53 protein-coding genes (2 of these 53 running past the window's edge) are annotated in these 56477 nt (G+C 67.1%); 22 read left to right on the top strand and 31 right to left on the bottom strand.

Annotated features, from left to right (window positions below; translation table 11 throughout):
- Window positions 1-1168, bottom strand: partial view of an MFS transporter gene (locus YWC_RS28045; protein WP_036212788.1) — the 5' portion only. It extends 137 nt beyond the left edge of the window; 1168 of the gene's 1305 nt are visible here — the first part of the coding sequence; the start codon lies at window positions 1166-1168; its stop codon lies off the left edge, out of view.
- Entirely contained in the window at window positions 1165-1488 is a 324-nt protein-coding gene (locus YWC_RS0102995; RefSeq protein WP_027864045.1) for a thioredoxin family protein, read from the bottom strand. Before YWC_RS0102995 ends, YWC_RS28045 begins: the two co-directional genes overlap by 4 nt.
- A gap of 182 nt (window positions 1489-1670) precedes the next feature.
- On the opposite strand from YWC_RS0102995, the gene YWC_RS0102990 reads away from it, so the two are divergent.
- From YWC_RS0102990 to YWC_RS0102970, 5 genes are all read left to right on the top strand, one after another.
- On the top strand, window positions 1671-1850 hold the full coding sequence (locus YWC_RS0102990; protein ID WP_027864044.1) for a DUF3606 domain-containing protein: 180 nt from the start codon (window positions 1671-1673) through the stop codon (window positions 1848-1850).
- Between the two features lie 229 nt (window positions 1851-2079).
- Entirely contained in the window at window positions 2080-3195 is a 1116-nt protein-coding gene (locus tag YWC_RS28040; protein ID WP_229412995.1) for a mechanosensitive ion channel family protein, read from the top strand.
- A 16-nt stretch (window positions 3196-3211) separates the two neighbouring features.
- Entirely contained in the window at window positions 3212-4060 is an 849-nt protein-coding gene (locus YWC_RS0102980) for a glucose 1-dehydrogenase (protein WP_027864043.1), read from the top strand.
- Between the two features lie 135 nt (window positions 4061-4195).
- Window positions 4196-6061, top strand: a complete 1866-nt coding sequence (locus YWC_RS31395) for a sensor histidine kinase (RefSeq protein WP_051306169.1) — start codon at window positions 4196-4198, stop codon at window positions 6059-6061.
- A 64-nt stretch (window positions 6062-6125) separates the two neighbouring features.
- Window positions 6126-6677 carry a M23 family metallopeptidase gene (locus tag YWC_RS0102970; protein WP_027864042.1) on the top strand — a complete coding sequence of 184 codons (552 nt, stop codon included), beginning with the start codon at window positions 6126-6128 and terminating at the stop codon, window positions 6675-6677.
- On the opposite strand, the gene YWC_RS28030 is transcribed toward YWC_RS0102970, so the two are convergent.
- Both YWC_RS28030 and YWC_RS0102960 read right to left on the bottom strand, forming a co-directional pair.
- The gene (locus tag YWC_RS28030) at window positions 6670-9042 is read right to left on the bottom strand and encodes a penicillin-binding protein 1A (protein ID WP_084416288.1); all 2373 of its coding nucleotides are present in this window, start codon (window positions 9040-9042) and stop codon (window positions 6670-6672) included. The two genes, YWC_RS0102970 and YWC_RS28030, sit on opposite strands and share 8 nt — an antisense overlap.
- A 248-nt stretch (window positions 9043-9290) precedes the next feature.
- The gene (locus tag YWC_RS0102960; RefSeq protein WP_051306196.1) at window positions 9291-12101 is read right to left on the bottom strand and encodes a bifunctional diguanylate cyclase/phosphodiesterase; all 2811 of its coding nucleotides are present in this window, start codon (window positions 12099-12101) and stop codon (window positions 9291-9293) included.
- Window positions 12102-12219: 118 nt separating this feature from the next.
- On the opposite strand from YWC_RS0102960, the gene YWC_RS0102955 reads away from it, so the two are divergent.
- Window positions 12220-12708 (top strand): MarR family winged helix-turn-helix transcriptional regulator, encoded by a 489-nt coding sequence (locus tag YWC_RS0102955; protein WP_027864040.1) that lies wholly within the window; start codon window positions 12220-12222, stop codon window positions 12706-12708.
- A gap of 15 nt (window positions 12709-12723) precedes the next feature.
- Here YWC_RS0102955 and YWC_RS28025 read toward each other — a convergent pair whose 3' ends face one another.
- The 4 genes from YWC_RS28025 to YWC_RS0102935 form a co-directional block, all read right to left on the bottom strand.
- Window positions 12724-13929, bottom strand: a complete 1206-nt coding sequence (locus YWC_RS28025) for a YbdK family carboxylate-amine ligase (RefSeq protein ID WP_051306168.1) — start codon at window positions 13927-13929, stop codon at window positions 12724-12726.
- Entirely contained in the window at window positions 13926-15176 is a 1251-nt protein-coding gene (locus tag YWC_RS0102945; RefSeq protein ID WP_027864039.1) for a cation:proton antiporter domain-containing protein, read from the bottom strand. Before YWC_RS0102945 ends, YWC_RS28025 begins: the two co-directional genes overlap by 4 nt.
- Complete coding sequence (locus tag YWC_RS0102940; protein WP_156923450.1) at window positions 15169-16263, bottom strand: hypothetical protein; 1095 nt, start codon at window positions 16261-16263, stop codon at window positions 15169-15171. The genes YWC_RS0102945 and YWC_RS0102940 overlap by 8 nt, the downstream gene beginning before the upstream one ends.
- Before the next feature lie 278 nt (window positions 16264-16541).
- The gene (locus YWC_RS0102935) at window positions 16542-16976 is read right to left on the bottom strand and encodes an acetyltransferase (RefSeq protein ID WP_027864037.1); all 435 of its coding nucleotides are present in this window, start codon (window positions 16974-16976) and stop codon (window positions 16542-16544) included.
- 83 nt (window positions 16977-17059) lie between these two features.
- Here YWC_RS0102935 and YWC_RS0102930 point away from each other — a divergent pair, with 83 nt between their 5' ends.
- On the top strand, window positions 17060-17818 hold the full coding sequence (locus YWC_RS0102930; protein WP_036212784.1) for a ZIP family metal transporter: 759 nt from the start codon (window positions 17060-17062) through the stop codon (window positions 17816-17818).
- A gap of 2 nt (window positions 17819-17820) precedes the next feature.
- Here the strand turns inward: YWC_RS0102930 and YWC_RS0102925 are convergent, their stop codons facing one another.
- From YWC_RS0102925 to cyoA, 9 genes are read right to left on the bottom strand one after another with little or no spacing between them, the layout of a single operon-like run.
- Window positions 17821-18483: an MOSC domain-containing protein gene (locus YWC_RS0102925; protein ID WP_229412994.1), complete on the bottom strand. Its 663-nt coding sequence runs from the start codon at window positions 18481-18483 to the stop codon at window positions 17821-17823.
- Window positions 18484-18510: 27 nt separating this feature from the next.
- Window positions 18511-18903 (bottom strand): c-type cytochrome, encoded by a 393-nt coding sequence (locus YWC_RS0102920; RefSeq protein ID WP_027864034.1) that lies wholly within the window; start codon window positions 18901-18903, stop codon window positions 18511-18513.
- A gap of 10 nt (window positions 18904-18913) precedes the next feature.
- On the bottom strand, window positions 18914-19456 hold the full coding sequence (locus tag YWC_RS0102915; RefSeq protein WP_027864033.1) for a response regulator transcription factor: 543 nt from the start codon (window positions 19454-19456) through the stop codon (window positions 18914-18916).
- Window positions 19453-20793: an ATP-binding protein gene (locus YWC_RS0102910; protein WP_084416269.1), complete on the bottom strand. Its 1341-nt coding sequence runs from the start codon at window positions 20791-20793 to the stop codon at window positions 19453-19455. The genes YWC_RS0102915 and YWC_RS0102910 overlap by 4 nt, the downstream gene beginning before the upstream one ends.
- Window positions 20794-20808: 15 nt before the next feature.
- Window positions 20809-21636: an SURF1 family protein gene (locus YWC_RS0102905; protein ID WP_027864031.1), complete on the bottom strand. Its 828-nt coding sequence runs from the start codon at window positions 21634-21636 to the stop codon at window positions 20809-20811.
- Window positions 21637-22038 carry a cytochrome o ubiquinol oxidase subunit IV gene (gene cyoD / locus YWC_RS28020; protein WP_036212781.1) on the bottom strand — a complete coding sequence of 134 codons (402 nt, stop codon included), beginning with the start codon at window positions 22036-22038 and terminating at the stop codon, window positions 21637-21639.
- The gene (gene cyoC, locus YWC_RS0102895; RefSeq protein ID WP_027864030.1) at window positions 22035-22673 is read right to left on the bottom strand and encodes a cytochrome o ubiquinol oxidase subunit III; all 639 of its coding nucleotides are present in this window, start codon (window positions 22671-22673) and stop codon (window positions 22035-22037) included. The genes cyoD and cyoC overlap by 4 nt, the downstream gene beginning before the upstream one ends.
- Window positions 22666-24669, bottom strand: a complete 2004-nt coding sequence (cyoB, locus tag YWC_RS0102890) for a cytochrome o ubiquinol oxidase subunit I (protein WP_027864029.1) — start codon at window positions 24667-24669, stop codon at window positions 22666-22668. Before cyoB ends, cyoC begins: the two co-directional genes overlap by 8 nt.
- A 2-nt stretch (window positions 24670-24671) precedes the next feature.
- Window positions 24672-25718, bottom strand: coding sequence for a ubiquinol oxidase subunit II (cyoA, locus tag YWC_RS28015; protein ID WP_156923449.1), 1047 nt, complete (start codon window positions 25716-25718; stop codon window positions 24672-24674).
- A gap of 196 nt (window positions 25719-25914) precedes the next feature.
- Here cyoA and YWC_RS0102880 point away from each other — a divergent pair, with 196 nt between their 5' ends.
- On the top strand, window positions 25915-27258 hold the full coding sequence (locus YWC_RS0102880) for an MFS transporter (RefSeq protein ID WP_027864028.1): 1344 nt from the start codon (window positions 25915-25917) through the stop codon (window positions 27256-27258).
- A 74-nt stretch (window positions 27259-27332) separates the two neighbouring features.
- On the opposite strand, the gene YWC_RS0102875 is transcribed toward YWC_RS0102880, so the two are convergent.
- Together YWC_RS0102875 and YWC_RS0102870 are read right to left on the bottom strand one after the other, a co-directional pair.
- Window positions 27333-28031 (bottom strand): SDR family oxidoreductase, encoded by a 699-nt coding sequence (locus YWC_RS0102875; protein WP_027864027.1) that lies wholly within the window; start codon window positions 28029-28031, stop codon window positions 27333-27335.
- A 156-nt stretch (window positions 28032-28187) separates the two neighbouring features.
- Window positions 28188-28781, bottom strand: a complete 594-nt coding sequence (locus YWC_RS0102870) for a TetR/AcrR family transcriptional regulator (RefSeq protein WP_027864026.1) — start codon at window positions 28779-28781, stop codon at window positions 28188-28190.
- A gap of 130 nt (window positions 28782-28911) precedes the next feature.
- Between YWC_RS0102870 and YWC_RS0102865 the strand changes: the two genes are divergently transcribed.
- Complete coding sequence (locus YWC_RS0102865) at window positions 28912-29556, top strand: dienelactone hydrolase family protein (RefSeq protein WP_027864025.1); 645 nt, start codon at window positions 28912-28914, stop codon at window positions 29554-29556.
- A 43-nt stretch (window positions 29557-29599) separates the two neighbouring features.
- On the opposite strand, the gene YWC_RS0102860 is transcribed toward YWC_RS0102865, so the two are convergent.
- Together YWC_RS0102860 and YWC_RS0102855 are read right to left on the bottom strand one after the other, a co-directional pair.
- Window positions 29600-30523, bottom strand: a complete 924-nt coding sequence (locus YWC_RS0102860; RefSeq protein WP_051306167.1) for a ZIP family metal transporter — start codon at window positions 30521-30523, stop codon at window positions 29600-29602.
- 54 nt (window positions 30524-30577) lie between these two features.
- Window positions 30578-31600: a manganese catalase family protein gene (locus YWC_RS0102855; protein ID WP_027864023.1), complete on the bottom strand. Its 1023-nt coding sequence runs from the start codon at window positions 31598-31600 to the stop codon at window positions 30578-30580.
- Between the two features lie 352 nt (window positions 31601-31952).
- Between YWC_RS0102855 and YWC_RS0102850 the strand changes: the two genes are divergently transcribed.
- Window positions 31953-32549: a hemerythrin domain-containing protein gene (locus YWC_RS0102850; protein ID WP_027864022.1), complete on the top strand. Its 597-nt coding sequence runs from the start codon at window positions 31953-31955 to the stop codon at window positions 32547-32549.
- A 54-nt stretch (window positions 32550-32603) separates the two neighbouring features.
- Here the strand turns inward: YWC_RS0102850 and YWC_RS0102845 are convergent, their stop codons facing one another.
- The 5 genes from YWC_RS0102845 to YWC_RS0102825 all read right to left on the bottom strand — a co-directional run bounded on the left by YWC_RS0102845 (window position 32604) and on the right by YWC_RS0102825 (window position 36902).
- Window positions 32604-33626, bottom strand: a complete 1023-nt coding sequence (locus YWC_RS0102845; RefSeq protein WP_027864021.1) for a patatin-like phospholipase family protein — start codon at window positions 33624-33626, stop codon at window positions 32604-32606.
- Window positions 33627-33705: 79 nt separating this feature from the next.
- Window positions 33706-34443 (bottom strand): LrgB family protein, encoded by a 738-nt coding sequence (locus YWC_RS0102840; RefSeq protein ID WP_027864020.1) that lies wholly within the window; start codon window positions 34441-34443, stop codon window positions 33706-33708.
- Entirely contained in the window at window positions 34436-34783 is a 348-nt protein-coding gene (locus tag YWC_RS0102835; protein ID WP_027864019.1) for a CidA/LrgA family protein, read from the bottom strand. The genes YWC_RS0102840 and YWC_RS0102835 overlap by 8 nt, the downstream gene beginning before the upstream one ends.
- A gap of 80 nt (window positions 34784-34863) precedes the next feature.
- Entirely contained in the window at window positions 34864-35952 is a 1089-nt protein-coding gene (gene hppD, locus YWC_RS0102830) for a 4-hydroxyphenylpyruvate dioxygenase (protein ID WP_027864018.1), read from the bottom strand.
- 44 nt (window positions 35953-35996) lie between these two features.
- Window positions 35997-36902, bottom strand: a complete 906-nt coding sequence (locus YWC_RS0102825; RefSeq protein WP_027864017.1) for a LysR family transcriptional regulator — start codon at window positions 36900-36902, stop codon at window positions 35997-35999.
- A 148-nt stretch (window positions 36903-37050) separates the two neighbouring features.
- On the opposite strand from YWC_RS0102825, the gene hmgA reads away from it, so the two are divergent.
- The 12 genes from hmgA to YWC_RS0102760 all read left to right on the top strand — a co-directional run bounded on the left by hmgA (window position 37051) and on the right by YWC_RS0102760 (window position 52177).
- Window positions 37051-38358 carry a homogentisate 1,2-dioxygenase gene (gene hmgA, locus YWC_RS0102820; protein WP_027864016.1) on the top strand — a complete coding sequence of 436 codons (1308 nt, stop codon included), beginning with the start codon at window positions 37051-37053 and terminating at the stop codon, window positions 38356-38358.
- 119 nt (window positions 38359-38477) lie between these two features.
- Complete coding sequence (locus YWC_RS0102815) at window positions 38478-39806, top strand: hemolysin family protein (RefSeq protein WP_267872152.1); 1329 nt, start codon at window positions 38478-38480, stop codon at window positions 39804-39806.
- Between the two features lie 57 nt (window positions 39807-39863).
- Window positions 39864-40670, top strand: coding sequence for a TlpA disulfide reductase family protein (locus YWC_RS0102810; RefSeq protein ID WP_027864014.1), 807 nt, complete (start codon window positions 39864-39866; stop codon window positions 40668-40670).
- 57 nt (window positions 40671-40727) lie between these two features.
- Window positions 40728-41429 (top strand): MBL fold metallo-hydrolase, encoded by a 702-nt coding sequence (locus tag YWC_RS0102805; protein WP_027864013.1) that lies wholly within the window; start codon window positions 40728-40730, stop codon window positions 41427-41429.
- 125 nt (window positions 41430-41554) lie between these two features.
- Window positions 41555-43861: a putative bifunctional diguanylate cyclase/phosphodiesterase gene (locus YWC_RS28010; protein WP_051306166.1), complete on the top strand. Its 2307-nt coding sequence runs from the start codon at window positions 41555-41557 to the stop codon at window positions 43859-43861.
- Window positions 43862-43901: 40 nt separating this feature from the next.
- Window positions 43902-44312 (top strand): secondary thiamine-phosphate synthase enzyme YjbQ, encoded by a 411-nt coding sequence (locus YWC_RS0102795; RefSeq protein WP_027864012.1) that lies wholly within the window; start codon window positions 43902-43904, stop codon window positions 44310-44312.
- Window positions 44313-44574: 262 nt separating this feature from the next.
- Window positions 44575-45594, top strand: coding sequence for an amidohydrolase family protein (locus tag YWC_RS0102790; protein WP_027864011.1), 1020 nt, complete (start codon window positions 44575-44577; stop codon window positions 45592-45594).
- Between the two features lie 107 nt (window positions 45595-45701).
- Window positions 45702-46685: a DMT family transporter gene (locus tag YWC_RS0102785; protein WP_036212775.1), complete on the top strand. Its 984-nt coding sequence runs from the start codon at window positions 45702-45704 to the stop codon at window positions 46683-46685.
- Window positions 46686-46775: 90 nt separating this feature from the next.
- On the top strand, window positions 46776-47936 hold the full coding sequence (locus YWC_RS0102780; protein WP_027864009.1) for a DUF3616 domain-containing protein: 1161 nt from the start codon (window positions 46776-46778) through the stop codon (window positions 47934-47936).
- 99 nt (window positions 47937-48035) lie between these two features.
- Window positions 48036-48401: a hypothetical protein gene (locus tag YWC_RS0102775; RefSeq protein WP_027864008.1), complete on the top strand. Its 366-nt coding sequence runs from the start codon at window positions 48036-48038 to the stop codon at window positions 48399-48401.
- A gap of 326 nt (window positions 48402-48727) precedes the next feature.
- Window positions 48728-50101 carry an amino acid permease gene (locus tag YWC_RS0102765; RefSeq protein ID WP_027864007.1) on the top strand — a complete coding sequence of 458 codons (1374 nt, stop codon included), beginning with the start codon at window positions 48728-48730 and terminating at the stop codon, window positions 50099-50101.
- Between the two features lie 183 nt (window positions 50102-50284).
- Window positions 50285-52177, top strand: a complete 1893-nt coding sequence (locus YWC_RS0102760) for a CocE/NonD family hydrolase (RefSeq protein WP_084416267.1) — start codon at window positions 50285-50287, stop codon at window positions 52175-52177.
- 32 nt (window positions 52178-52209) lie between these two features.
- Here YWC_RS0102760 and YWC_RS0102755 read toward each other — a convergent pair whose 3' ends face one another.
- The 5 genes in view from YWC_RS0102755 to YWC_RS0102735 are tightly spaced (at most 25 nt apart) and all read right to left on the bottom strand, a layout consistent with a single transcriptional unit that may run on beyond the window.
- Window positions 52210-53079, bottom strand: coding sequence for an alpha/beta fold hydrolase (locus tag YWC_RS0102755; protein WP_027864005.1), 870 nt, complete (start codon window positions 53077-53079; stop codon window positions 52210-52212).
- Between the two features lie 23 nt (window positions 53080-53102).
- Window positions 53103-54128 carry a 4-hydroxy-2-oxovalerate aldolase gene (gene dmpG / locus YWC_RS0102750; RefSeq protein ID WP_027864004.1) on the bottom strand — a complete coding sequence of 342 codons (1026 nt, stop codon included), beginning with the start codon at window positions 54126-54128 and terminating at the stop codon, window positions 53103-53105.
- A 13-nt stretch (window positions 54129-54141) separates the two neighbouring features.
- Window positions 54142-55086, bottom strand: a complete 945-nt coding sequence (locus tag YWC_RS0102745) for an acetaldehyde dehydrogenase (acetylating) (RefSeq protein ID WP_027864003.1) — start codon at window positions 55084-55086, stop codon at window positions 54142-54144.
- A 25-nt stretch (window positions 55087-55111) separates the two neighbouring features.
- Complete coding sequence (gene mhpD / locus YWC_RS0102740; RefSeq protein WP_027864002.1) at window positions 55112-55900, bottom strand: 2-keto-4-pentenoate hydratase; 789 nt, start codon at window positions 55898-55900, stop codon at window positions 55112-55114.
- A gap of 24 nt (window positions 55901-55924) precedes the next feature.
- Window positions 55925-56477, bottom strand: the 3' portion of a protein-coding gene (locus YWC_RS0102735) for a 3-carboxyethylcatechol 2,3-dioxygenase (protein WP_027864001.1). Its footprint extends 392 nt past the window's final position; the window shows 553 of its 945 coding nt (coding positions 393-945); its start codon lies beyond the right edge, outside the window; the stop codon is at window positions 55925-55927.

The raw sequence follows: 56477 nt of genomic DNA, 5'->3' as shown, positions 1-56477 counted from the left end.
CGATGTAGGGCGCCAGCGAGGCGCCCAGGATGCCGGCGAAGTTGAAGGTCAGCGAGGCGCCGGTGTAGCGCACCTCGGCCGGGAACAGCTCGGCCAGCAAGGTGCCCAGCGGCCCGTAGGTAAAGCCGATCAGGCACATGCCGAGCACCATGAAGGCGCCCACCGAAACCAGGGTGCCGGAACCGAACAGGGGTCCGAACAGCAGCCCGAACACGGCGATCGCCGCGCTCACCAGGATCATCGCCATGCGCCGTCCGTGGCGGTCGGCCAGCACTGCCGACGGCGGGATCGTCAGCGCGAAGAACACCACCGCGACCAGCTGCATGGTGAGGAAGGCCTGGCGCGAGAAGCCCAGCCTGGTGGTGCCCCAGCTCAGCGCGAACACCGTCATCAGGTAGAACACCACGAAGGTCGCCAGCGCGACGACGGTGCCCAGCACCAGCGCGCGGGTGTGGTCCTTGAGCACCGCCAGCGCCGGCACCTTGACCCGCTCGTTACGATCCAGCACCTTCTGGAAATCCGGGGTCTCGGTGATCTTCAGGCGCACGTACAGCCCGACCAGCACCAGCAGTGCGCTGGCCAGGAAGGGAATCCGCCAGCCCCAGCGGAAGAACTCCTCGTCCGCCATCAGGGTGCCCAGCAGCAGGAAGGTGCCGCCCGACAGGAAGAAGCCGATCGGCGCCCCCAGCTGCGGGAACATGCCGTACCAGGCGCGCTTGCCGGGCGGCGCATTCTCGGTTGCCAGCAGCACCGCTCCGCCCCACTCGCCGCCCAGGCCCAGGCCCTGGCCGAAGCGGCACAGGGCCAGCAGCAGCGGCGCCAGCGTGCCGATCGAATCATAGGTGGGCAGCAGGCCGATCAGCACGGTGGAAATGCCCATCGTGAGCAGCGCCGCCACCAGGGTCGCCTTGCGGCCGATGCGGTCGCCGAAGTGGCCGAAGACGGCCGAACCCACCGGCCGGGCGAAGAAGGCGATGGCGAAGGTGGCCAGCGACTGCAGGGTCGCTGCGGCCGGGTCGGCGGCCGGGAAGAACAGGCGCGGGAAGACCAGCACCGCGGCGGTGGCGTAGATGTAGAAGTCGTAGAACTCGATGGTGGTGCCGATCAGGCTCGCGAACAGGACGGTGCGCGGCTTGTTGGCTGGAAGGGCGGCGGCAGCCTCGCTCATGCTGCACCGGCCTGGGCCAGTGCGACGCGTACTTCGTCGGCGGACACCGGACGCACCACGCGCGCCACCTCTTGCCCATCCTTGAGGACAACCACGGTCGGCCACAGCTTGATGCGGAACGAGCGCCCCAGCGGGCGGCCGGGCCCGTCTTCCACCTTCACGTGGCGCACACCCTGGCTGCCGGCCAGGGCCTCGTCGATCAAGGGCTCGGCGGCGCGGCAGTAGCCGCACCAGTTGGCGCCGAAATCGAGCATCACGGTGCCGGGCATGGCGTCGACGGCGCTGCGTTCGGGCTGGGCGGTTTCATAGGGTGCGGACATGCGGGTCTCCTCCTTCTGGTGCGATTGGTATCGATAGTGCAAGCCTACCTCAAAAAGTTGCCATTGGCACGGCCAGCGGGTCGATGCCGGGTCGAGAATGGCGCGCAAGGTGAAACAGCGTACGGAACGCATCGGTTGTGGCTGGCACTCTGGCAGCAAGCAAAGTGAACAAGGAGGCCATCATGTCCGACAACCTGCAAAACCGTGGCGCCCAGGACCGCGCCCGCATCAACGTCAACGAGGAATGGGAAGTGCGCCACTGGACCGAAGCGCTGGGCGTGAGCAAGGAAGAGCTCGAACGCGCAGTGAAACAGGTCGGCCCGAGCGCCGAAGCCGTGCGCGAGCACCTGAAGCGCCACTGAGCCTCGGCGCGGGCAAGGGGCATGCTCCCTGCCCGCGCCGGCTTCACGGCGCCGTTCCGGCGCGCCTGCCCTGGCCCTGCCTGGCCATCGCGCAGCGCGCTGCCAGCCGTGCGCCGCTGCCGCATGCCCTTCCCCGCCTATTCCGGCACGCGCGGCCGGCGCCGGCTCTTCCGATTAGGAGTCCGGTTTGAACAATCTTTCCCAATTATTTGCATCTCTTGACATATCTTTGCCGAACGCCCTGTTCGCCATCGCCGCCACCGTCGCCAGCTACGCGCTGATGCACGGCGCCCTGATCCTGTTCCGCCGCCGGCTCGGCCAGCTGAGCGAGGAGCACCAGCACCGGACCATCGCCCAGGTACTGGGCAAGACCCTGGCCCACACCGGCGTGTTCGCCATCCTCGCCACCTCGATCCTGATCGGCCTGTCGGTGCTGGACCTGCCGGAGCCCTGGAACACGCGCCTGGGCCACCTGTGGTTCTTCACGCTCGGCATCCAGATCGCCGCTTTCCTGCACCGCGCCGTCAAGATCGGCGCGCGCCGCTATTTCCTGAGCCACGGACGCGGCGCGGTCGACGACCAGGTCACAGTCGCCCACACGGTCGTGATCTGGCTGCTGCAGACCACGGTCTGGGTGGTGTTCGTGCTGGCCATGCTGTCCAACCTCGGCATCAACGTCACCACCTTCGTCGCCAGCCTCGGTATCGGCGGCGTGGCCATCGCGCTGGCGGTGCAGAACATCCTGGGCGACCTGTTCGCCTCGATGTCGATCGCGGTGGACAAGCCCTTCGAGGTCGGCGACTTCATTACGGTCAACAATTTCAGCGGCACGGTCGAGCATGTGGGATTGAAGACGACCCGGGTACGCGCCCTTGGCGGCGAGCAGATCATCGTTGCAAACGCCGAACTGCTGCGCAATACCGTCTACAACTACCGCCGCATGAGCACGCGCCGGATCGTGTTCACGCTGCGCGCCAGTCCGGCCACGCCGCGCGAGCTGGCGGCGCGGGTGCCGGAGATGCTGCGCGAGATCGTCGCGAAACACGACAAGCTGCGCTTCGACCGCGCCCACCTCAAAACGCTCGACCAGAACTGGATCGAGTACGAGATTGTCTACACCATGCTCGACGCCAGCTTTGACCTCTACATGGACACCCAGCAGGCCATCAACCTCGACGCCATGCAGATGTTCGAAGACCTGGGCATCTCGACCGCGCCGCGTCCCCGGCACGTCCTGCTGCAGGAAGCGCCGGAGGCGCGCGACCTGCGCGGCGAGGAGGAGCCGGCGGCCAACGAAGACAGGCCGGACGCATCCTCCGCGCGCCCGCGCTACCTCAATCACTGAATCGAAGGGACATGCGATGAACCAGACGCAACAGCCAGCGCAGCAGCAGGATCCGCCGGGCACCGAGGCGCAGCTTACACCAAAGGCCGACCACGGCGAGTCGAGCTACCAGGGCTCCGGCAAGCTGAAGGACAAGGCCACCCTCATCACCGGCGGCGACAGCGGCATTGGCCGCGCCGTCGCCCTGGCCTTTGCGCGCGAGGGAGCGGATGTCCTGATTGCTTACCTGAACGAACACGAGGATGCGCAGGAGACCGCGCGCCTGGTCGAGGAAGCCGGCCGCAAGGCGGTGCTGGTGCCGGGCGACCTGGCCGACCCGGGCCATTGCCGCGCGATCGTCGACAAGGCGGTGCAGGAATTCGGGCGTATCGACGTGCTGGTCAATAATGCTGCCTTCCAGATGAGCCACGACACGCTGGAAGAAATCCCTGACGACGAATGGGATTACACTTTCAAGGTCAACATCACCGCGATGTTCCACATCTGCAAGGCGGCGGTGCGGCACATGCAGCCGGGCTCATCTATCATCAACACCACCTCCATCAATTCCGACAACCCGAAACCGACCCTGCTGGCCTATGCCGCCACCAAGGGCGCCATCGCCAACTTCAGCGCAGGCCTGGCCCAGTTGCTGGCCGAGAAAGGCATCCGCGTGAACTCGGTGGCGCCGGGTCCGATCTGGACGCCGCTCATTCCCGCCACCATGCCGCCCGACCAGGTCGAAAGCTTCGGCCAGCAGGTGCCGATGAAGCGGCCCGGCCAGCCGGCCGAAGTGGCCCCGGTCTACGTGCTGCTGGCGTCGAACCAGGCCAGCTACATCTCGGGGGCGCGCATCGCGGTGACCGGCGGCACCCCGATCCTGTAAGCGGGCGCGTGGCGACAAGCCTCGTTCCGGAAGAGAAAAGCCGAGCGCGTCCAGTAGGCTTCTGCTAAGCTGGCGGCCATTGTCATCTGACAATGCCCGCAGCCATCTTCGCGACGCCGTCGACCACATGCCCGCATGAAAACGCGCACTTATCTGTACCTGATGGCGGCCGCCATCCTGATCCCGGTCGCCCTGGCGTTCTGGATCGGCGTGTCCATGCTGCTGGACTGGGAGCGTGAGTCGCGCATCCGCCAGGTCCAGGAGACGGCACGCGCTACCGCGCTGCTGGTGGATCGCGAGATTGCGGTCAAGGAAGCGCTGCTGCGCGTCATCGCAAATTCCGAAGCCCTTGCCGAACAGAACTACCCGCGCGTGTATCGGCTGGCCACGCGCCTCAACGGCGACGATGCCCTGTCCTGGACCACGCTGGTGGACGCGGGGACCCGTCCTATCTTTAACACGCTCATGCCGTTTGGCACTCAGCTGAACGGAACGCGCCGTCCCTTCGCCAATGAAGTCCTGGGTAGCGACAAGACGCGCGTGTCAGGCTACTTTCTCGGCCCCACCTCGCAGCGTTCCGTCGTGTCCGTCGACGTTCCGACGCCGTCTGGCAATGGGCCACAGTACGTGGTCAGCCAGATTTTCGATACCCGCTACTTCGAGCGGGTGTTCGTCAACGGCACCCTGGATGCCTCCTGGCTGGTCGGTATTTTCGATGCGGACGGAATTACGATTGCGCGCAGCCGCGACGGTGCGCATTCCGCCGGCAAGCCGATGCACCCCGAAATGCGGCTCNCCGCCCGCCATGCCGGCAGCGGCGTACTGCGCCACGTGACGCCAGAAGGCATCGAGGTCTACGGCGTCTACACGCGCTCCGCCGCCAGCGGCTGGACCGTCGTGATCGGGGTGCCGGTGGCCGAGATCGAGGCGGCCGCCCGCATCGCCGCCACCTATGCCACGCTGGCGCTGATCCTGCTGATGGGCATGGCGCTCCTGACTGCCGTGTTCTTCGGGAACAAGCTGTCGAACGCCCTGCAGCAGGCCGGCAGCGTCGCCAACGGGCTGGCGCGCGGCGCGATCGCCCGGCCGCGCCCGACCAAGGTGGACGAGGTCGACGCCCTGCTCGACGGCCTGCACTACACCAGCGAGGCCTTGTCGCGCGAAAGCGCGGCGCGCCAGGCGCTGCAGCACGAGCGCGAGCAGCTATTGGTGAGCGAACAGCGCGCGCGCCGTCTGGCCGAAGCCCAGAGCCAGGCCAAGGACAATTTCCTGGCCATGCTGGGGCACGAGCTGCGCAACCCGCTGGCGGCGATCTCGGGCGCCATGAGCGTGCTCGACATGCCTGGCGTGAAACCGGAGCTGGCGGCGAATGCGCGCGACATCAGCCGGCGCCAGATGCGCCACCTGGTCCGCATCGTCGACGACCTGCTCGACGTGCAGCGCATCCTGTCGGGCAAGATCGTCCTGCAGCGCACGCCGGTCAACCTGTCGGAAGTGCTGCGCTCCTGCGTCGAGGCCAAGCGCCTGGTCGACGCCGGCAACCATCACTGGAAAGCCGAGCTCGTACCCTGCTGGGTCGACGGCGACCGCACCCGCCTCGAGCAGATCGTCGACAACCTGCTGCACAACGCCATCAAGTACACCCCGGCCGGCGGCAGCATCACGGTGCGCTGCAAGACCAGCGGCAAGGAAGTGGTGGTGGAAGTCTGCGATACCGGAGTCGGCCTGGCGCCGGAGCTCCTGCCCCTGATCTTCGACGTGCTGGTGCAAGGGCCGACCAGCATCGACCGCGCCCAGGGCGGCCTGGGGCTCGGCCTGGCCCTGGTGAAGGAACTCAGCGCGCTGCATGGCGGCAAGGTGTCGGTACACAGCGCAGGCCATGGCCAGGGCTGCACCTTCACCCTGGTGTTGCCGCTGCGCCAGGATCCGGCGCTCGACACGCCGCCTGCCGACGACGCGAACGGGGCCGCATCGGCCCGTCCCACACTCGACCCGGCCTGAGCCTGTAAATCCGGCGCTTCGCCCATACGTGTTCACTGTCGAACGCTTCATGGACCATGCCGCCATGCGAATTTTCCTGCGCAGCCTGTTAGTCGCCGTATTCCTGATTGCCGCCTGGGGCCTGCTCGAGCCCTGGGTGCGCCATGCCGTGTATGCGATGCGGCTCGCGGCGATGCCGGCGCCAGCCGCCCTCGCCATGCCGGTCAGCGGCGTGCGTCCCAAGGCGCTGCGCGACACCTGGCATGCAAGCCGCAGCGAGGGCCGCAGGCACGAGGGCATCGACATCTTCGCCAGGCGCGGCACGGCGGTGCGCGCCGCCACCGAAGGCATCGTGCTGCGGGTCGGGACCAACCGCCTCGGCGGCCAGGTGGTGTGGGTGCTGGGACCGGGCGGCCAGCGTCATTATTACGCCCACCTCGACGGCTTTTCGGACGTGGCGCCGGGCATGCGGGTCGAGGAAGGCCGGGTGCTGGGCTACGTCGGCAATACCGGCAATGCGCGGACCACGCCGCCTCACCTGCACTACGGGGTGTACGGCAAGGCCGGGCCGGTCAACCCGTATCCGCTCCTGCGCGGGGAGGCGCCGGACCGGACGGCGCAGGCGGACCCTAGATAATCTCTTCCTCGCCCGAGCTGGGCGGCGGGGGCGGCACGTCCGGCAACTGCATCGGCGGCGCCGTCTGCACCGGCGCCGGCTGGCTTGGTACCGGCTGGATCGGCGCCTCGGCCGGCTCGTCCTCATCTTCGATCGGCGCCGGGTCGGGCACCTCTTCGCCGGACATCCCTTCCTCGATCTCGAGTTCGCCAGGGCCTTCCTCGACGTATTCCGGCTCCTGGTACCTGCGCGGCGTCGGCTTGCGCTCGCCCGGCAGCAGCGCGTCCGGATCGAGCTTGCCGCCGTCGACCGCGCTGCGCATGAAGTCGCCTACCAGCAGCAGCGCATTGTGCCCGCCCTGCCCCCAGTAGCTGCTGCGCATCGTCACGCGGTTGTCGTTGAAGCCGATCCAGGCGCCGGCCACCAGGTTCGGGTGCATCAGAATGAACCAGCCGTCGGTATTGTTCTGGGTGGTGCCGGTCTTGCCAGCCAGGTCGCCGTTCACCCCGAAGCGGTAGCGCACGCCGCCGCCGGTGCCGCGGTCGACCACGCCGCGCAGCATATCGATCAGGTTCAGCGCGGCATCCTGCGACAGGGCGCGCTCCGGGGCGTCCGGCGCGAAATCGGCAATGGTCTTGCCGTCGCGGTCGGTGATGCGGCGCACGAACACCGGCTTGCGGTATTCGCCCTGGGCCGCGATGGTGCTGTAGGTGCTGACCATCTCGAGCAGGGTCACCGGGCTGGTGCCCAGCGCCAGCGAAGGCACCGCCGCCAGTTTGCTCTGGCGGATGCCCATCCCCTGGGCCAGGCGCACGATCGGGCTGACGCCGACCTGCTGCATCACCTGCGCGGTGATGGTGTTCTTGGAATACACCAGGCCGTCGCGCATGCTCATCATGGCCCCGCTGTTGCCCGACATATCGGTCGGGCGCCAGACCGTGCCGCCCACCTTGATGTCCTGCACCACGTCGCGGTAGGTCTGGTCCGGCGGGATGCCGCTCTCCAGGGCGGCGGCGTAGACGATCGGCTTGAAGGTCGAGCCGGGCTGGCGCGCGGCCTGGGCCACGTGGTCGAACTGGTCGCGCTCGAAGCTGCGGCTGCCGACCCAGGCGCGCACCTCGCCGGTGTGCGGGTCCATCGCCACGAAGCCGGCTTCCAGGCGCGACTTGGTCGTCTTGAGCTCGCGCATGAACTCGCGGTCGGCCTTGAGGCGCTTGAGCGCCGCGGCGGGCGCTTCGCCATCCTCCACGGCCTGGCGGTATTCGCCGCTTTCGCGCACGAATGCGTCGAGTTCGCGCGGATGCGAACGCCAATACCAGGCGAAAGGATCGACCTCGCGCCGCATCGACGTGTACATGCCGGCCGAGGTCGAGCGCGGCATGCCCTGGTAGGCCCATTCGACGTCGGCGATCGCCTGCAGCGTATTGGCCTGGCGCTCGACCGCGCGCACCGCGGCCGCCTGCAGGTCCATGTCGAGCGTGGTATGCACCACCAGGCCGTCGAGCTGCAGGTCGTAGTCGTTCTCCTGGGCCCAGTCGAGCAGCCACTTGCGCACGAAGGCGGTGAAGTGGTCGTCCTTGCCGCTGCGGTCGTTCAGGCGCGCGAAACGTACCCGCAGCGGGCGCTTGGCCAGGGCACGGTAGCGTTCCTCGCTGAACGCGCCGTGCTTGGACATCTGCGACAGCACCACGTTGCGGCGCGACTTGGAGCGTTCCGGGTTGGCCACCGGGTTGTAGTAATGGGTGCCCTTGAGCATGCCGACCAGGGTGGCGGCTTCCAGCACGTCCAGCTTGGCGGCCGTCTTGCCGAAGTAGGTGCGCGCCGCCATCTCGATGCCATAGGCGTTGTACAGGAAGGGCACCGTGTTCAGGTAGGCCTCGAGGATCTCGGTCTTGCTGTAGGTGTTCTCGATCTTGATCGCGGTGATCAGTTCCTTCATCTTGCGGTTGATGCTGCGCGCCCGGCCGATCTCTTCGGGGAACATGTTGCGCGCCAGCTGCTGGGTAATGGTCGAGCCGCCTTGCGGGTCGCCCTTCACGGTCGCGACGAAGGCGCCCGCGACGCGCCGGAAATCCACGCCGTGGTGGTCGTAGAAGCGGTGGTCCTCGGTCGAGATCAGGGCCTTGATGACGTGCGGGGAGATCTGCGACAGCTTGATGCGCTCCTGCAGGCCCTTCTCGAAACTGCCGAGCTCCTTGCCGTCGGCGGACAGGATCACGCTCGGGCGCGCGGTGCTGGCCTGGCGCAGGTCGTCGATGCCCGGCGTGAGCGGAATCAGGATCACCAGGTAGAGGAAGAAGACCATCAGGCCGGCCGCCAGGCTCCAGAGCCCGATCAGTACCGCCTGTTCCCAGCGCGGGCGGTCGCGCAGGCGCGCCTGCGCCATCGAGTAGCTCGCCTGGGCGCGTCCGCGCGCGCCTTCGAACAGGCGCTTGCCATGCTGACCGAATGCGCCCCGGCCCGAGGCGGCGGGTGTGCCGTTTCCAGTCTTGTCGTCCGAGCCGCCGCGGGTGCCGCTCTTTTCTTCCTGATCCACTATAGAAATCCTTGCGTTGCGTATGCGACAAGTATAGCCGACCGGCGCGACAACCCCGGTCCGGCTCGCCAGCGGTACGGGCAGCGCCGGGAATGGCTTCAGGCATGCACCGGAGTGGGCTCCACCCTTCCCTTGCGCAGCAGCGCCTCGACCGTGTGCACCGGCTCCGGACGGCCGTAGATGTGACCCTGCACCTCGTCGCAGCCGTAGGCGCGCAGGTTGTCGAGCTGTTCGATGGTCTCGACGCCTTCGGCGATGACCTGCATGCGCAAGCCGTGTGCCAGCGAAATGATGGCGTCGACCATGGCCGCGCCGTCCGGGCTGACCATGTCGCGCACAAACGAGCGGTCGATCTTGAGCACGTCGACCGGGAAGCGCTTCAGGTAGGCCAGGCTGGAATAGCCGGTGCCGAAATCGTCGATCGACAGCTTCACCCCCATCGCTTTCAGGCCGCGCATGGTCTCGATCGCCGCTTCGACGTCGGCCATCATCATGCTTTCGGTGAGCTCGATCTCGAGCGAATCGGCTTTCAATCCGGTCTCGTCGAGCACCGTGCGTACGGTCTGTACCAGGTCGGGTTCGGAGAACTGGCGCGCCGACAGGTTGACGCCGATCCGGAGGTTGCCCAGGCCGGCGCGCTGCCAGTCGTGGTTCTGGCGGCAGGCCGCCCGCAGCACCCAGGCGCCGATCGGCACGATCAGGCCGGTTTCCTCGGCCAGCGCGATGAAGCGCTCCGGCCGCACGGTGCCGAAGTGCGGATGGCGCCAGCGGATCAGTGCTTCGGTGCCCACCACGCATCCGCTGCCGAGCTCTACCTGGGGCTGGAAGTAGAGCTCGAACTGGTCTTCGCGCAGGGCGCTGCGCAGCGCGCCTTCCAGGGCCAGCCGGTCGATCGCGTGCGCGTTCATGTGCGGGGCGTAGAACTGCACCGCGTTGCGGCCGGTCTGCTTGGCGCGGTACATGGCGACCTCGGCGTGCTTGACCAGGGTTTCGGGATCCAGGCCGTCGACCGGATAGCCGGCCACCCCGGCGCTGGAGCCGAACACCAGGGTATGGCCGTCGACGTCGAGCGGTTCGGCGAGCGACTCGCGCACCGCCTGAAGCCGCGCCGCGGCCTGGCGCTCGTCGCGGCAATCGGTGAGCACCAGCATGAAATCGTCGCCGCCCGAGCGCGCGGCCGTATCTGCCTGGCGGATCGCGCCGGCAATCCGTGCGGCCAGGGCGCGCAGCGCCTCGTCGCCGACGCGGCGCCCGAGCGTGTCGTTGACCAGCTTGAAATGGTCGATGTCGAGCGCCACCGCCCACACCGGCGCGCCGTTGGCGCTGGCGATGGCGCGCTCGATGCGGTCGGCCAGCAGCGCGCGGTTGGCCAGGCCGGTGAGCGTGTCGTAGCGGGCCCGGTGCGCCAGCTCGGCCTCGTAGCGCTTGGCCACCGTGACGTCGTAGGTGGTGACGACGAAATGCTCGGTCTTGCCGGCCGCGTCCTTGACCGGGGCGATATAGACTTCGCTGACCAGCTCGCGGCCGTCGCGCGTGGCCTGGCGCACCAGGGCGTGGCCCTTGCGGCATTCGTACAGGGCCTGGCGCAGCTCTTCCAGTCCGGGCTCGTCGGCGTCGGGACGCGCCAGGCTGGCCAGCGGCTTGCCCACCAGTTCGCCCGGCCCGTAGCCGAGCGTGCGTTCGCAGGCCGGGTTGGCGTAGTCGATCGGGTAGCCGTGGCGGGTGGCGCTGATCAGGAGGATCGGGTTGGCCGCGGCTTCGATGGCGCGCTGGTGCAGGCGCAGCGCGCCGGTGGTCAGGGCCAGGTCGGCGGTGCGGCGCTCGACCAGCGACTCGATGCGCCGGGTACGGGCGCTACGCTGCTGGACCAGGAACGCGACGGCCAGGCTCAACACGCAGCCGTAGCCGAGAATCGACAGCGAACCGACCTGGCTGTCGACGCCGCGCGCCAGCCGGACCGTCGTCAGTTCCCATTGCGAGCCGGCCACCGTAAAGCCGTGCGTGAGCGCGCTGGGGCCGCCGCCGAGCCAGCGCTCCCAGCTCTCCTGCGGGCCTGGCGCGCCCGGATGGCTGAACACGGCCACGCGCGCACCGCCGGCGGTATGGCCATACAGCGTGAGCGAGGCATCGGTATCGGTCAGCAGGCGCCCGGCATGCAGGCTGCCGCCGACCAGCAGGCCGGCATCGATCACCACCGCCGTGTTGCCCAGCGCCGCCGCGCGCCTGGCCGCCACGCTCGCCAGGTCGGCCCCGGCGCGATAAACCGGCATCGCCACCACCATGCCGCGCAGCGAACCGTCGCCCTGCACCAGGCGCAGCACCGGGCTGGCGGTGGCTTCGCCGGAGTCGATCGCGCGTTCGATCGTGGCACGCTCGACGGGATCGGACAGGACGTCGTAGCCGAATACCCCGGCATTGCTGGCGATCGGGACCACGTAGTCGTTGACGAGGTAACGCTCACGTGGCCGCGCAGGCAGCAGTTCACCGGTGGGACTGCGTTCGGTGATGGTGAACCCGGGCCAGAAGCGGCGCCGCGCCGCTTCGAAGGCGGGACGCTCGGCGCGGTTGACGAAGCGCTGGTACTCGAGGGCTTTGAGGTAGCCGTCGCCGGCCGAGAGCGGCTGGGCGAAGGCATCGAAGGCGACGCGCGAGACCGCGCCGCCGCCGGCGGTGAACAGCAGGTTGAGCGCGCGCATGTCGTGCACGGCATCGGCAAAGGCACGCGTGACCGCCGCCGTGCGCACGGCGGTGCGCTGCTCGAAATCGGCGCGCGCGCTCTCCGCCTCCAGTTCACGCGCCACGCCGAACAGCGTTGCCGTCAGCGTGAACCCGGCCAGGAGGGTCGCCACGGCGGCGCGCGACACGAGGCGCCGCCGCTGTATCAGCGGATGGGCGAGCAGCCGATTCATGCCGCCCATGCTAGCAAATGCGGGCTGGCGCCGCGCCACGTTTCGGCCGGGCCACGTTGGCAGCGCAAAGGCAGCGACCGCCTGTGCTTACGCGCCGGATTTCCGCTATGATCGCGCCATGCCAGAGAATCCCGCCCCCCCAGTCGAGGACGAACAGCCACAGCGCGTCCTGCGGCAGTTCCGTATCGTTTTCAACGCAGTCAAGAGCCATTTCCGCCAGGTCGAGCGCGAGGCCGGCCTTGGCGGCGCCCAGCTGTGGGCGCTGTCGGTCATCGATCGCCGTCCCGGCATCGGGGCCACCGGGCTGGCGCGCGAACTCGACATCCACCAGTCCACCGCCAGCAACCTGGTGCGCGGGCTGGTCGAACGCGGCTTCGTCACCGCCAGCCGTGAAGGCGCGGACCGGCGCAACGTCGCGCTGCACCTGCAGGACGCCGGGCGTGAAGTGCTGCAACGCGCGCCGCAGCCCTTCGCCGGCGTGCTGCCCGACGCGCTGGCCAGCCTGGACGAGGCGACCCTGGAGCAGCTGGAGCAGAACCTCGCCCGCCTGATCGCCCGGCTGGACGTGGACGAGGCGGCTGGACGCACGCCGCTGGCGCAGCTCTGACCCGGCAGCGCCGGCTCAGCTGCGGGCCGGCTGGCGCGCCTCGAAGATCTCGCTGGCGACCCGCGCCAGGTCGTTCATGCCGCCGCCGCCCGCCAGGTGCCGGCGCAACAGGCCGGCCTGGCCGCCATCCTTCATCAGGGCCTCGATCACCGCGCGCGCCTGGGCAAAGCCGGGGTCCGTCGAGCGCCGTCCCAGGCGCTCCAGGTCGGCGCGGATGACTTCCGCCACCGGCAGCGACACGGCGGTTTCCGGGTCGATCCAGCTGGCGTCGACGCCGTCGCGGGCGGCGTTGAAGCGGTTCCAGGTGTACAGCTCGCGGCTGCCGTTGGACGGCCAGCGCCCCGGCTGGTCGGCGAATTCGAGGCAGAGTTCGCGCGCATAGACGGCCAGCGCGGCCGCGTATTCCGGCCGCAGCGGTGTATCGAGCACGCGCAGCTCGATGGTGCCGTACTCCGGCTTGGGACGCACATCCCAGTAGAAATCCTTGATGCTGTTGACGATCCCGAAACCGGCGAGGCGCTCGAAATAGTCGCGGAAGTCCTGCCAGCTGCGGAACTCGTGCGGCTGGATGCCGCTCATCGGGAAGGCGCCGACCACGTTGCTGCGCGAACTGCAGAAGCCCGAGACCTCGCCCTGCCAGCACACCGAATTGCTCGAGAGGGCGATGAACAGCGGCGCACGCTGGGTCAGCCAGGCGCACAGGCGCACCGCCTCGTCGGCCGTGCCGGCGCCGATGTGCACGTGCATGCCGAACACGGTAAACAGCTTGGCCAGGTAGCCGTACTTGCGCTCGGATTCGAAATAGCGCTCCTTCGGGAAGATGCGCTGCTCGTTCCAGCGCTGGAACGGATGGGCGCCGCCGCCCGACACCGAGGCGCCGACTTCGAATGCGGCGCGCTGGACCGTGCTGCGGATATGCTCGAGCTGCTCGCTGGCCTCGCCGTAGGACTGCAGGATCGAGGTCGCCACTTCCAGCATCGAGGTCGTGATCTCGGGCGTGTGCACCCAGGGCTTGTCGTGCTGGTCGAGGATGCGCAGGATGTCGGGCGCGGCCGGGAACAGGTCATAGGTCAGGCGGTCGAGCACCATCAGCTCGAGCTCGATGCCCATCGTGCCCACGGTCGATGACTTGAAGTCCGGCAGGAAGGCCGGGCCCTTGCCCGACACCGCCTGCGCCTGCGCCAGGCGCGCCGCTTCGTCATTGTTCAGGGGTGCGCTCATGCCTTGATCTCCTCCTTGTAGCCAACGCTGCGTTCCTCGTGGGGCGCGCCCTGGCGGTAGGTTTCCCCCGCCATGCGCAGCCCGAGCCAGGTCAGGCCCGGCGCCAGCAGCACGTTCAGGGCCAGCAGCGCGCCCATCATCTCGCTGGACGCGGGGTCCAGGCCGGTATACGCGTTGAGCGTGGTGTCGACCACCAGGCCGCCATAGCTGACCAGCGAGCACATCTGCAGGGCCATCGCGTGCTTCTTGTAGCGGTCCCAGGCCGTGGCCGGCACTAGGGCGGCGCGGGTGGCCAGGATGCGTACCGCGAACACGGCCAGCGCGCCCAGCAGCGTCCAGCCCTGGGCCAGCCCCTGCAGGTCCACCAGTGCCGCCGACATCAGGAACAGCAGCACGTAGCCGATGTCCTGGGCGGTCTTGAGCTGGGCCTGGAACACGTTGTCGCGCCGCTCCACGTTGCGCAGCAGCAGTCCCATCAGCAGCAGGGACAGCAGCGAACTGGCCGCCGACACCGAGCACAGGCCCAGGTCGATCAGCAGCGCGGCCAGCAGCATGCCGGGGCGCATGGTGGCCGGCACCTTGCACAGACGCGTCGCGGCGGCATACAAACCGTAGGACAGCAGGGCGATCGCCGCGCCGAGCACCAGCTTGCCGCCCTGGCGCATCAGTTCCTCGCCGAAGCCGGTGGTGGCATCGATGCCCTGGCTGCGCGTCCACGCCATCGTCAGCGCCAGCATCAGCAGCGCGACCAGGCTGCTCAGGCCGACCATGTTGGCGGTGGCGAAGGTGCTGGTGCCGCTGGCGTTCTCGTCGGCCGCCATCGAATTGACGATGACCGGATTCACCGCGATCAGGATCGAGGCGATGAAGATCGATGCGCCCCATGGCAGCCCGAGCAGGCGCAGGGTCACGGCCACCGCGACGCAGCGCGCCAGCGTGGCCAGCAGCAGGCTGCCGCCCTGGCGGCCGCTCTTGAGCAGCCAGGCCAGGTCCATCTTGCGGCCGACCTCGAACAGCACCAGGGCCGAGGCGGCGTTGAGCAGTTCCTGGAATTGCGCCAGCAGCGGACGGTCGATCAGGTTGCCGCCGGTTGCGCCCAGCAGCAGCCCGGCCAGCACGGCCCCATACAGCTTGGGCACCTTGAAGCGCTGCAGCAGCATGCCGAGCACCAGTGCCAGCATCAGGCCGGCGCCCAGTACCGCCAGCGGCGACAACAGCCACAGGGGCGTCGAGAAATCTTCATTCATGGCGGGCCTCCCAGGCGTGGGCAAGGGTGCTCAACTCGCGCTCGAGCACGGCGGCGCGCGCCTTGGCCGCCTCCTGCAGGGCGGGTGCGGGGGCGGCCGGCAGTTCGCTCGAGATGCGCGCGCGCACGATGCCGCCCTCGCCGCGCAGCGGGATCCACAACTGGCCCGATACCGTCGTGTTCTCGCGCCAGACGGCGAGGAACTTGGCGCCGGTACGGTCGCCGGAGATCGAGGGTTCGATCAGGCTGAAGTTGCGCAGCCACTCGGCGGCCGGGAAGCGCCGCGCCAGCAGCACCTGCATCGCGCTGCGCTGCTCCAGGCGGGCGTCGTCGCGCGAATAAGGCAGGTGCATCTGGGCCTGGCCCAGGCTGGCCGTGCGCAGGTCGAGGCAGCTCGCCTCGCTGACCCAGCGCCAGCTGTCGGCCGCCAGCAGGCGCGGCTTGCCGTTGGTGGCGTCCAGCCAGGCTGTCATCAAGGGCGTACGCTGCGGCGCCGGATTGGCGGCGTCGATCGCGCGCACCGCCGCGGCGACCTTGTTCCAGTGGCCGGCCTGCCAGTTGCGGGTCGGAAGCCGGTCGGATGGACGCCAGCGCCACAGCACCGCCGACCACTGCCCGCCCTCCCCTTGCCAGACCATGCCGGCCTGCACCCTGCCGCCGGTCTGGACCAGCATCGACTGGCCGTTCCAGGCCGTGCTCCATGGACGCAGCACCGCGCCGACCCCGGCGCCGAGGCGGTGCCAGGCAATCGCCGGCGCCGGCAGGCAGGTGTTGGGGCTGGCGGAGACGTCCTGCCAGTAGAGCATTTCGAGGTGCTGGCTCCAGGCGCAATGGCGCAGCGTCGGCGCGCCCAGGGTGGCCAGGCCGGATTCGATCGGCGCCGCGCAGTTGCCGGCGCGGGTGCCGGTCAGCTGGGTGAAATCGGCAACCGGCGGCGGCGCGGACTTGCGGCCTGCCGCGGCGGCATCGGGAACATGGAATGCGCCCAGCGCCAGCATGGCGACCAGCATGGCTGCCGGAGGGCGGCGCTTGGACATGGACGTGACGATCCGTGCTGCATGGGTCGTCGGGGAAAACGGTGCGTTCAAGTTTCCTCCGGTGGGGCGCACAGGGAAAGCTCCAGCTTCGGCCTGGCGGTGGGCCGGCAGGCGCCGCGATCGCGCCAGCCGCGGCAGGATGGGCCGCGGCACCGAAAAAAGTCCCCCGGCACGATGCGGGGGACGAAAAGAAACGGACTCAACCGCCTCATCGCTGATCGGGTGCCGGGCCGTTGCTGGCTGGCACCACCCACCTATGATGGACTAAAAATAGTGCGAAGGCAACCCAATTTGTCCAAATGTATTTATATGCATGGCGCGCGGGCGGTTCATTCCTGACGCATGTGCAGCAGCGGATAAGGGCGACCGGCGTCATCGGTGGGCGAACGTCCCACCGCCGTGAATCCCATGTGGCGGTAGAAACCGACCGCCTGCAGGTTCTGCTCGTTGACGTCGACCGTAAGGCGTCCGGCGATGCTTTCGGCGTGCGCCAGCAAGCGGCGCCCTGCTCCCTGGCCGCGGCTGGCCGGGTCGATGAACAAGGCGTCCACGTGAGCGCCGCTCAGTCCCAGGAAACCGCAGGCGCGGCCGGTTTCGTCCAGCGCGACCCATACGCGGGTGGCCGGCAGGTAGTGTTCGGCGACCAGCGTATCGATCTCACGGAAGTCGGCGTCGAGCAGGAAGTCGTGGGTGGCGCGCACGCTGGCGCGCCAGATCTCCGCCAAGGCGGCGGTGTCGGATTCGGTCGATAGGCGAATATTCATGGTGTTTTTTTTGCAAAGAGCGCAATTGTGCCTCAAAGCAGGCTTACTGTGCTTACAATCGTGACAATGCGCGGGGAGGACGTATGGCATTGCCGATATGGCTGCAAGCGGGATTGTGGGGATTGCTGGCAGGCGGCGCCCTGCTGGTCGGCGCCGCCGCCGGTTACCGGCTCGCGGTGCCGCAGCGCCTGATCGCCGCCGTCATGGCCTTCGGCAGTGGCGTCCTGATCTCGGCGCTTTCCTTCGAACTGATGGAACATGCCTTCCACACCGGCGGATTCGCCTCGACGGCGCTGGGCTTCCTGGGCGGCGCCGCGGTGTACACGCTGGCCAACTGGTGGCTGTCGCACCGCGGCGCGCGCCACCGCAAGCGCTCCGGATGCCAGCCGCCGGCCAGCGAGAACGGCGCCAGCGGTACGGCGATCGCGGTCGGCGCCGTGCTCGACGGGATCCCCGAATCGATCGTCATCGGCCTGTCGATGCTGGGCGGGCGCGGCGTCAGCGTCGTCGCGGTGGCGGCGATCTTCCTGTCCAACATTCCGGAAGGCCTGTCGAGCGCCGCCGGCATGAAGCGCGCCGGGCGCTCCGCGCGTTACATCTTCGGGATCTGGGGCGGCATTGCCCTGGCCTCCGGCGTCGCCGCCCTGCTCGGCTACGCGGTGTTTCGCCACTTCTCGCCGCAGGTGGTGGCGGCCACCACCGCAGTGGCGGCCGGCGGCATACTGGCCATGCTGGTCGATACCATGATCCCCGAAGCCTTCGAGGAAACCCACGATTTCGCCGGCCTGATCACGGTGGCGGGCTTCCTGGCCGCGTACTCCCTCAGCAAGCTGGGGGGCTAGGGCTAGGCTTCGGCCTGCGCATGAAAGCCGGTACCATCCCAGCGCGGCAGGTCCGGCTCGGCGCGGGCCGGTACCGCCCTGGCAGCATACGCAGGCCCGAGCCGGGCGAGCAGGCGCGGAAAGGCCCGGCAATAGCTCGACTGGACGCCGGCCACATGGGCCAGGTCGGCGTAGCCGATCACCTGTCCCGGCGGCACCGCCTCGATCACGCGGGCCACGCGCTCGCGCCAGTCTTCCGGCATCACGGGCAAGCGCTCTTCCAGCACGACGACCGGATCGCCGACGCCGATCTCGCCACCCGCGAGCACCCGGGCCAGGATGCCTCGCCTGGCGCCAACGGCGCGCGTCAGGCCGGGTGCATGCTGCTCCAGGCTGCCGCAGGCTTCGCACTGGAAGCTCAGGCGCAGCCGCACTTGCACGCCGATGCGCAGTACTGTGCCGGAGGCCATGCCGGCGGTGTCGAGGTCGAGCAGCAGGTTTTCACGCAGGGAGTGCGGCGGCAGCGCCAGGGTGTCATAGGCGGCTGTCCCGGCAAGCAGCACCTGCCGTGGCGAACGCGCATCGGCGTGGATATCGCCGGCCAGGCCGCGGCCGGCCATGGCTTCGACGCGCTCGACGCTTGCCGGCGCCGGCGTGCCGGACCCGCGCACGGCGATCGCGCGCACCGTTCCAGGCTCCCGGACCATCTCGGCCTACCGGGCGCCGGCGGGCGCTGCCGGATGCGCGCGCAGGTAGGCCAGCAGGTCGGCGATCTGGCGCTCGCTGCGCAAGCCCCAGAAACGCATCTTGTTGCCTGGGACGACCTCGTCCGGGTCGCGCAGGAAGGCGGCCAGGTTCTTTTCGTTCCAGACAAAGCCGGCCTTCTTGAGCGCGGGCGAATAGTCGAAATCGGCGGCGGAGCCGGCGCGGCGGCCGAGGATGCCGTTGAGTTGCGGGCCGAAATTGCTGCGCGCGCCGGGCCCGACCTGGTGGCAGTTGGCGCAGCGCTGGAAGGCGGCCTTGCCGGCAGCGACAGGATCGGCGGCCTGCAGCGCCGGAGCGGCAAGCGACAGGGCCAGGCAGGCCGGCAGCAGACGCGATTTCATGGCTTGATCCCTACTTCACCCGCTGCTTCTCGAGCTTGCGCGCGAGCGTGCGCCGGTGCAGCCCGAGGCGGCGCGCCGCTTCCGAGATGTTGAAGTCGGTCTCGGCCAGCACCGCATGGATGCGCTCCCACTCCAGCGTCTTGATGGACGTGGAACGGTTGCTGACCTCGACGTCGGTGTTGCCGGCGACGTGCCCGAAGGCGGCCTCGATGTCGTCGGTGTTGGACGGCTTTGCCAGGTATTGCACCGCGCCCAGCTTGATCGCTTCCACAGCGGTGGCGATGCTGGCGAAGCCGGTCAGCACCACGATCAGCATGTCCGGGTCGTGCTCGTGCAGCAGCTGCACGCAGGCCAGTCCCGAGCTGTTGCCCTTGAGCTTCAGGTCGACCACCGCGTAGCCGGGCGTATGCGCCGCCAGCAAGGCCGCCGCTTCCTCCTGGCCCGATGCGACCAGCACCCGGTAGCCGCGCCGCTCGAACGAGCGGTTCAGGGTGCGCGCGAACGCCTCGTCGTCTTCGATGATGAGCAGCAGGCGCTCAGTAGTGTCTGTCAAATGCCTTCCTCTTCCAGTTCGATGCTTGCCAGCGGCAGCCGCAGGCTGACCTGCGCCCCGCCCTCCGCCCGGTTGGCGGCCACCACCGAACCGCCCAGCTTGCGCACCACGTTCACGGCCAGGAACAGGCCCAGGCCGCGCCCCGGCTTGGCCTTGGTCGACTGGTAGGGCTTGCCGATCTGGCCGAGCATGCCCGGCGCGAAGCCCGGCCCGCGGTCGGTGACCATCACATGCAGGATGCCGTCCTCGATCATGGCGTCCAGGCCGACCCAGTCGGGCGAGGCCTCGAGCGCATTGTCGAGCAGGTTGTCGATGGTCTGCTTGAGCGCCGAATCGGACGCGACCGGCCTGTCTTCCAGGATACGGTTATTGTACTGGAAGCTCGCTACCTGGCGGCTCCCGCGCCAGCTGCTCACCACGCCGTCGAGGAAGCTGCGCACGGTGGTGCGCACCGCCGATTCGCCGCGCGCTTCGCCCGCCGACAGCAGGATGCCGCTGACGATGGCCTTGCAGCGCTGGAGCTGGGTCTGCATCTCGGTGATTTCCCCGAGCAGGTCGGGGTCGTTGCGGAACTGCGGCATGCGCTTCCAGTCGCCCAGAATCACCGAGACCGTGGCCAGCGGCGTGCCCAGTTCGTGGGCGGCGCCGGAGGCCAGCAGGCCCATGCGTACGATATGTTCTTCTTCGACCGCCTGCTGGCGCAGCGCCGCGAGCTGGGCGGCCTTGTCGCGCAGGGTGTCGGAAATGCGCGAGATGAACATCACCAGCAGCGCCGCGTTGAGCGCGAAGCACACCAGCAGGCCCTGGATGTAGAGGCTGGCGATCCCGCGCGCATGGTCGAACGGCAGCGCGAGCGGCTGGGCATACATGGCCAGGCCGGCCATGCAGGCGATGGTGATCAGGACGATCGTCCAGGTCCACAGCGCTTCCAGCAGCACCGCCGACAGGATCACCTGCAGCAGGTAGAGGAAGGCGAAGGGATTGGTGATGCCGCCCGACAGGTAGAGCAGCACGGTCAGGCTGGCCACGTCCACCAGCAGGGCCATGAACATCTCGCTGTTCGACACCGGCCGGCGCTCGTGCCAGCGCAGGTGGCTGGCCACGTTGAAGGCGATCAGGCAGGCCAGCACCTGCAGCATGGGCAGCAGCGGCAGCTCGATCCCGAAGATCAGGATCGCCGCGGCGATGGTCGTGACCTGGCCGATCACGGCGATCCAGCGCAGCTCGATCAGCTGCAGCATGTTCTTGTGGCCGGCGGCGAACTCGACGTTCGCGGCGGCCGCCTGGGGCGAGCTGCGGGCCGCCTTGGCGAAGAAATCGAGGGGGTTCTGGATCATGCCCGTGGGGTAGCGTCAGTCATCGTCGCGCATTGTAGCGCCATGACGGCTGACCCACCACCATGCAACCAGCACCATCAGGGCCAGCGCATACCAGGTAAGGGCATAGACGAGGTGATTGTTGACGAAGGAGACCACGGTCAGGCCGCCGACGGCGCGCTCGGGCGCAGCTTGCGGATCCTGGTTTTTACCGGCATCGACAAAGAACGGCGCGACCACAGGAGCGCCGTTCGGTGCGCCCCCCTGCAGGCCGCGCGCGGCGGCCAGCGCCTGCACGTCGCGCGAGAACCAGCGGTTGTTCGCCGGATCGTTCTCGCGCAGGAAGCCGCCGCCTGGTTCGCTGATGCGCAGCAGGCCCGTGACCTCGACCGCTTCCCCACCGTTCGCGCAGGGATCGGCGGCGGCACGGCGGGCGGGATAGGTCCCGGGTTTGTTGTCGGCGGCAGGAATGAAGCCGCGGTTGATGAAGACGATATGGCCCTCCGCCGTGCACAGCGGCGTGAGCAGCCAGAACCCCGCGCCCAGCTCGGAAACAGCCTGGACGGGAGCGGTGAATTCGTAGAGGTAGTGCCCGGCAAGGCGTACGCGCCGGTATTCGTCGGATTCCTTGCTCACCTGCGCCCAGCGGGCAGGCGGCGGCGGCGCGACGGGCTCCGCGTGAACGCGCGATTCGACGCGTTCGATCAGGTCCAGTTTCCATTGCAGGCGGACCACCTGCCAGGTTCCCAGAGCCAAAAACAGCGCGGCCAGCAGCAGCGCCGCCACCCCCAGCACGCGGCGCGCGAAGGCGCTGCGTGGAGGATGCGTCGGCGGCACTGCTTGCTGGTCGCGCGGGTGCTGCATTTACTGCATGTCGTGCATGCCGTGGGTGGTGTCGCTTGCCCCACCCATGGCCGGCATCATGTTGGCGTTCATGTGTGCCATGACCCAGATCGAACCGGCCAGCACGATGACCAGCAGGACCACGGTCAGGATCAGCGCCATCATGTTCCAGCCGCCTTCCGACTTCGAGTTCATGTGCAGGAAATAGATCATCTGCACGACGAACTGGACGGCGGCGAAGCCCATGATCACGTACTTCGTCGTCTCCGGCGGCAGCACGTTGCCCATGACGAGCCAGAACGGGATCGCAGTCAGGATCAGCGACAGCACGAAGCCGATCGCGTAATCCTTCATCGAGTAGTGGGTCACGAAGCTGGTATGGCCGTCGTGGTCATGCTCGTGGTGGTGGATGTGTTCGCTCATGGCAGCACTCCCATCAGGTAGACAAAGGTGAACACGCCGATCCAGACGACGTCCAGGAAGTGCCAGAACAGCGACAGGCACTGCAGGCGGCGGAAGTTCTCGGTCGTGATGCCGTGCTTTGCCAGCTGGACCATCAGGGTCACCAGCCAGATCGCGCCGAACAGCACGTGCAGGCCGTGGGTGCCGACCAGCGCGAAGAACGCGGTCAGGAAGCCGCTGCGCTGCGGACCGGCGCCCTGGTGGATCAGGTGCAGGAACTCATAGATTTCCAGCGACAGGAAGGCCGCGCCCAGCAGGCCGGTGACGCCCATCCACAGCAGCGTCGCGCCCAGCTTCTTGGCCTGGGCCGAGATCATCGCGATACCGAAGGTGATCGACGACAGCAGCAGGAAGCCGGTGTTAATGGCGATCAGCGTCAGGTCGAACAGCTCGGCGCCGGTCGGACCGCCGGCGTAGTTACGGCCCAGCACCGCATAGGTGGCGAACAGGGACGCGAAGATGAGGCAGTCGCTCATCAGGTAGATCCAGAAGCCCAGCAGCGTGCCGTGCTCAGGATGGTGCTCGCGCACCATGTAGCGCGCGGTCACCTCGTCGGCGGTCAGGCCGCCGGGAATGGTTGCTTTAATTTCAGACATAGCTCTTCAGCAGACGGGTATGCGCTTCCTCGGTGCGGGCCACTTCTTCCGCCGGGATGTAGAAATCGCGCTTGTAGTTGAACGTGTGGATGATGATCGCGGCCATCATGGCGACGAAGGACACGGCGACCAGCAGCCACATGTGCCAGATGATCCCGAAGCCCACCACAGCCGACAGTGCCGAGATGACGAAGCCGGCCCAGGTGTTCTTGGGCATGTGGATCGGCACGAAGTCCTTCAGCGGACGCTGGTAGCCGTTCTTCTTCATGTCGGCGAAGGTGTCGTTGTCATGCACCACCGGGGTGAACGCGAAGTTGTAGTCCGGCGGCGGCGACGAGGTCGCCCACTCCAGGGTACGGCCGTCCCACGGGTCGCCGGTGACGTCGCGCAGCTTGGCGCGGTCTTTCCAGGTGAAGAAGCACTGCAGCAGCAGCGCACCGATACCGGCGGCGATCATCAGGGTGCCGAACAGCGAGATCTGGAACAGCGGCTGCAGTTCCGGGTCTTCGAAGTGGCTGGTACGACGGGTCACGCCCATGAAGCCGAGGATGTACGGCGGCAGGAAGGCGAACCAGAAGCCGATCGACCACATCCAGAACGACACGTGGCCCCAGAACTGGTTGAGCTTGACGCCGAACATCTTCGGTGCCCAGTAGTTGAAGCCGGCGAACAGGCCGAACACGACGCCGCCGATGATCACGTTGTGGAAGTGCGCGATCAGGAACAGCGAGTTGTGCAGCACGAAGTCGGCCGCCGGGATGGCCAGCATCACGCCGGTCATGCCGCCGATGACGAAGGTCAGCATGAACGACACGGTCCACATCATCGGCAGTTCGAAGCGGATACGGCCGCGGTACATCGTGAACAGCCAGTTGAAGATCTTCGCGCCGGTCGGGATCGAGATGATCATCGTCGTGATGCCGAAGAACGAGTTGACGCTCGCGCCGGAACCCATGGTGAAGAAGTGGTGCAGCCACACCAGGTAGGACAGGACCATGATCACGCAGGTCGCATAGACCATGGAGGTATAGCCGAACAGGCGCTTGCCGCAGAAGGTCGAGACGACTTCCGAGAAGATGCCGAAGGCCGGCAGGATCAGGATGTAGACCTCGGGGTGGCCCCAGATCCAGATCAGGTTCACGTACATCATCGCGTTGCCGCCACGGTCGTTCGTGAAGAACGCGGTGTCGAACAGGCGGTCCATGCCCAGCATGGCCAGCACGGCGGTCAGGATCGGGAAGGTGATCACGATCAGGATGTTGGTGCACAGCGAGGTCCAGACGAACACCGGCATCTTCATCAGGCCCATGCCCGGAGCGCGCATCTTGACGATGGTGACGATCAGGTTGACCCCGGAAAGCAAGGTACCTACCCCCGCGATCTGCAATGACCAGATGTAGTAGTCGACCCCGACCCCCGGACTTGCCAGGATGCCCGACAGCGGCGGATAGGCCAGCCAGCCGGTACGTGCGAATTCACCCACGAACAGCGAGGCCATGACCAGCACGGCGCCCATGGTGGTCATCCAGAAGGAGAAGTTGTTCAGGAACGGGAAGGCCACGTCGCGGGCGCCGATCTGCAGCGGCACGACGTAGTTCATCAGGCCCGTCACGAACGGCATCGCCACGAAGAAGATCATGATCACGCCGTGGGCGGTGAAGATCTGGTCGTAGTGGTCCGGCGGCAGGAAGCCCTTGTTGGCGCCGAAGGCGAATGCCTGCTGGGCGCGCATCATCAGTGCGTCGGCAAAGCCGCGCAGGAACATGATGATGCCGAGGATCATGTACATGATACCGATTTTCTTGTGGTCGATACTGGTAAACCAGTTGTTCCACAAGTTGCCCCACTGGCGGAAGTGGGTGATCAGGGCCACCAGGGCCAGACCACCGACGATCACGCCGGCGAAGGTCGCGAGCAGGATCGGTTCGTGGAACGGAATCGCGTCCCAGCTGAGCCGACCGAAGAGTAGCTTCGTCAGGTCGAGAGAGTCTTGCATGATTACTTCTTCACAGAATTATTAGGAATGCCGACGGCCGGGCCACCGGCTTCCGGCGTGATGCACATTTCCGCTTCCGCCAGCTGGGCCATCTGTTCCAGCTGGGCCTTGCTCGGCAGGCGCTTGGCCGCGGCCGCGATCGCGTTGCGCTTGTGGTCCTGGGCCATCTGCTCGTTCATGCAGACGTTGCCTTCGGCCACGCAGCGGTTCAGGATGCGGTTGAACAGCGCGGTTTCCACCTGGCCGTAGTAGCGCACCGGCTCACGCACGGACGGCTTTTCCAGGGTCAGGTAGTCGGCGCGGTCCAGCAGGCCCGGCTTGGACTTCATGTTCTGCACCCAGGCGTCGAATTCGCCGCCGGTCACGCCCTTGTAGGCGAAGTGCATGTGCGAGAAGCCCTCGCCGCTGAAGTTGGCGGACAGGCCCTTGTAGTCGCCCGGCTTGTTCAGCACGGCGTTCAGGGTCGTCTCCATGCCCGGCATCGCGTAGATCATGCCGGCCAGCGTCGGGATGTAGAAGGTGTTCATCACGGTCGACGAGGTGATCTTGAAGCGGATCGGCACGTCCACCGGGGTGACCAGTTCGTTCACCGAAGCGATACCCTGCTCCGGATAGATGAACAGCCACTTCCAGTCGAGTGCCACGACCTGCACTTCGAGCGGCTTGGTCGAGGCCGGGATCGGGCGGTTTTCGTCGAGGCGGTCGAGCGGACGATACGGGTCCAGCTTGTGGGTCGAGACCCAGGTGATCAGGCCGAGGACGATGATGATGAGCAGGGGCGCGCCCCAGATCACGAGCTCGAGCTTGGTCGAGTGGTCCCAGTCCGGTTCATATTTTGCATTCGCGCTCTTGCGATAACGCCATGCGAACAGGACCGTCAGGATCATCACCGGGACGATGATGATCAACATGAGCAGGACAGAAATGGTAATCAGGTCTGCCTGCTGTTTTGCAATATCGCCAGTGGGATTCATGACGACCGTGTTGCAGCCGGCGAGCGCTGCAAGCGGAAGTAATGGGAGTCCGCGGCGGACAATTTTAGGAATCATGCTAGGTATCTAACGTTACATGGGAATAAGAACATGCTACTGTAACGCCAACGGCCTACGGCAACCATTGGACACTTTGTCCCACCCTTGCTATATTGCAATTACGACATTGCTGGCATTGTCGGAAAATACAATAGAAAACAGGGTGCGACGTTCGAGCTGCTGCAGGCCGTGTTGACCCCAAGGAGACGAAGATATGCAAAGCACGACGACGTACGGCGGCGCAGGTGCCGCTCCCATCACCCACCCTACCAGCGGGGCTCGCAACATCAACGCCCGGGACGGCGAGATCCACCCGGGAGAAATTGCCGTCGGCGTGGTCATTGGCCGCGCCTCGGAATATTTCGAGTTCTTCGTCTACGCAATTGCTTCAGTACTAGTGTTCCCAGCGGTTTTTTTCCCGTGGGCCGACCGGCTTGAAGCGACACTCTACTCGTTTATCGTTTTTTCGTTCGCATTCATCGCGCGCCCCCTCGGCACCGTGGTGTTCATGTGGCTGCAGACCCGCTTCAGCCGCGAAATCAAGCTCACGGTTGCCCTGTTCCTGATGGGCACCAGTACCTGCGTGATCGCCTTCCTGCCCTCGTATGACCGGATCGGCGTAGCGGCGATCGTCATCCTGTCCCTGATGCGCATCGGCCAGGGCGTCGCCCAGGGCGGCTCCTGGGATGGCCTGCCCTCGCTGCTGGCATTGAGCGCGCCGGAAAACAAGCGCGGCTTCTACGCCATGCTGGGCCAGCTGGCGGCCCCGGTCGGCTTCCTGATCGCCGCCGGCCTGTTCGCCTACCTGCTCGCCAACCTGTCGCAGGACGACTTCCTGGTGTGGGGCTGGCGCTTCCCGTTCTTCTGCGCCTTCGCGATCAACATCGTGGCCCTGTTCGCCCGCTTGCGCCTGGTGTCGACCAGCGAGTATTCGCGCCTGCTCGATGCCCACGAGCTCGACCCGGCCCCGGTCGGCGAACTGGTGAAATCGCAGGGCAGCAACATCGCCATCGGCGCCCTGGCCGCCCTCGCCAGCTACGCCCTGTTCCACCTGGTGACGGTGTTCCCGCTGTCCTGGATCCAGCTCTACGATACCCGTCCGATGGACGAGTTCCTGCACATCCAGATGTGGGGCGCCGGCCTGGCCGTGCTGGCAATCTTTGCCTCCGGCTTCATCGCCGACCGGGTCGGCCGCCGCACCACCCTCGGCACCCTGGCCGTGCTGATCGGCCTGTTCTCGCTCGCCGTGCCTTCGCTGATGGACGGCGGCGTCACCGGCCAGAACACCTTCATCCTGGTCGGCTTCGCGCTGCTGGGCCTGTCCTACGGCCAGGCTGCCGGCGCGGTGACCGCGAACTTCAAGCAGCAGTACCGTTACACCGGCGCGGCCCTGACATCGGACCTGGCCTGGCTGGTCGGCGCGGCCTTCGCCCCGCTGGTCGCACTGGGACTGTCGGCGCACTTCGGCCTGGGCTATGTGTCGCTGTACCTGTTGTCGGGTGCGGTCGGCTCGCTGGCTGCACTGAGCCTGAACCGCGCACTGGAAATCCGCGACTGAGTTTTTCAAGCCAGACGTGAAAACGCCCCGCGGCGCCTGGCGCCCGGGGCGTTTTTTCGTGCCGTGGCACTGCTTCAGGCCAGTGTGTAGAGCGGCGGTTCGGCAATCAAGCCCTGCTTGACGGCGCGCGTGATCTCATCGACCAGCACCTCGGCGGCGCCCGCCTCGAGCGCGGCGAAGCAGCGTGCGACAACGGTGTCCGGGCTCAGCTTGGGCAGATCGAAACCGCGGGTCAGGTCGGTGTCGATCATTCCGACGTGTACGCCCAGCACTTGCGTGCCCTGCTCGCGCAGCGCATCCCATACCCCATTGGTGAAGCTCCAGGCGGCCGCCTTGGTCACGGCGTAACCCGCCAGCGCCGGATTGCTTTTCCAGCTCGCGACCGACAGCACGTTCACGAAAGCGCCGCCACCGTTGCGCTCCAGCACCGGGGCGAAGTGCCGGCTCATGTTCAGGATGCCGAATACGTTCGTTTCCAGCATCCAGCGCAGCGCCTCCTCGCCATCCTCGGCCAGCAGGCTCCCGGTACCCGCTACCCCGGCATTGTTGACGACGAGGTTGACGTCGCCCAACTCCGCGGCCAGCCTCGCCACGGCCGCGGCGTCGGTGACGTCCAGTCGCACCGGGATGAGGCCTTCCAGCGCGACCGATTCCGGCTTGCGCGCCGCCGCATAGACCTTTTTCGCCCCGCGCGCCAGGGCCTGGTGCGCGAATTCGGCGCCAAGGCCGCGGTTGGCGCCGGTGATGAGGACGGTGGCATTCTGGATGTGCATGGCATTTCCTTTCGGGTCAGAAGGACGAACAGGGAAATATGATGACCTTCATATGACGATCATCATATTATGATTCAAAAAAATAGTGCTCATCATATGATCTGAATCATATTCAGGCACCGAGCTTGGCCACCCTTTTACCGGTCGCCGACGACATCAGGCAGGACGAGAGGCGAACAAGGTCACCAGCGACTGGCGGGCGGTAGCCAGCGCCGCCCTGCCCTCGGCGTTATCACCCTGGATGCGGGCCAGCTGCAGGTTGCCCACCAGGGCCCCGGCAATCACACCGGCAAGGGATGGGTCGGCGCCTTCCGGCAAGACCGACGCAACCCGGCGCACCAGGCGGTCGACGCGCTGCGCCGAGGCGATGCGCACCGGCTGGTCCTGGCGCGGCATTTCGCTCGCCAGCGCGCCGACCACGCAGCCATGCTCCGGATGCGCGAGGTGCTCGTCGGACAAGTAGAGCTCGATCAGCGCCTGCAGGGCATCGCCGGTCTCCAGCGCGCGCGCGGCGATGCGCTCGTCCAGCACGGCGCTGCTGATGGCGCCGGCGTGCTCGATCGCCTCGACCAGCAAGGCATCGCGCGACTCGAAATGGGCGTAGAAGCCGCCATGGGTCAGGCCGGCCTCTTTCATCACCTCGGCTACGCCGACGCCGGCGTAACCGTGGCGCCGCACGGCCCGGCTGGCCGCCTCGACGATGCGATGATGGGACTGCTCGCGCTTGCTGGCCTTGGCCGATGTGTTCATGGCGCCTCCGAAATATGATGAATGTCATATTACGCCTATCATATTTCCGAAGTCAAGCGCCGCATACAAGATCCTCGGTGAATCTTCGCCATCGGAGCAGGTCAAAGTTTCCAGTCACACGGAGCGCGCCATGACACGCAAGGAACTGATCACGATCGCAGCCGGCGCGGCCCGGATGGAGGGCATGCTCGAGCTTCCGGCAAGCCCGATCGGCATGGTGCTGTTCGCGCACGGCAGCGGCAGCAGCCGCCACAGCCCGCGCAATGGCCTGGTCGCCGCACGCCTGCGCGATGCCGGGGTCGGCAGCCTCCTGCTCGACCTGCTCAGCGCGCACGAAGAGCGCAGCTACGAAAACCGCTTCGACATCGCCCTGTTGACCGACCGACTCGGGCAGGCCGCCGCCTGGCTCGGCACCGACCCGCTCAGCGCGCCCCTGTCGCTCGGCCTGTTCGGCGCCAGCACCGGCGCGGCCGCGGCCTTGCAGCTGGCGGCGCGCGACGGCTCGGGAATCGCGGCGGTCGTGTCGCGCGGCGGGCGTCCCGACCTGGCCGGCCCGGCGGCGCTGGCCGCCGTCGTTGCCCCCACGCTCCTGATCGTCGGCGGCGACGACGGCGTGGTGGTCGACCTGACCCGCCAGGCGCTTTCCGAACTGCGCTGCGACAAGCGCCTGCTGGTCATTCCCGGCGCCACCCATCTGTTCGAGGAGCCGGGCAAGCTCGACGAAGTCGCCCAGGCCGCTACCGACTGGTTCGTCCGGCACCTGGGTCCAAGGTGAACGGCGCGTCCGCGGCAACGCTGCGGCTGGTGCTCGTGGACCATCACGCCAGCGCCGTATCGAGCACCGTCATCAGGATGAAGCCGAACACCAGGGCGATGCTGGCGAAGGTGCCGTTGCCGTTCTGGCGGTATTCGGGAATCACGTCATTGACGATCACCAGCAGCATCGCCCCGCCCGCCGCCGCCAATGCAAAGGGCAGCAAGCCGCCGGCGATGCCGATCAGCGCGACGCCGAAGACGGCCGCCACCGGCTCGATCAGGCCGGAGACGACGCCCAGGCCGACCGCGGTCAGGCGGCTGTAGCCAACCGTGCGCAGAGCCAGCGCCACCACCAGGCCTTCCGGGACGTCCTGGATCGAGATCCCGGTAGCCAGCGCATTGGCCTTTTCGATGTCGATGCCGGCGTAGCCGACGCCGATCGCCATCCCTTCGGGCAGGTTGTGCAGGGCCACGGCCCAGACGAACAGCCAGGCGCGGCGGATCGACACGCCGGCATCGCCCCGGTCGAGGATGGCGTCTGATTGCACGGCGCGGCCGAGCAGCAGGATCGCGCCCGCCCCCGCCATGATCCCGGCGCCGGTCATCAGGCTTGCTTCCCAGCTGCCGGCGCCGGCGGCCTTGGCCGCGGCAATGGACGGGATCACGAGCGAAAACGCGGTCGCGCCGAGCATCACGCCGGCGCCGAAACCGAGGAAGCAGTCGTAGCTGCGTTTCGAGAAATTCTGTGCGAACAGGACCGGCAAGGTGCCCAGCGCGGTGGCCGCCGCGGCGGTGCCGCCGCCCAGCAGGGCAAGGCGCATCTTGGGATTCGCGTTCATGATCTGTTCGGCCAGGCTGCCGAGCAGGAGGATGCAGCCGACGCCGCAGATGAGGAAGCCGACGACGCGGCGGAAAGTCAGCGCGCGCAGCAGGGCGCGCACTGCGATGAGCCGGTTGTCATGCGCTTTGTCAGCATTCGTATCCATGCAAACCCTAAGAAATACCGCGCGGCCGGCCTGGGCGGGCCGCGCGACGCGTGCTTACTTCTTCATTGCCTTCATGCCCTTGGCGGTGCCCTTGTCCTGGGGCTTGCTCATGCCGGTGTCGTCGAGCTGGCCGCCTTTCGAGCCGAGCTCGGCGCTACCCATGGCGCTTCCGGACTGTCCTGCCATCGTACCACCGCCGGCCGACTGCATGCTCATACCGAGTTCGGCGCCGGTGCGCGGCGAGGACATCGGGTCGGACATGGTGCGCATCGCCATCTGCTTCAGGATGTCGATGTCGCCGCTCGGCAGGGCCACTTCGGCCTCGCCCGACCCGCCGTCGACCGCCATCTGCTTCTCGCGATCGGTGACGAAGTCCCAGTCGGCGCCCTGGTTCCAGGGGCCGCGCATCTCGCCCGGGCCCTGCGACATGTTGTAGTACACGCTGGCAAAGCGCGGGTCGGCCGGCATTTTCCCTGCCGGGAAGTTCGGCTCGATGGCGTACAAGGCCTTCTCGAAGGACTTCTGGTGCGCCACTTCGCGCGTCATCAGGAAGCCCAGCGCTTCCTTCACGCCGGGGTCGTCGGTGAGCGCGATCAGGCGCTCGTAGACGATCTTGGCGCGCGCCTCGGCGGCGATGTTGGAACGCAGGTCGGCGGTCGGCTCGGTGATCGAATCGATGTAGGCGGCGGTCCAGGGCACGCCCGCGGAATTGACCAGTGGGGTGCCGGCGCCGTACAGGACCTGGGTGATGTGGCTGTCGTTACCCGGCCCGGTGATGGCCTTGAACATATCGGCTTCGCTGTCCACGGCCTCGGCCAGGCGGCCCTTGGCGCCCTTGTTCAGCATGGCAACGATGTGGCCGATCACCTCGAGGTGGCTGAGCTCCTCGGTGGCGATGTCGAACAGCATGTCCTTGCGGCCTGGATCGTCTTCCGAAACAGCCTGGGTAAAGTAGCGCATGGCCGCGGCAAGTTCGCCCTGCGGGCCGCCGAACTGTTCCAGCATCAGGTTCGCCAGGGCTGGATTCGGTTCGCTGACGCGGACCGTGTACTGCAAGCGTTTGTTGTGTGCAAACATGGACAATTCCTCCGATGATGAGTCATTGGGCGCGCCGGGGCGTCGCCGTCCAATGGCACCGGCAGTGGCCGGTAACCGTATATCTCATGTTGGCAGTTTGACCCGGCAGTGAGGATCAGGTGTTCGCGCGTGGCCTTGTAGGACTAGAGCGACAATTAATGAACTTGATGGAAATGTTGAAACTGATAAATAAGAGTATTTATCGGACCGATTTTGTGCGTCATCGAGGATGCGGGCCTGGACGCGCGCCGGTCTGGGGCCCGGGCCGACAGGGGCGCGGCGCGCGCTCCTACAGTAAAGACGAGCGGCACAGCACTACCATGTTGAATATATGACCACAAAGGGGGTAACGATGTTTAATCTGAATAAGCTGAGCCCGACGATTACCAACATGATCCGCTTCGACCATTCGCACGTGATGGTCACCTTCCACCAGTACGAAAAGGACAAGCCGCCGCGCGTCAAGAAGGCGCTGGCCGACACCATCTGCGACGCGCTGGAAATCCACGCGACCCTCGAGGAAGAGATTTTCTACCCGGTGATGCGCCAGCGCGATAGCGGCGAGCCCTTCATGCACAAGGCCGAGCCCGAGCACATGGAAATGCGCCGCCTGATCGCCGAACTGCGCCGCACCAGCGGGTCCGACCCGCGCCACGACAAGCTGGTGATGGAACTGATGCGCGATGTGATGCACCACGTGGCCGACGAGGAAACCACCCTGCTGCCGCACGCCGAGGCCAAGCTGAGCCGCGAGGCCCTGTCCGAGCTGGGCGCCCAGATGACCCGCCGCCGCATGCAACTGGTGGGGCCGAAGGCCGGCAAGCTGGCCAAGGAACATGCGGTCGGCTTCGGCGGCAGCGGCGCCGCCCTGGTCGTGGGCCTGGCCAGCGCGCTGTTCGCCGTCAAGGCCTTCGGGCCGAAGAAGACCTGGAAGTCGAACCCGGCCTGATCAGGCTGAGCACGACACGAAAACCGGCCGCGTGGCCGGTTTTTCTTTGCCCGCTCAGGGACGAAACACCAGGGCCGGATCGAGCGTCGTGCGCCGGCCGATATCATCGAAATGCTTGTCCAGCCAGGCGTCGGCGGCGGCCGCGCCGCGGTCGTGCAGCATCTGCAGGAAGCGCGGCTCGGCATTGAACTTGCTCGAGATGCTCAGCTCCTTCAGGGCGTGCGCGGCGCTGATCAGGTGCAGGCGCACCGGCGCGACCACGGTCGAATCCCCGGCTTCCTCGTCGGGCACCGCGCCGCTGTGCAGCAGCGCGTTCACCTGGCGCAGGAAGCTGATGTTGAAGGCGATCTCGTTGGCGCGGTTGCTGATGTCGGCCATGTTGTGCGGCGTCTCGTTGCGGGCCACCGGATTGATCTGCACCACCAGCAGGTCTTCGGCGCCCGCTTCCACCAAGGGCGCGAGCGGCGGGTTCGCCACGTAGCTGCCATCCCAGTACAGCTCACCCTCGACTTCGGCGGCCGCGAACACGGTCGGCAGGCAGGCCGACGCCATCAGGCGCTGTGCATCGAGTTCTTCACGTCGGAACAGCTTGCCGCCCCCGGTCTTGATGTTGGTGGCACTCACGACCACCTGCAGCTCCTCGCAGGCGCGCACCCGATCGTAATCGATCATCACGCTCAGGAACTGGCGCAGCGGATTCACCGTCAGCGGATTTTCACGCACCGGCCCCGCCAGCGCGCCCGCCATTTCCAGCATCTGGTAGGCCGGCGAATGGCGCATGGTGAAGCCGCCGGCCAGGTGGTCGGCCGGGGTGCGCTGCAGCGGGCTGAACATGGCTGTGCCCGCCAACGCATGCCAAAAACGGTCGAGCGCCCGGCGCGCCCCTGCGCGTCCGCCGCCGCGCGCCATGCCGTCCGCAACCACCGCCGCGTTGATCGCGCCCGCGCTGGCCCCGCTCAGGGCGACGATCTCGAGCCGCTCTTCCTGCAGCAGCCGGTCGAGCACGCCCCATGTGTAGGCGCCGTAAGTACCCCCGCCCTGCAGCCCGAGGCTGATCTTCTTAATAGTCGTGGTCACGTCCGATTCCTTTACATGCAAATAGCCGAAGTCTAGCGATCTGAGTAAATTGACGGCGCTACGCTGCCTGCAGGAATCTTCAGCCCAGCCAGCGCAAGACCGCCGGCACCAGCCAAGGTGCAATCACTGCCGTCAAGGCGCCGTTCAGGCCCATGGCGAGCCCGGCAAAGGCGCCCATCTCGGCGCCAGACTGGAATGCCCGGGCGGTGCCGATGCCGTGCGAGGCCAGGCCCAGGGCGAAACCGCGCGCCGCCGGCGAGGCGATGCGCAGGCGGTCGAACAGCCAGGGGCCGGCAATTGCCCCGAAGATGCCGGTGCCGATCACCAGCGCCGCCGTCAGGGCCGGAATGCCGCCCAGGCGCTCCGACACCGCCATCGCGATCGGCGAGGTGGCCGATTTCGGGCCCAGGGTGGCGGCCAGCTGTGGGCTCGCGTCCAGCAGCAGCGCGATGGCCACGCTGGAGACGATCGCCGTCACCGATCCCAGCACCAGGGCGCATGCCAGCGCTCGGCCGGCCTTGCGCAGGCGTGGCAGCTGGCGCACCAGCGGCAACGCCAGCGCCACCGTGGCGGGGCCAAGCAGGAAGTGCACGAACTGGGCGCCGGCGAAGTAGCGCTGGTAGGACATGCCGGACAGCCACAGCACGAAGGCCACCAGGGCGATCGAGATCGCCACCGGATTGGCCAGCGGCGCGCCCTTGAAGAAGGCGGTGATGCGGTGCGCCGCCAGGTAGGCACACAGGGTCATGGTCAGGCCCAGCAGCGGCGAGGCGGACAGGTAGACCCAGAATTGGGAGAACTCGTTCAGCTCAAGCATCGCCGGCCTTGTTCCCGAGTCCACGCAGCAGCAGGCCGGTCACCGCCAGCGTCAGGGCGGTGCTGGCGATGAGCGAGGCGAGGATGGCGAACCAGTGGCCGCTGCCGCTGGCCGCGGTGGCCACGATGCCGACGCCGGCCGGCACGAATAGCAGGGACAGGTGCGACAGCAGGGTATTGGCGGCTTCCTCGATGCGCTTCTCCAGCGGCGGCCAGGCCAGCAAGGCGGCCATCAGGAGCAGCATGCCGGCCACCGGGCCGGGAATCGGGAGCTTCAGGAGGAAGACGATGCCTTCGCCGAGGCATTGGAACAGCAGGAGGATGGTGAAGGCGGCCAGCATGAGGCTTCTGAAGGAGGCAAAGCGCTCAGGATAGCAAAACAGGGCGGACGGCGCGCGCCGCGCCGCCCCGCTATCCGGACTCAGGCCTCCGCGGTGGCGCCGGCGATCGCGCCGCGGCGCAGCTGGTCGCGCTCGATCGACTCGAACAGCGCCTTGAAGTTGCCCTCGCCGAAGCCGTCGTCGCCCTTGCGCTGGATGAACTCGAAGAACACCGGGCCGAGCTGGGCTTCGCCGAAGATCTGCAGCAGCAGGCGCGGTTTGCCGTCCTTGACCGCGCCGTCGAGCAGCAGGCCGCGCGCCTTCAGTTCTTCCGGGTTCTCGCCGTGGCCCGGCACGCGGCCGTCCAGCATTTCGTAATAGGTGTCGGGCGGCGCCTTCATCAGCGGCACGCCGGCCTCGCGCAGGCTGTCCACGGTCTTGATCAGGTCATCGGTCAGCAGCGCGATGTGCTGGATGCCTTCGCCGTTGAACTGCATCAGGAACTCCTCGATCTGGCCGCCGCCGGCCTTGCCCTCTTCGTTCAGCGGGATGCGGATCATGCCGTCCGGCGCGGTCATGGCCTTCGAGGTCAGGCCGGTGTACTCGCCCTTGATGTCGAAGTAGCGGATCTCGCGGAAGTTGAAGAGCTTCTCGTAGAAGCCGGCCCAGAAGGCCATGCGGCCGCGGTAGACGTTGTGGGTCAGGTGGTCGATGATCTTCAGGCCGTGGCCGACCGGATTCCGATCCACACCATCCAGGAATTCGAAGTCGATGTCATAGATCGATTTGCCGTCTTCGAAGCGGTCGATCAGGTACAGCGGCGCGCCGCCGATGCCCTTGATGGCCGGCAGGCGCAGCTCCATCGGGCCGGTCGGGATCTCGACCGCCTGGGCACCCAGCTCCAGCGCGCGCGCATAGGCCTTGTGCGAATCCCTGACGCGGAAGGCCATGCCGCAGGCCGACGGGCCATGCTCGGCGGCGAAGTAGGCGGCGTAGCTCTTCGGCTCGTTGTTGATGATAAAGTTGATGCCGCCCTGGCGATACAAGGCCACTTGCTTCGAGCGGTGCACCGCCACCTTGGTGAAGCCCAGCTTCTCGAACACTGCTTCCAGCACGCCCGGCGTCGGCGACGCGAACTCGACGAACTCGAAGCCCATCAGGCCCATGGGATTCTCAAACAGGTCTGCCATTTCTTCTCTTCCTTGTGTCTCGTTGGTCAGGTTCAAAATACGTCCTACTCCGCAAATACTTCCGCCAGCAATCCGCGCAGCCACTGGTTGCCCGGGTCCTGGTTGTAACGCCGGTGCCAGAACACGTTGGTCTGCAGCGTCGGCAGTTCCAGGGGCGGCACGATCCACTCCAGGCCGAAGGGCAGCGCCGCGCGTTCGGCCAGCTTCTGCGGCACGGTGACCACCAGGTCGCTCGTACTCACCATATAGGGCACCGCCGTGAAGTGCGGCACCCGGAAGCGCACCGATGGCCCGACCCCGGCGCGCGCCAGCAGCGCGTTGATGCGGTCGTACGGACTCTCGTTCGCATCGACCAGCAGGTGTTCGGCCTTCACGAAACGCGCCAGGCTCACTTCGCCCTTCCCCAGCGGATGGCCCTTGCGCATCATCGTCACGTAGGGCTGGCGGAACAGCTGGCGCTGGTACAGCGCTTCCGAGATGTCCTCGAAGGGCCCGACCGCCAGGTCCACCCGCCCGCCTTCCATTTCCTCCTTCAGCGCCAGGCTGCCTGCGCGCATCGAGCTGATCTCGACCAGCGGCGCCAGCAGCTTGCAGCGCTCGATCAGGGTGGGCATGAAGTAGATCTCGCCCACGTCCGTCATCGCCAGCACGAAGCGCCTGCTGCTGGTCGCCGGGTCGAAACGGCTGCGCTGGTTCAGCGCCAGCGCGACCTGGGCCATCGCCACGCCGATCGGTTCGGCCATCTGCGTTGCCAGCGGCGTCGGCTGCATGCCGCTGGCGGTGCGCACGAACAGCTCGTCCCCAAAAGCGCGGCGCAGCCGCGCCAGCGCATTGCTCACCGCTGACTGGCTCAGTCCCAGCTTGCGCGCAGCCGAGGAGATCTGGCGTTCCCGGTACACTTCCTGGAATACCGAGAGCAGGTTCAGGTCGATATCGTGCGGTTCGATCATGGGCGTTCTGTCAGGGCTGCATTGTGGGCGCGCCTTGGCCGCACGAACAGCAATATTTAGATGGTGAATAGTCTACATTTTTCTATTCATCTCGTAAAACATGCGGGATTCTTCTAGAGTAGCGGCATCCAACCACATGAGAGTGAGCATGAGCGAGTCCACCGCCACCATGAGCGGATACATGAGCGGCTTCGGCAACGAGTTCGCCACCGAAGCCCTGCCCGGCGCCCTGCCCCTGCACCGCAACTCGCCGCAGCGCGTGGCCTACGGCCTGTATGCCGAACAGATCTCGGGCACCGCCTTCACCGCCCCGCGCAGCCACAACCGTCGTTCCTGGCTGTACCGGATCCGCCCGGCCGCCGTGCACGGCAGCTTCACGCCGATCGACGCGGGCCGCATCGTCTCGCGCTTCGACACCCCGGCGCCGCCCAACCAGTTGCGCTGGAGCCCCCTGCCGATGCCCGACGCGCCCACCGACTTCATCGACGGCTGGGTCACCATGGCCGGCAACGGCTCGCCGGAAGCCATGAGCGGCTGCGCGATCCACCTGTACGCCGCCAACAAGGACATGGAAGGGCGCTACTTCTACAGCGCCGACGGCGAGCTGCTGGTGGTGCCGCAAGCGGGACGCCTGGCGATCGCCACCGAGCTCGGTCTCCTGGCGGTGGAGCCGCAGCAGATCGCCGTGATCCCGCGCGGGGTGCGCTTTAGCGTCAGCCTGCCGGACGGACAGGCGCGCGGCTACATCTGCGAGAACTTTGGCGCCCTGCTGCAGCTCCCCGACATGGGCCCGATCGGCTCGAACGGCCTGGCCAACCCGCGCGACTTCCTCACGCCGATCGCGCGCTACGAAGACCTGGAAGGCGACTTCGAGCTGGTGGCGAAGTTCTGCGGCGGCCTGTGGCGCGCCCACATCGGCCACTCGCCGCTCGACGTGGTCGCCTGGCACGGCAACTACGCGCCCTATAAATACGACCTGCGCCACTTCAACACCATCGGCTCGATCAGCTACGACCATCCGGACCCGTCGATCTTCCTGGTGCTGCAGGCGCCCAGCGACACCCCGGGCGTGGACACGCTGGACTTCGTGATCTTCCCGCCGCGCTGGCTGGTCGCCGAACACAGCTTCCGCCCGCCCTGGTTCCACCGCAACGTGGCCAGCGAATTCATGGGCCTGATCCACGGCGCCTACGACGCCAAGGCCGAAGGCTTCGTGCCGGGCGGCGCCAGCCTGCACAACTGCATGAGCGGACACGGACCGGACGCCGCCACGTTCGACAAGGCCAGCAGCGCGGATACCGGCAAGCCGCACAAGGTGCTGGACACCATGGCCTTCATGTTCGAGACCCGCCACGTGATCGTGCCGACCCCGTACGCGCTGTCCTCGCCCCAGCTGCAGGCGGACTACCAGCAGTGCTGGGCGGGCATCGGCAAGCATTTCCGCTTGGCTCCGTAACGATGTCAAGTTGGCAATTCGTGTGGCGGAAACCCCTTCCGTCATGCGATGATGTGGCGTACGCCATTTTCGCGCGTGACCGGTCGCGGCCCGGATAGTCCGACGGAGGCCCCGCGCCAGTGTTAACCGACATACTGATCATCTCCTTCCTCATCCTGATGAACGGAGTGTTCGCCATGAGCGAGTTGGCACTGGTCTCGGCCAAGCGGATGCGTCTCGAGCGGCGCGCCGAAGAAGGAAACCGCGGGGCGCGCGCCGCCCTCAAGCTGGCCGACGACCCCAGTCACTTCCTATCGACCGTGCAGGTCGGGATCACCCTGATCGGCATTTTCAACGGTGCGTTCGGCGAAGCCTCCCTGGTCAGCCACCTCACGCCCGAACTGGCGACGCTGCCGGTGATCGGCCCCTATGCGCGCGAGGTCGCGCTCGCCGTGGTCGTGATCGCGATCACGGTCGCCTCGATCATCTTCGGCGAACTGGTCCCCAAGCGCATCGCCATGGCCTTCCCGGAGACGGTGGCCACCCTGATCTCGCAGCCGCTGCGCACGCTGTCGGTCATCATGTCGCCCTTCGTCAAGTTCCTGTCCCTGGCCACCAACGCCATCGTGCGCGTGCTCGGCATCCGCGCGGCCAAGGAAGAAGCGCCGACCGAGGAAGACATCATCGGCAGCATCAAGGAAGGCGCCGACACCGGCGTGTTCGAAAAGACCGAGTACGACATCGTGCAGCGCGCGTTGCGCCTGGACGACCAGCACCTGAAGTCCCTGATGACGCCGCGCGTCGACCTGGTGATCCTCGACCTCGAGGACGACCGCCAGCAGAACCTCGAAGCCATCGCCACCAATCCCTACAGCCGCTACCCGGTCTGCCGCGGCGACCGCTCGCACATCCTGGGCTACGTGATGGCGCGCGACCTGTTCGCCCAGGCAGTGCGCATCGGTTCGCTCGACGCGGTCGACCTCGACGGCGCGGTGCAGGAGCTGCTGTACGTGCCCGAGACCGTGAGCGCCATGGCCCTGCTCGAGATGTTCAAGAAGAACCGCGCCGAGCTGGCCCTGATCGTCGACGAGTACGGCGACATCCAGGGCATGGTCACGCTCAGCGACGTGATGAGCGCCCTGGTGGGCGACGTCACCGTGGCCGGCGAGGAACACGACGCCGACGCCGTGCGGCGTCCGGACGGCAGCTGGCTGGTGGACGGCGGCATCTCGCTGGACCGCTTCCGCGACCTGCTTGAAACGACCCTCGTGTTCCCCGGCGAGGACGAAGGCGCCTACCACACCCTGGCCGGCTTCCTGCTCTACCAGCTGGGCTACATCCCGAAGCCGGCCGAGATCGTCGATTGGGAAGGCTTCCGCTTCGAGGTCATGGACATGGACGGCAACCGCATCGACCGCATCATGGTCTCGCGCTACGTGCCGATCGAGCCGGAGCCGGAGCGGGATTAATCTTCTGCTAAGCCTGTTGCGGTATCGTCGCGCTATCTCAACCATGAAAAGCGCGCGATGGATGTTCTCACACTAGGCCCCCTTGTCCTGCCCACGGGCGTGCTGCTGGTCGTGGGCGGCATCCTGCTGGCCAACCTGCTGGCCGAGTGGTTCCGGCGCCGCCGCGCCCTCGATCCCGGCCCGATCCTGTGGAAGATGCTGCTCGCCGGCTTTGTCGCCGCGCGCGCCGTGTTCGTGCTGCGCCACCACGACCTGTTCCTCGATAAGCCCTGGGCCGCGCTGGACTTCCGCGACGGCGGCTTCGACGCCACCGCGGGACTGGTGGTCGCCTGCGTGGTGGGCGCCGAGCTGACCCGCCGCGCCCCCGGGCTGCGCCGCCCCCTGCTGGTATCGAGCCTGGCCGGGATCGCGCTCTGGATGGGCGGCAGCCTGTTGCTGCCGGCCTTCGCCCCGCCCCATGCGCCGATGCCCGAGCTCAGCGTGCGCCGGCTCGACGGCAGCGAGGTGCCGCTGCGCGCCTACCAGGGCAAGCCGCTGGTCGTGAACCTGTGGGCCACCTGGTGCCCGCCCTGCCGGCGCGAAATGCCGGCTTTGGCGGCGATGCAGCGCAAGCGGCCGGACGTCGGCTTCGTCTTCGTCAACCAGCGCGAGTCTGCGAGCACGGTCCAGGCATTCTTGACGGCGCAGGGCCTGCGCATGGAGAACGTGGTGATCGACCCGGCCGGCCAGCTGGGCGCGCGTACCGGGGCGGTGGGTTTCCCGACCACCCTGTTCTATGACGCGCAAGGCAGGCTGCGCTTCCGTCATGTGGGAGAGCTGTCGGAGGCAAGCTTGAGGGAGAAGCTGGCCGCGCTGGAGCGCTAGCCGCCTTCCCCCATGAGCAATCCTGTGGTACAACTCACGCCGCACCCAGGAGAGCCCATGCAAGTAAACCCGATCCAGCTGTTCGACGCCGAATCCTCGACCTACACCTACATCCTGTCCGCACCTGGCGGCATTGAAGCGGTGATCATCGACCCGGTCGACCGCCATTGGCAGCGCGACCTCGCGCACATCGAGCGCCTCGGATTGAGGCTGACCCACGTGCTGGAAACCCACGCCCATGCCGACCATGTCACCTCGGCCGGCAAGCTGCGCGCCCTGACCGGCGCCAAGGCCTGCGTGCCGAGCGGCTGCGGCATCCCGCCGGCCGAAGTGCAGCTGCAGGACGGCGACCTCATTGCCTTCGGCGGGCGCGAGCACATCGCCGTCATCCACACCCCCGGCCACACCGCGGGCAGCATGTGCTACCTGTGGCGCGGCAACCTGTTCACCGGCGACACCCTGCTGGTGGACGGCTGCGGGCGCACCGACTTCCAGGGCGGCTCTGCGTCCGCGTTGTACGACAGCGTCACCCGCAAGCTGTTTGCGCTGGACGAGGCCACCCGGGTCTGGCCGGGCCACGACTATCGTGGCCAGTCGGTGTCCACCATCGGCTGGGAGAAGCGCCACAATGCGCGCCTGGCCGGCCGCTCGCACGAGGAATTCATGGCGCTGATGGCCGCGCTGGACCTGCCGCGCCCGAAGATGATGGATGTGGCGGTGCCCGCCAACCGCAAGCTCGGGCTGGCGCACAGCGTCTGAGCGAAGCCTGCTGCGTTTTCCCAACAAGCAACAAGCGAATTCGTCAGTTCCGGGTATAATCTTGCATCCATAGAAATTCCATTGCACTTAAAGAAACATTCTCGCCGGTGCACGAAGGCTGATGCATGAAACAGTTTGACGACCTGGCCCACTGGCGCGCGCGCATTTTCTCGACTCTGATGTCGGCCGTCCTGCTGCTCGGCGTGGTCGCGGCCGTGCCCAGTGCGATCCTGGCCATGGTCGACGGTCTCTGGCAGATCGCCGCGATGGACGTGGTGGCGCTGGCCTGGATCTTCGCGATCTGGTGGTTCGACCGTCTTCCCTACACGCTGCGCGTCCTGAACTTCCTGGCGATGCTGTTCCTGGTCGGCGTCGGCCTGATGCTCGGCGTCGGCGCCGTCAGCCAGATCTTCCTGATGGCGCCGCCGGTACTGGCCGTGGTCCTGCTCGGCACCCGCCAGGCGCTCGGGGCCCTGTTCCTGAGTGGCTTCACCATCCTGGGCCTGGGCCTGTCCGGCCACGCCAAGCTCTACGTCGCCGGCCTCGGCCAGGATGAACTGCTGTCCTCGCTGATCGTCACGCTCAACTACCTGTGCGTCGGCGCCCTGATCACGATGACCTGCGGCGCCCTGGTCAAGGGCCTGGCCGACACGCTCGGCGAGGTGCACGGCTTTGCCGAAACCCTGGAAGCCAAGCAGGACAAGCTGCACGAGCTGAACGCCGAACTGCGTCTGACCTCGGCCGCGGTGGCGCGCCTGAACGACATGGTGCTGATCGCCCACGCCATCGATGCGCCGGGCGCGCAGCAGCCGATCATTTCCGCCAACGAAGCCTTCGAGCGCCGCACCGGCTACCGGCGCGACGAGATCATCGGCCACAGCATGCGCCTGCTGCACGGCGAGGACACCGATCCCGACGAACTGGCGCGCATCCTGCGCGCTGTGTCGCGGGGCGAACCGGTCACGGCCGAACTGCTGCTCTACACCAAGGCCGGCGACCCATTCTGGGCCGAGATGGAAATGGTGCCCTTCGCCAGCGACGGCGGGCGCAGCACCCACTGGGTGGTGGTCGGGCGCGACATCACCGAGCGCCGCAACTCAGCCAAGGCGATCCATCACCTGGCCTTCTACGACGTGCTGACCGGCCTGCCGAACCGGCGCCTGTTCACCGAGCGCCTGGACGCCATGGTGGACGCCCGCAATGCCGGCGGCGCGCTCGGCGCCGTCCTGTTCATCGACCTCGACAACTTCAAGTACGTCAACGACGCCCGCGGCCACGCCACCGGCGACGCCCTGTTGCGCAGCGCAGCCGGGCGCCTGGTCGCGACCGTGCGCGCGCGCGACACCGTAGCGCGCCTGGGCGGCGACGAATTCGTCATCCTGCTCAACGACCTGGGCGACGACCCCGACAAGGCAGCGGGCGCCGCGCTCAAGGTGGCGCACAAGGTGCTGGCGGCGCTGGGCGAGGAAGTCACGATCGACGAGCACGTGTACCGCTCGACGGGCAGCATCGGCGTGGCCCTGCCGCTGCGCGCCGGCCAGACCGCCCACGACCTGCTGCGCGAGGCCGACACCGCGATGTACCAGGCCAAGGCGAGCGGCCGCAACGGCGTCGCCCTGTTCGAGACCACCATGCTGGCCGAGGCCGAGCAAAAACTCACGCTCGAGCGCGACCTCAGCAACGCCCTCGAGCGGGGCGAACTGGCCATGCACCTGCAGCTGCAGGTCGACCGCGACCAGCAGCCGGTCGGCGCCGAACTCCTGATGCGCTGGCGCCGCGCCGACGGCATCCTGGTGCCGCCGGACGTGTTCATCCCGATCGCGGAAACCACCGGCCTGATCGTCCCGCTGGGGACCTGGGTGCTGCGCCAGGCCTGCGAAGCCTGGCTGCGCCTGGACGCGGCCGGCCGTCCGCTCCCGCTCTCGATCAACGTCAGCCCGGCGCAGTTCCGCCAGTCGGACTTCGTGGAGACGGTCGCCCGGGTGCTGCAGGAAACCGGCGCGCCGGCCGACCAGCTGATCTTCGAAGTCACCGAGGGCCTGCTGGTCTCGGACCTGGACCAGACCATCGCCCGCATGCACGAACTGGCGGCCCTGGGCATCCGCTTCTCGGTCGACGACTTCGGCACCGGCTACTCGAACCTGGCCTATCTCAAGCGCATGCCGCTCTACGAACTCAAGATCGACAAGAGTTTCATCCGCGACACCCCGAACGACGTCAACGGCACCGCGATCGTGCAGTCGATCCTGGCGATGGCCGAGCACCTCGGCCTGCGTGTGGTGGCCGAGGGCATCGAGACCGCGCAACAGGCCGATTACCTCAGCGGCAACGGCAGTCCGCTGATGCAGGGCTACCTGTTCTCGCGCCCGGCGCCGCTCGACGACCTGCTCGCCGTGCTGGACGGCCCGGGATCGGCGGGCCCCGCCGCCTGATTCTGCTAAGCTGTGCCCCGAACCAGACCCGGAGCACAGCGTGGCGCACCAGAGCATCCTCGACATCCACACACCAGGTCGCGGCACCCGCGACATCACCGAGGCGGTCGCCGACGTGGTGCGCGCCTCGCATATCCAATGCGGCCTGGCCCAGGTTTTCGTGCAGCACACCAGCTGCTCGCTCCTCATCACCGAGAATGCCGACCCCGACGTGCGGCGCGACCTCGAAACCGTATTGCAACGACTCGCCCCCGACGGCGATCCGGCCTACCGCCACGATGCCGAAGGCCCGGACGACATGGCGGCCCATGTGCGCAACATGCTGACGGGTTCCGGCTTGAGCGTGCCGGTCGGTGGCGGTCGCCTGCTGCTCGGCGCCTGGCAAGGCATCTACCTGTACGAACACCGCAGCGCGCCGCACCGCCGGCGGGTCGTGGTCACCGTCCTCTGAGTGGATTTCCCCCAGCCATGGGGGAAGACCTGAAACGGTCGGTTATCTACACTGCATGCAGGCCGTGACGCTGCACCCGCGAAGGCGCAGGGAGAACGGCCACAGATTTCCGGCATGGCGCTGTCCACCAGCCCACCAGGGCACCGATCTCGCAGTGCCTGAGCACCCCGAGGGCAGCGGCGGCATATGTATCCATTTTTCGTGGACAGCGCGATCCGCCGCGGCTAGTCTGGAGGATCGTTCTCCCGCCAAAGGTCTCGCCATGCCCCGCCTGTCCGCCAAGCTGCGCCTCGGCGCCGCCCTGCTGCTCGCCCTGCCGGCAGCCGCATTCGCGGGTCAAGCCACGGCAGCCCCGGCCGCACCAGCCGCCATCATCGTCGCCGCCGCCGACCACCACCAGCACCTGTTCAGCCCCGGCATCATCGCCTTCATCGCCCCGAAACCGGGGCCCGACGCGCTGCGCGAAATCCCGGTGACTGAACTGATCGCCCTGCTGGACGAGGCCGGCATCCGCCGCGCTGCCGTGATGTCAACGGCCTATATGTACGGGCGCCCCTCGCGCGTGGTCGAGGACGAATACGCCAAAGTGAAGGCGGAGAACGACTGGACCGCCGCCCAGGTGGCAAAGTATCCGGAGCGCCTGCGCGCCTTCTGCGGCTTCAATCCGCTGAAGGACTATGCGCTGGCCGAACTGGAGCGCTGCGCGGCGCACCCGCAACTGCGCACCGGGATCAAGATGCACTTCGGGAATTCCGACATCCAGCTGGACAAGCCCGAGCACGTCGCGCGCCTGAAGGAAGTATTCCGCGCCGCCAACCGGCACCGCATGGCGATCGCGGTCCACATGCGCGCCTCGATCTCGCTGAAGCGCCCCTATGGCGAAGCGCAGGCGCGCGCCTTCCTCGATCAGCTCATGCCCGAGGCCACGCAAACCATGGTGCAGGTGGCGCACTTCGCGGGCAGCGGTCCCGGCTACGAGGATCCGTCGGCCAACGAGGTGATGCGCGTGTTCGCCGAGGCGGCCGCGCGCAAGGAACCGAACACGCGCAATCTCTACTTCGACGTGGCCTCGATCGCCACGCCCGACATGAGCCAGGCGCATGCGCGCGAAATGGTCGAGCGCATCCGCCAGGTGGGGGTCGACAAGGTCCTGTACGGCTCGGATGCGGCCACGCCGACCAATATGAAGCCGCGCGAAGCCTGGGCGGCATTCCGCGCGCTGCCGCTGACCGAGGCCGAGACCAGGCGGATCGCCGGGAACGTGGCCGCCTACCTGCGCTGATCTGCCCTGCGCCTGTAGTGCGTACGGGCCACATTGCCGTCCTTCCAACACGGCTCGGCCGTATGTTGTATGATGTCCGATGACATTCAGACAGGACCGATCATCGCATGTTCCCCGCTTCATCCATCGGCCGCGCAGCGCAGCCTGAGCCCCCATTCTTTTCCCGTCCCCTCGTGGTCGTTGCCCTGGCAACCCTGTGCTGCCTGTTGTGGGGCAGCTCCTACCCGGCAATCAAGACCGGCTATGCCCTGCTGGGCATCACGCAGCAGGACATCCCGTCCAAGCTGGTCTACGCCGGCTACCGCTTCCTGCTGGCCGGGATCGGCGTGGCGCTCGCCGCCTGGCTGCTGCAAAAGAAGTTCCCCGTTCCACCCCGCGACCAGTTGCGCCAGGTTTTCGTGCTGGGTGTGGCCCAGACCAGCCTGCAGTACGTGTTCTTCTACATCGGACTGGCCTACACCACCGGCGTGCGGGCGTCGATCCTGAACGCTACCACCACCTTCTTCAGTGTCCTGCTGGCGCATTTCCTCTACAAGGACGACCGCCTGTCGGCGCGCAAGGGCGCCGGTTGCGCGCTGGGCCTGGCCGGCGTGCTGGCCGTGAATGCCGACGCCAGCCTGCTGGGGAGCGGCGTCAGCCTGCAGGGAGAGGGCTTCATCGTGCTCGCCGCCTTCGTGCTGTCGGCCGCATCGATCTATGGCAAGCGCGTCTCGCAGCGCATGGATGCGATGACGATGACGGCCTGGCAGTTGGCGATCGGCGGGCTGGTCCTGCTGGCCGCCGGCTACGCAACGGGCGGCAGCCTGGGACGGCTTGACCTGGTGTCGGGACTGTTGCTGGTCTACCTGGCCGCGCTGTCGGCGGTGGCCTTCACCCTGTGGAGCCTGCTGCTCAAGCACAATCCGGTCGGGCTGATCAGCATGTTCGCTTTCCTGGTGCCCCTGTTCGGCGCCGCCCTGTCCGGCATCTGGCTGCACGAGGACGTCCTCACCTGGACCAATCTCGTCGCGCTGGTGCTGGTGTGCGGCGGGGTGCTGCTGGTGACGCGCGGGCCGCGCGCCGCGGCCGTCCGTCCGAACCCGGGGCGCTAGGCCAGGCTCGACGCACTGCTGAGCGCCGGGCCCGACGGGCCCATGCTATCTTTCCCCCGCAATGTCGTACACGGCCGCCAGGAACCCAGCATGCACCCGACCAACATCGTCCTCCTCGAATTCCATCCTGAGCGCGACGAGCTTTGCTACGGCAAGGAACTGCGCGACGGCCTGTCCGTGGCCCTGCGCATGGGCAGCTCGCTCTGGCTCGCCAACGACGAATCGGTCAGCCTCGAACGCCTGACCGTGTGCGAGGTCGACAGCACCGGCCGCAGCAGTTTTACGCGCGACCATCGCCAGTACGCGCTGCACGACTACCTCGAGCTGCCGCTGCCGGCGCATGGCGACACCGAGGACGACATCAACGAGGCCGACATCGAGGGCCTGGCCTGCGACGGCAAGTACCTGTGGCTGGCCGGCTCGCACAGCCTGCGGCGCAAGCAGCCGAAGGACGGCGACGGCGTCAGGAAGGCGCACAAGCGCCTCGCCAGCGTCAGCCTGGATGCCAACCGCTACCTGCTGGCGCGCATCCCGGTGTGCAAGGACGGCGACGGCTATACCCTGGAAAGGGAAAGCGCCCACAAGGGCAAGCTGCGCACTGCCGCGATGCTGCGCGGCGACCAGCAAGGCAACGAACTGACCGCCCTGCTGCGGCAGGACGAGCACCTCGGTCCCTTCCTGTCCATTCCCGGCAAGGACAACGGTTTCGACATCGAGGGCCTGGCCGTGGCCGGCAAGCATCTGCTGCTCGGCCTGCGCGGGCCGGTGCTGCGCGGCTGGGCGCTGGTGGTGGAAGTGGCGCTCGTCGAGGACGAGCAGCCGGGCCGCTTGCGCCTGGCGCCGGTGGACGACGAGGAGCGCCTGTACCGCAAGCACTTCCTCGACCTGGGCGGGCTCGGCATCCGCGACCTGTGCGTCCACGGCAAGGACATCCTGGTACTGGCCGGGCCGACCATGGACCTGGACGGGCCGGTCACCCTGTTCCGCTGGCGCGGCGCGGCCCAGCCAGGCAAGGAATGCGTGGTGGCGGCGGACGAGCTCGAACGGGTGCTGGAGCTGCCTTTCGGCCATGGGGTCGATCACCCCGAGGGCATCGCGCTGTTCGCGGTCGACAAGGATGGGCGCGACACGCTGCTGGTGGTGCACGATTCAGCCTCGCCCAGCCGCCAGATCGGCGACAGCACCCTGGTGGCGGACGTGTTTACGCTGCCGCCGCGCGAGCGCCCCCTTGGCAGCAAGCCTGCGAAATAGATCATGACGGGTGCATATTTCCGCACGTCCGTGATTTTTGTTGAATTTCGCGACCAGTTGCCGGTGGTATTCTCGCCGCCTCGCTTCACATTCAATGCAATGACTCCCAAGAATATCCTGTGGGCGCTGCTGGCGCTCATGTTTGCCTGCGGCATGTCCGACGCCCTGTACGCCGCATCCCACGTACACATGCCCGTGTGGTGGATGTTGCTCTCGGCCTTCCTGCTGAGCTTCCTGCCCTATTACTGGTATCGCCTGGACAGCGAGGCGCGGCTGTACCGGCGCCCACGCTGGATGAGCACGGCCGTGGTGGCGATGGCGCCGATCGGGATTCCGCTCTACCTGCTGCGCAGCCGTTCCCGCGGCAATCGCCTGGTGTCGCTGGCGCGCATGTCGGGCTTTTTGCTGATGATGCTGGGGGCCAGCGTGGCAGGTGTCATCGCCTTTTTCCTGATGCCGGGTTGAGACTCTATCCCAGTTACCGAGGCTCGCGCCGCCTGAACCGTCCTTTTGCTAAGCTGTTTCCGTCGCCACGCCACACCGTGGCCCGTCCACTTTTATCGATTGGAGAATCGCCATGCGCAAGATGATCATGATGGCCATTGCAGGCCTGCTCTGGAAAAAATTCGGCGGCAAGATGGCGCAACGCTATCCGATGGGACGCCGCGGCTACCGCCGCTTCTGATCCACCTGGACGGGTGCCAATCAAGTTTCGGGTGGCGCACCGTCCATGGCGGCCCTGCTTGCAGTAGAATCGCTGGCTTTAAGGCAACTTTCGCTTAAGGCCGACGATGAACACCGCCAAGCATGAACTCAAACGTGGCTTAAAGAACCGCCACATCCAGCTGATCGCCCTCGGCGGCGCCATTGGCACCGGCCTGTTCCTGGGCGTGGCCCAGACCATCCAGCAAGCCGGTCCCTCCGCCCTGCTCGGCTATGCGATCGCCGGCCTGGTCGCCTTCCTCATCATGCGCCAGCTCGGCGAAATGATCGTCGACGAGCCGGTCGCCGGTTCATTCGGCTATTTCGCCAGCAAGTACGGCAGCCCGATGGCCGGCTTCGTCTCCGGATGGAACTACTGGGTGATGTACATCCTCGTCAGCATGGCCGAGCTGTCCGCGCTCGGCATCTACGTCCAGTACTGGTTCCCGGACATCCCGACCTGGGTCTCGGCGCTCGCCTTCTTCGTGCTCGTCAATTCCCTCAGCCTGCTCAACGTGAAAACCTTCGGCGAGCTGGAATTCTGGTTTTCCATCATCAAGGTGGCGGCCGTGGTCGGCATGATCGTGTTCGGCCTGTACCTCCTGATCAGCGATACGGCCGGTCCCCAGGCCGGCGTGGCCAACCTGTGGCAGCACGGCGGCTTCTTCCCGAACGGCTTCGCCGGCCTGGCGCTGTCGATGGCGGTCATCATGTTCTCCTTCGGCGGCCTGGAAATGATCGGCATCACCGCGGCCGAAGCCGACAACCCGGGCCGCACCATCCCGCGCGCCATCAACCAGGCCATCTGGCGCATCGCCATCTTCTATGTCGGCGCGCTGGCCGTGCTCTTGATGCTGTACCCGTGGCAGAAGGTGGTCACCGGCGGCAGCCCTTTCGTGCTGATCTTCGCCGCGCTGGACAGCAATGCCGTGGCCAACATCCTCAACCTGGTGGTGCTGACGGCCGCCCTGTCCGTCTACAACGGCTGCACCTATGCCAACAGCCGCATGCTGTTCGGCCTGGCCGAACAGGGCAACGCGCCGCGCGCCCTGCTCAAGGTCAGCAAGCGCGGCGTGCCGCTGGCCGCCCTGGGCGTGTCGGCGGTGGCCACCGCCATCTGCATCTGCGTCAACTATTTCCTGCCGCGCGACGCCTTCGGCATGCTGATGGGCCTGGCCGTGGCGGCGCTGGTCATCAACTGGGGCATGGTCTGCTGGAGCCACCTGCGCTTCCGCCGCGCCAAACAGGCGGCGGGCCAGGCGACCGCCTTCCGCAGCCCCTGGTTCCCGCTCACCAACTACCTGTGCCTGGCCTTCCTGGCCGGTATCATCGTGGTGATGTACCTGACGCCGGGCCTGCAGCTGTCCGTGTGGATGATCCCGGCCTGGCTGGCCCTGCTGGCGCTGGGCTACTGGCTGCGCCAGCGCAAGCTGGCAGGCGCCACGATCGCCCCGGCGGCGTAAAGACGCGATAAAGCCACAGCGCGCACGGGTTTCATGACTGCCGAGTCATTTTGTCATGTTGCGCTAGCTCAACAGCTGGACTGTTGATAAAGTATTACTCCAGTGGAGCCATCATTCCATGTGCTTGTCCGGCCCGCCAAACGCGGCCCGGCCATTCCTCATTCATGAGCCGAAGGAGTCAGCTTGAAGAAGATTGTCGCCAGTTTCGTCGCACTCGCCCTGTTCGCGGCCGACGCCCACGTCGTCGTTGCGGCGCAGGACTACAGCAAGTACAGCCAGGAAGCCCTGGAAAAGGAATTGGCGCTGATCGCCACCTCGCGCCTGAGCGTGATGGTGCCGATGCGCGACGGCGTTGGCCTGTCGACCGACATCTACATGCCGAAGAACGCCAGCGGCAAGCTGCCCGCCATCCTGTGGAAGACGCCCTACAACGAGGGCAAGCTGAAAGGCTCGACCCAGCGCTACGTGCTCGAATCGGTCAAGCGCGGCTACACCTTCATCGTGCAGAACGAGCGCGGCCGCTACTTCTCGGGCGGCAACTGGGAAATCCTGGGCAATCCGCAGAACGACGGCTACGACACCCTGAGCTGGATCGCCAGGCAGGACTGGTCGAACGGCAAGGTCGGCACGCTCGGCTGCTCGTCCTCGGCCGAGTGGCAGCTGGCCCTGGCCGGCCTGAACCACCCGGCGCACGCGGCCATGGTGCCGATGGCGTCCGGCGCCGGCATCGGCAAGGTCGGCCGCTTCCAGGAGCAAGGCAACTGGTACACCGGCGGCGTGCCGCGCAACCTGTTCTTCGTCTGGCTATACGGCGTCGACAATCCGCTGCGCGCCCAGCTGCCGGCGATTGCCGACGACAAGCTGCGTGCCCGCGTCGAGGCCTACAACGACCTGAACCCGGCCAAGCCGCAGGTCGACTGGAACAAGCAGATCAAGCACCTGCCGGTCGACCAGCTGCTGAGCTCGCTGGGCGAGCCGGCCGGCACCTTTGAAGAACTGATCAAGCGCACGCCAAGCGACCCGGCCTGGCAAAAAGGCGGCCTGTACCACGAAGGCATGGGCTGGGGCGTGCCGGCGCTGTGGTTCAACAGCTGGTACGACGTCTCGATCGGCCCCAACCTCGAGCTGTTCAAGCACGCCGCCGCGGCCGGCACCGACAAGGAAGCCAGCGCCAACCAGTACGCGGTGGTGGCGCCGAATGTGCATTGCGCCTTCTCCCGTCTCGGTCCGAACAACACCATCGGCGAGCGCAATATGGGCGATACCAGTTTCGACGTCGACGGCGCCATCTACGGCTGGTTCGACCGGTGGCTGAAGGGCGACACCAAGGCCTTCCCCGCGAATACGCCGCACGTGCGCTATTTCGAGATGGGCGCCAACCGCTGGCAGAGCGCGGGCACCTGGCCGCCGGAGAAGGCCAAGCCGATGCGCCTGTACCTGCGCTCCGGTGGCCGTGCGAATTCGCTGTACGGCGATGGCCGCCTGCTGCCGCAGGCGCCTGGCGCGGGCGAGCTTGCTGACCGCTACCGCTACGACCCGATGAACCCGGTACAGACCATCGGGGGTGGCGACTGCTGCAATGGCGGCATCGTGGTGCCCGGCGCCTTCGACCAGCGTCCCGTCGAGGCGCGCAGCGACGTGCTGGTCTACACCAGCGACCCGCTGCCGAAAGCCGTCAGCGTGGCCGGTTTCGTGGATGCGGTGCTGAAGGTCTCGTCGAGCGCGAAGGACACCGACTTCGCCGTCAAACTGGTCGACGTGGCGCCGGACGGCACTGCCTGGATCATCGGCGACACCATCTTCCGCGCGCGCTACCGCAACGGTTTCGACAAGCCCGAGATGCTCACGCCGGGTGAAGTCGTGACCATCCGCCCGACCCCGATCGCCACCGCGATCCAGTTCGGCGCCGGACACCGCATCCGGGTCGAAGTCACCTCGTCCAACTTCCCGAAATTCGTGCGCAATCTGAACACCGGTGGGCCGAACGAGAGCGAGAAGACCGGGGTGGTGGCGGACAATGCGGTGCACCACGACGCCGCCAACCAGAGCTACATCGAGCTGCCGGTGGTGCAGTGAAACGGCAGGCGCCGCCTCCAGGCGGCGCCTGTTTAATGTGCCAGGAAGTCGAGCACCATGCGGTTGAACGCATCCGCATGTTCCCACTGGACCCAGTGGCCGCAGCGGTTGAAGACGTGCAGCTGTGCGTCCGGGATGCCGGCGATCAGTTTGAGTCCGGTGTCCATGGCCACGAAGCGGTCGTCGCGGCCCCAGATCACCAGGGTCCGGGCCTTGATTTCCCCCAGACGCGGGCCGTAGTCGGTGAACTGTTTCGGGTTCGCCGCCAGGCTTGCCAGGAAGTTCTCCAGGTGGTCGCGACGCGACAGGATGTTGGCCAGGCGCTGCTCCATCAGCGCGTCGGTGATCGCGCTGGCGTCGTACACGAACACGTTCATCAGGCGCTTCAGGTTCTCGATGCTCGGCTCGCGGTAGACGGCGTTGAGCTGCTTGATGCCTTCGGTCGGCATCGGTGCATACAGGCTCGGGCCGCCCGTTCCGCCGCCCATCAGGATCAGCTTGCCGATGCGTTCCGGGTGAGCGAGCGCGAAGGCCACCGCACTGTGTCCCCCCATCGAGTTGCCGACGATGTGCACCCGTTCGAGCGCCAGCGCGTCGAGCAGCGCCTTCAGGAAGGCCGCGTTCAGCTCCGAGCGCGAACCGGTATTCACGATCGATTCGCTCTTGCCCCAGCCCGGGCAATCCATCAGGATCACGCGGTAGCCGGCCTGCGCCAGTGGTTCGATGTTGCGGTGGAAGTTGGCCCAGCCGGTCGCGCCCGGCCCGGAGCCGTGCAGCATCACCACCGTTTCCGCGCCGCTGCCGACGTCGTTGTAGTGGATGTTCAGTTCGCGGCACTCGTGTTTGACGCGAACGAACTTGCTGGTCGATGCTTCATCCACCAGGTATGCATTGGTGCTCATCTTGTGTCTCCTTGTGTGTCAATCTACTGTGCGCGGCGCTTGAGCATGTCGAGCGCCACGTCGACGATCATGTCTTCCTGGCCGCCGACCATGCGGCGCTTGCCGAGTTCGACCAGGATGTCGAAGGCCGGCAGGCCGTACTTCTGCGCCGCCGCTTCCGAATGGCGCAGGAAGCTGCTGTACACGCCCGCAAAGCCGAGCGCCAGGGTCTCGCGGTCGACCCGCACCGGGCGCTCCTGCAACGGGCGCACGATGTCCTCGGCCCCGTCGATCAGCTTGCGTACGTCGCAGCCGTGGGCCAGTCCCATGCGGTCGACCGCCGCCACGAACACTTCCAGCGGCGCGTTGCCGGCGCCGGCGCCCATTCCGGTCAGGCTGGCGTCGATCCGGTCGCAGCCGTGCTCCAGCGCCACGATCGAATTGGCCACGCCCAGCGACAGGTTGTGGTGGGCGTGCATGCCGGTCCCGGTCTCGGGCTTGAGGGTGTCCTTGAAGGCCTTGAAGCGCTCGGCGATGTCGTACATGTTCATCGCGCCGCCCGAATCGACCACGTAGATCGTGGTGGCGCCGTAGCTCTCCATCTTCTTCGCCTGCTGGGCGAGTTCGTGCGGCGTGGTCATGTGGCTCATCATCAGGAAGCCCACCGTGTCCATGCCCAGTTCGCGGGCGTACTCGATGTGCTGGCGCGAGATGTCGGCCTCGGTGCAGTGGGTGGCCACGCGCACCACGCGGGCGCCGGCCTCGTAGGCGTTCTTCAGGTCGTGGATGGTGCCGATGCCCGGCAGCAGCAGGGTCGCCACCTTGGCGTGCCGGACATTCTCGGCCACCGCCGCGATCCACTCCAGGTCGGTATGGGCGCCGAAGCCGTAGTTGAAGCTGGCGCCCTGCAGGCCGTCGCCGTGGGCGACCTCGATCGAATCGACCCCGGCCGCATCCAGGACCTTGGCGATCGCGACCGCCTGCTCCAGGCTGTATTGGTGGCGCACCGCGTGCATGCCGTCGCGCAGGGTGACGTCGGAGACGTAGATCTTCTTGGTCTTGTCGAACATGTGCATTCCTCGCTTAAGCCGCGCTTGCGGAAAGTCGACGTTCGGCCATGCGTTCGGCCGTGTTGAGGGCCGCGCTGGTCATGATGTCGAGGTTGCCGGCATAGGCCGGAAGATAGTGGGCGGCGCCTTCGACCTCCAGGAACACCGAGACCTTCAGGCCGGCCATCCGGCCGATGCCTGGCAGGTTCGGGGCCTCCTCGAGCCGGTCGAACTGCACTTCCTGCTTGAGGCGATAGCCCGGCACATACTGCTGCACCGCGGCCGCCATCTCGGCCACCGAGCGGCGGATCGCGTCCTGGTCGGCGTCCAGGACAGTCATGCAGTAGACCGTGTCGCGCATCATCAAGGGCGGCTCGGCCGGATTGAGCACGATGATGGCCTTGCCCTTGCGCGCCCCGCCGACCTCCTCGATCGCGCGCGAGGTGGTCTCGGTGAATTCGTCGATGTTGGCGCGGGTGCCGGGGCCGGCCGAGCGGCTGGAGATCGAGGCGACGATTTCGCCGTACGCTACCGGCGCCACGCGCGCCACCGCCGCCACCATCGGGATGGTGGCCTGGCCGCCGCAGGTGACCATGTTCACGTTGGGGGCGTCGAGGTGGGCGTCGCCGTTCACCACCGGGACGCAATAGGGGCCGATCGCCGCCGGCGTCAGGTCGACCATGCGGATGCCGGGCTTGAGTTGCCGCAGGAAGGCGTCGTTGTCGACGTGGGCCGAGGCCGAGGTGGCGTCGAACACCACATCGATGTCGGCGAAGACCGGCATCCGCGTCAGGCCTTCCACGCCTTCGTGGGTGACCGCCACGCCCATGCGCGCCGCGCGTGCCAGGCCGTCGGAGTTCGGGTCGATCCCCACCATCGCCGCTATCTCGATATGGCGGCCATGGCGCAGGATCTTGATCATCAGGTCGGTGCCGATGTTGCCCGATCCGATGATCGCGGCCTTGAGTTTCTTGCTCATCGCTTGAGTCCTTTTATTTGTCTGCTTATTCGCCGAATACCGCACGTACGCTGCCCAGCCCGTCGATCTGGGCCGTGAAGCTGCCCGGCCCGGTCACGGCGACCATCGGCCCGAGCGCGCCGGTGAGCAGCACATCGCCGGCGCGCAGGGGCGTGCCGAGCTTCACCATCGTGTCGGCCAGCCACATCGCTGCATTCAGCGGGTTGCCGAGGCAGGCGGCGCCGACGCCCTGCGACACCTGTTCGCCGTCCTGCTGCATCGTCATCCGGCAACCGGCCAGGTCGAGCTGATCCAGTCGCACCGGGCGCGAGCCCAGCACGAACAGCGCGCTCGAGGCGTTGTCGGCGACGGTGTCCACGAAGCGGATGTCCCAGTTGCGGATGCGGCTGTCGACCACTTCGATCGCCGCCAGCGCGTAAGCAGTGGCGCCCAGGATGTCGGCGAAGCTGTGCTTCTCGTGGACCAGGTCGTGTTCGAGCACCAGCGCGATCTCGGCTTCGACCTTCGGCTGGATCAGGCGTCCCAGCGGGATGGTCTCGCCGTCGCCGTAGGCCATACTGGCGAACAGCGCGCCGAAGTCCGGGCGATCCACGCCCAGCTGGCGCTGCACCGCGAGGGAGGTCAGGCCGATTTTGCGGCCGACGATGCGCTCGCCGCGCGCCAGGCGCGCTTCCACGTTGGCCTGCTGCACGGCATACGCCAGTTCGGTATCGTCGGGCCCGATCTCGCCGCGCACCGGGGCGACCGGCTGGCGTCGTTGTTCCGCCTCGCGCAGCCTGGCCGCGAGGGTGTCGATGAGTTGTGGGGAGGTCAAGGCTTTCTCCTTTGCTTGTCCGGTTTATGCCGCCGCGAGGGGGACGGCGTGCATGGCCCCGAAACCCGCGATCCATTCGGGAATCGGACGATAGAAATCGATCGACGCACGGTAGGGGCCGCAGGCGGACAGCGCGCCGAAGGCGGCGACCCAGGTGCGGATCTCATGCGCCGACTTGCCGCCGTCGCGGGTGATGGCCGCGTCGGTCATGCCGTCGACCGCCGGCAGTTCGCCGGCCAGGCGCTCCAGGAAGGCGCGGTCCCACTCCGGGTTGAGCGGGCGCATGCTGCTGGTGCCGGCCGCGAATGCCTGGGCGGCGGCGACGGTGCGCTCCTGGCGCTGGCGGCGCGCCTCAAGCGTGGGGTTACGGCCGTCGATCAGGCGGTTCGCCAGTTCCGCGTTCGCGCCCGCCAGTTCCGGCACCGGCGGCTCGTGCGAGATGCCGCCGGAACCGACCACCAGCACCCGCTTGCCGGTCCGCGCCAGGAAGCGGCCGATCGCCTCGCCGAGCAGGCGCGCGCGGCGCAGGCTGGCCATCGGCGGGGCCACCGAGTTGATAAACACCGGAATCACCGGG

Origin of the sequence: Massilia alkalitolerans DSM 17462 (assembly GCF_000427785.1) — a bacterium.
Lineage (GTDB): Bacteria > Pseudomonadota > Gammaproteobacteria > Burkholderiales > Burkholderiaceae_D > Telluria > Telluria alkalitolerans.
The sequence above is the reverse complement of the archived record's forward strand: the minus strand, read 5'-3'. Positions and strand labels throughout refer to the sequence as shown.

Excerpts from the sequence above, each read along its gene's own strand:
- YWC_RS0102995 (WP_027864045.1), bottom strand. The coding sequence starts at position 1,488 with ATGTCCGCACCCTATGAAACCGCCCAGCCCGAACGCAGCGCCGTCGAC.
- YWC_RS0102990 (WP_027864044.1), top strand. The coding sequence starts at position 1,671 with ATGTCCGACAACCTGCAAAACCGTGGCGCCCAGGACCGCGCCCGCATC.
- YWC_RS0102980 (WP_027864043.1), top strand. The coding sequence starts at position 3,212 with ATGAACCAGACGCAACAGCCAGCGCAGCAGCAGGATCCGCCGGGCACC.
- YWC_RS0102970 (WP_027864042.1), top strand. The coding sequence starts at position 6,126 with ATGCGAATTTTCCTGCGCAGCCTGTTAGTCGCCGTATTCCTGATTGCC.
- YWC_RS28030 (WP_084416288.1), bottom strand. The coding sequence starts at position 9,042 with ATGGCGCAGGCGCGCCTGCGCGACCGCCCGCGCTGGGAACAGGCGGTA.
- YWC_RS0102960 (WP_051306196.1), bottom strand. The coding sequence starts at position 12,101 with ATGAATCGGCTGCTCGCCCATCCGCTGATACAGCGGCGGCGCCTCGTG.
- YWC_RS0102955 (WP_027864040.1), top strand. The coding sequence starts at position 12,220 with ATGCCAGAGAATCCCGCCCCCCCAGTCGAGGACGAACAGCCACAGCGC.
- YWC_RS28025 (WP_051306168.1), bottom strand. The coding sequence starts at position 13,929 with ATGAGCGCACCCCTGAACAATGACGAAGCGGCGCGCCTGGCGCAGGCG.
- YWC_RS0102945 (WP_027864039.1), bottom strand. The coding sequence starts at position 15,176 with ATGAATGAAGATTTCTCGACGCCCCTGTGGCTGTTGTCGCCGCTGGCG.
- YWC_RS0102935 (WP_027864037.1), bottom strand. The coding sequence starts at position 16,976 with ATGAATATTCGCCTATCGACCGAATCCGACACCGCCGCCTTGGCGGAG.
- YWC_RS0102930 (WP_036212784.1), top strand. The coding sequence starts at position 17,060 with ATGGCATTGCCGATATGGCTGCAAGCGGGATTGTGGGGATTGCTGGCA.
- YWC_RS0102920 (WP_027864034.1), bottom strand. The coding sequence starts at position 18,903 with ATGAAATCGCGTCTGCTGCCGGCCTGCCTGGCCCTGTCGCTTGCCGCT.
- YWC_RS0102910 (WP_084416269.1), bottom strand. The coding sequence starts at position 20,793 with ATGATCCAGAACCCCCTCGATTTCTTCGCCAAGGCGGCCCGCAGCTCG.
- YWC_RS0102905 (WP_027864031.1), bottom strand. The coding sequence starts at position 21,636 with ATGCAGCACCCGCGCGACCAGCAAGCAGTGCCGCCGACGCATCCTCCA.
- cyoD (WP_036212781.1), bottom strand. The coding sequence starts at position 22,038 with ATGAGCGAACACATCCACCACCACGAGCATGACCACGACGGCCATACC.
- cyoC (WP_027864030.1), bottom strand. The coding sequence starts at position 22,673 with ATGTCTGAAATTAAAGCAACCATTCCCGGCGGCCTGACCGCCGACGAG.
- cyoB (WP_027864029.1), bottom strand. The coding sequence starts at position 24,669 with ATGCAAGACTCTCTCGACCTGACGAAGCTACTCTTCGGTCGGCTCAGC.
- cyoA (WP_156923449.1), bottom strand. The coding sequence starts at position 25,718 with ATGATTCCTAAAATTGTCCGCCGCGGACTCCCATTACTTCCGCTTGCA.
- YWC_RS0102880 (WP_027864028.1), top strand. The coding sequence starts at position 25,915 with ATGCAAAGCACGACGACGTACGGCGGCGCAGGTGCCGCTCCCATCACC.
- YWC_RS0102875 (WP_027864027.1), bottom strand. The coding sequence starts at position 28,031 with ATGCACATCCAGAATGCCACCGTCCTCATCACCGGCGCCAACCGCGGC.
- YWC_RS0102870 (WP_027864026.1), bottom strand. The coding sequence starts at position 28,781 with ATGAACACATCGGCCAAGGCCAGCAAGCGCGAGCAGTCCCATCATCGC.
- YWC_RS0102865 (WP_027864025.1), top strand. The coding sequence starts at position 28,912 with ATGACACGCAAGGAACTGATCACGATCGCAGCCGGCGCGGCCCGGATG.
- YWC_RS0102860 (WP_051306167.1), bottom strand. The coding sequence starts at position 30,523 with ATGGATACGAATGCTGACAAAGCGCATGACAACCGGCTCATCGCAGTG.
- YWC_RS0102855 (WP_027864023.1), bottom strand. The coding sequence starts at position 31,600 with ATGTTTGCACACAACAAACGCTTGCAGTACACGGTCCGCGTCAGCGAA.
- YWC_RS0102850 (WP_027864022.1), top strand. The coding sequence starts at position 31,953 with ATGTTTAATCTGAATAAGCTGAGCCCGACGATTACCAACATGATCCGC.
- YWC_RS0102840 (WP_027864020.1), bottom strand. The coding sequence starts at position 34,443 with ATGCTTGAGCTGAACGAGTTCTCCCAATTCTGGGTCTACCTGTCCGCC.
- YWC_RS0102835 (WP_027864019.1), bottom strand. The coding sequence starts at position 34,783 with ATGCTGGCCGCCTTCACCATCCTCCTGCTGTTCCAATGCCTCGGCGAA.
- hppD (WP_027864018.1), bottom strand. The coding sequence starts at position 35,952 with ATGGCAGACCTGTTTGAGAATCCCATGGGCCTGATGGGCTTCGAGTTC.
- YWC_RS0102825 (WP_027864017.1), bottom strand. The coding sequence starts at position 36,902 with ATGATCGAACCGCACGATATCGACCTGAACCTGCTCTCGGTATTCCAG.
- hmgA (WP_027864016.1), top strand. The coding sequence starts at position 37,051 with ATGAGCGAGTCCACCGCCACCATGAGCGGATACATGAGCGGCTTCGGC.
- YWC_RS0102810 (WP_027864014.1), top strand. The coding sequence starts at position 39,864 with ATGGATGTTCTCACACTAGGCCCCCTTGTCCTGCCCACGGGCGTGCTG.
- YWC_RS0102805 (WP_027864013.1), top strand. The coding sequence starts at position 40,728 with ATGCAAGTAAACCCGATCCAGCTGTTCGACGCCGAATCCTCGACCTAC.
- YWC_RS28010 (WP_051306166.1), top strand. The coding sequence starts at position 41,555 with ATGAAACAGTTTGACGACCTGGCCCACTGGCGCGCGCGCATTTTCTCG.
- YWC_RS0102790 (WP_027864011.1), top strand. The coding sequence starts at position 44,575 with ATGCCCCGCCTGTCCGCCAAGCTGCGCCTCGGCGCCGCCCTGCTGCTC.
- YWC_RS0102785 (WP_036212775.1), top strand. The coding sequence starts at position 45,702 with ATGTTCCCCGCTTCATCCATCGGCCGCGCAGCGCAGCCTGAGCCCCCA.
- YWC_RS0102780 (WP_027864009.1), top strand. The coding sequence starts at position 46,776 with ATGCACCCGACCAACATCGTCCTCCTCGAATTCCATCCTGAGCGCGAC.
- YWC_RS0102775 (WP_027864008.1), top strand. The coding sequence starts at position 48,036 with ATGACTCCCAAGAATATCCTGTGGGCGCTGCTGGCGCTCATGTTTGCC.
- YWC_RS0102765 (WP_027864007.1), top strand. The coding sequence starts at position 48,728 with ATGAACACCGCCAAGCATGAACTCAAACGTGGCTTAAAGAACCGCCAC.
- YWC_RS0102755 (WP_027864005.1), bottom strand. The coding sequence starts at position 53,079 with ATGAGCACCAATGCATACCTGGTGGATGAAGCATCGACCAGCAAGTTC.
- dmpG (WP_027864004.1), bottom strand. The coding sequence starts at position 54,128 with ATGTTCGACAAGACCAAGAAGATCTACGTCTCCGACGTCACCCTGCGC.
- YWC_RS0102745 (WP_027864003.1), bottom strand. The coding sequence starts at position 55,086 with ATGAGCAAGAAACTCAAGGCCGCGATCATCGGATCGGGCAACATCGGC.